The organism is Bacteroides sp. 2_2_4, assembly GCF_000157055.1.
Classification (GTDB): Bacteria; Bacteroidota; Bacteroidia; order Bacteroidales; family Bacteroidaceae; genus Bacteroides; species Bacteroides ovatus.
This window is the reverse complement of sequence record NZ_EQ973356.1, coordinates 510767-562368: the sequence shown is the minus strand read 5'-3', so window position 1 is coordinate 562368 and position 51602 is coordinate 510767. Positions and strand designations below refer to the sequence as shown.

Below are 51602 nucleotides of genomic sequence, written 5' to 3'. Positions count from 1 at the left end.
TTTACTCCGGTATACGAGAAGTATCTGAAAGAATTGCGTGAATGTCGTATGATGACTCATAAGGCGAGAACAGAGAAAACTAAAGCACAAGGCACAGACGCTAATGCTAAGAAAGAACGTCCGTCCATGACTGACGACGAGATTGCAACCATGTTGCGGAACCAGTTTACTCAAAGCCGTAAAATGCTGGATATTCGTGAAAAGTATTACAATGAATTCAGCAAGATACTTTCGCAGAAGCAGATTTTGAAGATTTATCAGCAGGAAAAGATGAATGCTAATAAATTCAGAAAGGAATTTGACCGCAGAAAAGGTCAGAAACCGGGACAGGGACACCACCAGGGACAAAGACCTCGTGCTCCGCGTCAAGGCCAGAAATAAAGATTAGGTTTATTTTATTATAGTTTTATTTTACTAAATCAACACAATTTGAACATAGGCAGCCATATTTATTCTTTTCAGTACCGTTTGATTACTTGTTATGTCTTGTTACTGATTAGTTTGACTGTTTTTGCTCAGTCCGGCAAAGAGCGTTTTTCCGGTCGTGTGATTGATACTGAAACCAATCAGCCGGTACCGTTTGCTACGGTCCGGCTTTTGGCTTTACCGGATAGTACATTGTTGGGCGGCGGTGCTACGGATGCTATCGGTAAATTTCAACTTTCCGTTTCCGTTCCTACTGCGACTAAGGCGAAGTCTTTATTATTGCAAGTTTCATATATCGGATATAAACCTGTTTTTCATCTCATTTCCATTTCCCGCAAAAGCACCTCCTATGAATTGGGAAATATCAATCTGACTCCGGAAAGTTATGCTTTGGATGAGGCCGTAGTAGTAGGTCAAGCCCCGATGGCGGTGACGGAAGGAGATACAACAGTCTTCAATGCTTCCGCCTATCGTACTCCCGAAGGTTCAATGCTTGAAGAGTTGGTGAAACAACTTCCGGGAAGCGAAATAGATGCGGACGGTAAGTTATTGATACATGGTAAGGAGGTAAAGAAGATTTTAGTAGACGGTAAAGAGTTTTTCTCTGATGACCCGAAAGCCGCCCTTAAAAACCTTCCCGTGGAGATGGTGGAGAAGTTGAAAGCCTATGAACGCCAATCAGATTTGGCGCGTCTCACTGGGATAGATGACGGAGAGGAAGAGATGATTCTGGATCTGTCTGTGAAAAAGGACATGAAATTGGGTTGGATGGAGAATTTTATGGGAGGATACGGGAGTAAAGACCGTTATGAATTAGCCAATACCTTGAACCGCTTTCGTGAAAACTCTCAATTAACGATTATCGGGAATCTGAATAATACCAATAATCAGGGATTCTCGGAATTGCAGAATGAATCTTCAAATGCTACAGGTAATATCCGTAATCGGATGGGGCTGACTACTTCCCGTTCATTGGGACTAAACGCGACTCATGACTGGAAGCGGGTTAAGTTACGTTCCAATCTTCAATACGTGGGTACAGACCGTTTGGAAGACAGCCGTACAACGGTCGACAATTTTCTTCGCGAGGATCGGTCAATCAATCTGGGCACGAACAATAGCCGGTTGCAGAATCATGAGCTGGTGGCCAATGCTTTTCTTGAATGGAAGATGGATTCTGTTACTACATTGATTTTCCGTCCTCAATATCGTTTTTCGGCCAATGACAGAGAGAATAGTGGCTTTCAGGAAGGGTGGGGGAATGATGTATTGTTGAATGAGAGAGAGTCCTCCGGCACCAACCATAATTCCCGGTATAACCTGACGATGATGTTACAACTTAGCCGGAAATTGAGTCGGTTGGGGAGAAATGTCGCTTTGAAAGTAGACTATGGTACTAATGCTTCATCTACCGACCGGAAGAGCCTTTCCACCACCCGGTACTTCAAAAATAATACGAAGAAGATTCAGAATCAGAAGATAGAGGATGATGTGGACGGGTATAATTACCGGGTGCAACTGGTATATGTAGAACCGTTGCCGTGGCGGCATTTCCTGCAACTCCGTTACAGCTATCAGTATAAAGTGAACAATTCGGATCGTTTTGTCTATGACTGGGATAAGGAACTGGAAGAGTTTGCTCCCGACTTTGATGAAGACTCCAGTAACCGTTTTGAAAATCAATACAGTAATCACTTGGTGAACCTTGCCATACGTACTTCACAGAAAAAGTATAATTATAATATTGGAGTTGATTTTGAACCACAAAAGTCTGTCAGCCATTCTTTGTTGAGCGACGCTCCCGAAGATCAGTTGGAAAGATCAGTCATGAATTTCTCACCCACAGTCAATTTCCGTTACAAGTTTTCAAAACGTACCCGTTTGCAAATTGTGTATAGAGGAAAAGGAAAACAGCCAAGCGTACGCGACCTCCAACCTGTGACCGACCGTACCAATCCTTTAAATATCCGTGTCGGTAACCCTTCGTTGAAGCCTTCATATACGAATACGTTTACATTGAATTTTAATTCCTACAATACCAAACATCAGCGAAATATGGTAGCTACCGCTTTGTTCGAGAATACCATTAATAATGTAACCAATCAGGTGACTTATGACAGCGAAACCGGTGTGCGAACGACGTCTCCGGTCAATATGAATGGTAATTGGCGCGCCATGGGGTCTTTTTCTCTCAATACCCCTTTTAAGAATCGTAGCTGGATATTTCGCACTTACTCCTATCTGCAATACCGGAATCAGAATGGCTATACAACTCTGAATAAAGAAGAACCGGTGAAAACCTCCGTACAGCATTTAACGGGACGTGAGCGTCTACGGCTTACTTATCGTACCCGTCAAATGGAACTTACGGGGCTTGTCGGCCTGATTTATAACAATTCTTATAATGATGTGCGGGAGAAACGTACTGAAACTTTTGATTATCAGGCAGGAACCCAACTGCAACTTTATCTGCCTTGGGGGATGGAACTATATAATGACCTGACTTATTCTCTCCGCACCGGTTATGGTTATGAAGGTTATGCCAAAGAGAATTTCATGTGGAACTGCCAACTGTCAAAAGCCTTTCTAAAAAAGAAACAGTTATTAATCCGTTTCAAGATCTATGATATTCTCCATCAGGATATTTCTTTGATACGCACAATTACCGCCACCGCCATTCGTGACACGGATTATAATGCACTGGGGTCTTACTTTATGGTACACGCTATACTTCGTCTGAATATGATGGGAAGATAATTAGAAATTAAATCTTCATGAGTTTGAAAACCACAGCTAGGTTTTGATTGTTGTATGTCCTACGTATAAAACAATGTAAGGCTGGCTGAATGTTTCGACTGATAAAAAAGATAAAAGATAATGGTCGTTGGCGCATTTTTAAACTGAAGTTGATTGATGCACGACTTTACTTTGTCAGTATCTTCGTAGGATTACTGACGGGGCTTGTTGCCGTGCCTTATCATTACCTGTTACAGTTCTTCTTTAATCTCCGCCATGATTTTTTTGATTCTCATCCCAAGTGGTATTGGTATATCCCTCTTTTCCTGTTGATGTGGGGAATACTTGTATTCGTATCCTGGCTGGTGAAGAAAATGCCGCTTATTACCGGCGGGGGGATTCCGCAAACACGTGGAGTTATTAATGGGAGGGTTGATTATAAGCATCCTTTTCTGGAATTGGTTGCGAAGTTTGTGGGTGGGATACTTGCATTAAGTACCGGATTGTCTTTGGGGCGTGAAGGACCTTCCGTACAGATAGGTTCGTATGTCGGATATTTGGTATCAAAATGGGGGAGGGTGCTTAGTGGCGAACGGAAACAATTATTGTCTGCCGGTGCAGGTGCCGGATTGGCGGCTGCTTTTGCTGCCCCATTAGCTTCCTCATTGTTGGTTATCGAATCTATTGAGCGGTTCGATGCACCTAAAACAGCCATTACCACGCTTTTGGCAGGAGTCGTGGCAGGCGGGGTTGCCAGTTGGATTTTTCCCATCAATCCTTATTTTCATATAGATGCCATTGTGCCTGGAATGACTTTTTGGGGGCAGGTGAAACTGTTTCTTTTGTTGGCGGCAGTAGTTTCTGTTTTTGGAAAATTCTTTTCTGTCACTACTCTTCAGATGAAACGTATTTATCCCGCTATTAAGCATCCTGAATACGTGAAGATGCTGTATTTGCTTTTTATTGCTTTTTTGATTTCTATGGCCGAGTTTAATCTGACGGGAGGAGGGGAACAGTTCTTGCTATCACAGGCCATGCATCCGGATACACATATTCTTTGGATTGTTGGCATGATGTTGTTGCATTTCGTTTTTAGTACCTTTTCTTTTTCTTCGGGTTTACCGGGAGGAAGTTTTATCCCTACACTGGTGACAGGAGGACTTTTGGGGCAAATAGTGGGATTGATTATGGTTCAACAGGGTGTGATTGCTTATGAGAATATCAGTTATATCATGTTGATTTGTATGTCGGCATTTCTTGTAGCAGTCATTCGTACACCTCTGACGGCTATTGTCTTAATAACCGAGATTACGGGACATTTGGAAGTCTTTTATCCTTCCATTGTTGTAGGTGGATTAACCTATTACTTTACGGAAATGCTTCAGATAAAACCGTTCAATGTAATTTTATATGATGATATGATTCATTCGCCTGCCTTTAAGGAAGAGCCCCGTTATACATTGTCTGTAGAAGTAATGAGCGGGTCTTATTTAGATGGCAAGATGGTGGATGAACTTCGTTTACCGGAACGTTGCATAATTATAAATGTGCATCGTGACCGTAAGAATTGGCCTCCCAAAGGACAGAAATTAATGCCTGGAGATCAAGTTCAAATAGAGATGGACTCACAGGATATAGAGAAATTGTATGAACCTTTAGTCAGTATGGCGAATATTTATTAAGTGTCTGGCTCTTATCCTTTGATATATACAAAAATAGCTGAAAGAGAGATTCTTCCAGCTATTCTTGTTTCAGTATATTAAGTACTTATTTTTTCTTATACCAATCGGCGTTTGTACCATATTTAGCCCAGTCTATAAATTTAGGATAGATTTCGCTGATAGACTTCTTCTCGTTTTTATCGAAGTTCTTTAGTTCTGCAATATCATTAGCATTGGCATTTGACAAATAGAATGCAAAAGGATAAATATTCTCTTGATTCGATACATAGTAAATGCCTTCATTAGGTTTAGAACAGTCTTCATATTGTCCGAAGAGAGAAGTATCGACTTTAGAAGTTGGTTTCTTCATAGGACAATGAACTTCCAAGCGATTACCTTCTTTGCTAGGACGGTATATGAATGCATCGATTGATGTTTCCTGCTTTTTATTCGAGTTTTTATCTCCGTATTTGAATGTTACTTTATATTCGGCATTTGGGTTTGTTTTAACATTATCTGTCAATATGATTGCATTGCTTTCACGAGTAAATTTGTCAGCTCCCGAAGCTACAGTAAAGTCCTTTTCATTTTCTTTTCTAATAAAGTATTCAATTGACTGTGCATTTCCCTCATTTGAAAGAATGAAACCTAATCCGTTAGTGAATACAGTCGATTTATTATATAAAGTTTTAAATGTAAATGACTCGCTTAAGATTTCATTGAATATATTGAATACTTTTTGATAAGTATACTGAACCAATACGTCATTCATATCGTAATCACCAGCTTTAGGCCATTCATCTTCAAATGCGTATACACCTGTCTTTTCAATAGTTGTATTTAAGTCTTCATCTACAGGAGGAACATTAGTGATTTCAGGATTGGCTTTTAATGAGAATACAACATCTGTAAAATTCTGATCATCCATGAAATCTTCAAAGGCGATAGCAATGTTACTGTTTTTATCTTTAAACATAGCTGTACGTACATCTATACCGCTATTAACTTTAGTACTAAATCCTTTTGTGGAACTGGCATAAAATCCTTCGGTTAGAGTATAACTGTTGAAACCTGTAAAATAGGTGTTCCATGCGTTGCAAGCGAGAATAAAACCAATGTAGTATCCTTTGGGGAAGTTCTTGCCTTTTGGATATTCCGGATCATCAAAATATTTTAGTTGTACAGCTGTACCTTCTTTTATACCTTGGGGAGAGGCTTGAAGGCTTCCATTATTCCAGGTCATTTGAGTATTGGGGAATACAGCATATACTTTTACGTCTTTCAGACTGGCAGGAGCTTGATCGTATCTGTAATAGTAGTAGCCTAATGAACTGTTCCAACAGGTCCATCCTCTTAATGCAGTTAGTACTACGGCTGTTTCATCTTCCTCTACATATAAGTCGGCTTGAGTACGATATTCCTCTGGACAACTTCCTAATGTATTCAACACCTTGCTTACAGTAGTACGTAATTCGTTCATTTCAGATTTACTTAAAGTGAGCTTAGGATCATTACCTTTATAAGCATAATCAATAACTCCACTGCGATCGTCGAATGAACCGAGATTAGTATTCCAACCTAGATTATTAAACCGATTTCTATCAAACCGGGTTGACTCTCTGTAGGATGCTCTGGTAGTAAATTGTTCATCTGTGTCTGATACTTTCAAAACACCGTTAACTATTTTTCCAGGGATTGCCTGTCTGGCAAAAGGTGATGTAGAAACGATATACACATTAGATACATAAGCCGGCAATTCAACCGTTGCGGTGAATTTACCTTGTTCATCTGTCCATGCACCATCTAATGCCTGAACGTTTTCTTTTAGAATGGTGGTGTTTTCACCTTCAATCAATGGATTTCCATCATAAATGGAAAAAGGAACTCTTGATTCGGAATTGGAATAATCAATTTCTACTTGTACTTTTTGTATAGTAGAAAAATTAGAGGTGTTAATTTCTACCCCTGGAGCTTCTTGGTATAAGTCTTTATCACTATCCACACAACTGCTTATACCCACTACAATTACCATTGTGCATGCTAACCAAAATCTTCTCATATCTAATAGTTTTTGTTTATGCGATACTTTAGTTCGTTTTGTTTTTAAAAGAAACCCGTAAGTTCTTTGAAGTTCAAAGGCTTACGGGTACAAAGATATATATAATATTCAACACAACCATAAAATAGTTGAATATTTTTTCAAAATATATTCTATAACTTGTATTTTCTAATCTTTTATTCCATACTTCTTAACCATGCAATTTCTTCTTTCCATTTACTTTCATCCGGAGTTTCGAGTATTAACGGTATATTATCAAATCTGGAATCTTGCATTAATCTTTCAAAAAAAGCTTTGCCAATCAATCCTTTACCAATGCTGTCGTGGCGGTCAACATGGGTGCCTAATGCTTTTTTAGAATCATTCAAGTGCATACCACGGAGGTAGTTGAATCCGACTTCTTTATCAAATTCATCAAATATTTTATCATATTCATTGACAATATCGTAACCAGCGGTATAGGTATGGCAGGTATCGAGACAAACACCTACCCGGTTCTTATCGTTTACCCGATCAATGATATATTTCAATTGCCAGAATTCGCTTCCTAAATTACTGCCTTGCCCGGCTGTGTTTTCAATAACAGCTGTTACTCCTTTTGTTTTTTCTAAAGCGAGATTAATGCTTTCTGCAATAAGCGACAGGCAATCTTCTGTTGATATTTTATTGAGAGAGCTACCGGGGTGGAAATTTAAAAGCTTCAATCCAAGTTGCTCACAACGTTGCATTTCATCCAGAAAAGCGGCACGACTTTTTTGAAGTCCCTCTTCCTCCGGATGCCCCAGATTGATAAGGTAACTGTCATGTGGAAGGATATATTCCGGTTGGAAAACATATTTCTCACAATTCTCTTTGAAGAGACTGATACTTTCTTCTGTTAGAGGTTTACTTACCCATTGACGTTGATTCTTGGTGAATAATGCAAAAGCATTTGCTCCTATTTCGTGCGCATTAATGGGTGCGAACTCTACGCCACCAGAGGCGCTAACATGTGCTCCGATATATTTCATTGTTCTTTCTTAATTTATTTTACTCTGCAAATATAACGTTTTTAAAGGAGTATATGTTTGTAGAGAGAACTCTTCTTGGTTACAATTCATAGGATCATGTACTTTATACTCTGTTCTTTATCTTTTATTCTCTATAAAAAATATCCCGTTATTCAATTTATAGAAAATTGAATAACGGGATATTTTTTGGGGGGAGAGATTAAATCTCAAAATCCGGTAAATAGTCTGTCAGGACTTTATTAACCTGTTTCCCTTTTACCTGATCTGTTACCGTCGTTGCACCTTTCTTTTTACCGGCATCGTAGTTTAAGGAAACTTTCTCCACTTTATTACTAACGTGAATAGCGGCTTTTCCTTTTTCCGTAAGGTTGCAAGTGATAGTCCAGTCACCTACTTGAATGATATTGCCTTTGCGAACTACCTGCATATCCGGACGGTTGTCTCCATGTGTATCCATCACAGTCAGGAAACGGGCGGTTTTGCAAGGAACAGTTGTAGAAGAGAAATGCCAGTGATTAGGATATTTCACTGCTTTTCCTTGTGCATTCGTCACATTTTTCCAGTTGGTCGGAGCACAGAAGAAAGTATCTACCATTGCCTGTTCCGTTTTTGCCGAACTGAAAAGATGGGCAACAGAGATACCGCCAGCTTTATTCCTTCCGGTTACTTTCACCTCATCGGTCAGTTCCTGTATTTCCATCGGTAATTCTACAGTATGTAAAAGGTAACTCCATGTAACAGCCTCCTTTCCTTCCAGTTCATCATAAATCACGAAAACTCCGGTACTTCCCAGTTGGATGATATGACGGCGGAACATATTCAGTTTGTTCTCATCCCATCCTTTTTCAGGCGTATATTGCGTACCGGATAGTTCTCCACGTTTCAGCCATAGGGGAGAAGTCACTTTACCATAAGCATTGGAAGCATCTCCTACCATATAAGCGATTTTTTCTCCTTCATACCAACGCGGAATCCAGCCATATCCTTCTGTTCCAATCTTTTGAGTCATTCCATTTACCAAAATGCTGTTGTGTGCACGGGTGTTACGGTAAGAATACATACAATGATCGTCCGTAAAACCTGTACGATGTCCGCTGCTGTAAAAAATGGCTTTACCTCCATAGAATGTATTAAAAGCATTCTGATTGGCCAGTGCATGGGAAGTGGAACCATAAGAACTGGAGCGGAACGATAACATGGCATTCTTATCTATATCTCCCAAAGAGGTATTCATCGTACCGATTCCCGTTTCATTGAATACTTTCGCCATGGGTAGTTCGGCAAGAGTATGTCCTTCTTTGGGGAGAGCTTTTTTGGTTGTACAACGATACCAGGTCAAGTCTCCAGATTTTCCGAGGAAAGTTTTTTCCATGATATCCGGTTCCTTTTGCAGAATGGTACGAACATAAGCAGCCGCCCACGGATTATTACATTCACGTGCCAAGGCATCCGCATAACCTACTCGTGTACCGTTCGGCTTCATTTTGCTTTCATGTGAATTGCCTTGTCCGGCTGATTTTGAGAATGGAGGCTGCTGGTAGATGACGTAAAATGCATTGTTGTTATACCACGGATCAGCGAAGAAATCGAATCCGCTGATACGGGAGTAGAAAGCGGGAACTTCAATCAATGTGCGGAGATTGACCTGGAAATAAGAATCACCATTGTGCCATCCTCCATCCGCGTTGAGGCCCGGCAGACGGGATACCCATTCATTGTAGCAATAATCCACCCAGGTGGAAGCCATCGGGAGTTCGCCATACGTAGCAAATGCCGCCATATTCAAGATACGGAAAGTCATTTGCCAGACATGATTATCAGCAATGCGGTTTTCCAAGTGATTGACATATTCATGATAGAACTTCTTTCCATTGTCACGAATCGTTCTTAGGAGTAGTTTTCTCTCATTCGGAGTCAACAGATTGTACCATGCATCATACGCTGAAGTGCTCATGGACAGAATAGTAGAACGATTGAAATCTCCAGCAAAGTACTTACTTTTTTTCCAGGAAAGAATTTCGGAAAGACGCTTAATGCCTTCTTTGTAGTATACCTCATCTTTCGTTAGCAGGTAAGCGCGTACCATGGCTTCGATATTTGCTTCTTCACGGTCTACAATCTTACGACTTTCCCGAATCAGGGCAGAACGATATTGAACAATATTTGTCAACTTGACAACCTGGGTTGTATCAATTTCTTCTTCCAGATGTTTCAGCGGGTGGTTCAGGCATTTATCGGCTTTTCGGATATAAGCCTGTGCCTCCGGATTGTTTTTATTCCGTTCGATGATATTATCCCAATCTTCGGCATCAAGCAAGATGCGGGGATGAGTCTTGGGCAATTTGGTTAATACTTCCTGTAGAGAAGGAGGGTTGAATGTACGTATGTGTTCGTCTATATAAAAATGATAAACAGGTGACCATTCTTCTTTTCCTTCTTTGTTAACGTAGGCATGTTGCCAATACCATTTCCCTTTTTCAAAGAGTTTGAATGGGTTGAAAAATGCCCATTTTCTTTCGGCGGTAATCACTTCCGATTTAAATTCGGGGTCGCGTGCAATACGGATGCGGTAGGTTACTTCGGGTTTGTAGTCCTCTTCTTCAACTCCGTCCAATACAGCACCGAGGTGCGGGAACTTATCCGGCCACATAAAACGTGGGGGATTGACAGTAATATGCTGTCCGTCCAGAGGCGAAGGCGTTTCGCGGACTTCATGCATCAAGGTCTGTTGAGTCAGACGCATGATTCCTTTTTGTGCATATCCATTGGCGAATAGCAGAAGGGTGAACAAGAGAAAAATAGATATTCGTTGTTTCATCATATAACTTTGCTTTTATTATTCATCGCTTTGTTATTCAGCGTTGTTTGAACAAATCTTTCAGACGAACAGTCTTGTTATTAATCAGTGGACATGCCCAGAAACCGATAAAGGTGATATATCCTACAAAAACAAGGATAAAGAGCATACCCGTACGGAGTGATGTTGCATCTGCCAGTGTACTTACAATCATCGGACCACCGGCACCACCTACAATTGCCGAGCATAGTATACCTGCGAATGAACCGTGGTGCTGTGACGCAGAGTTCAGCGCCAATGAGAATACGATGGAATACATCATGGAGATGCTGAATCCAACAGCAGGGAAAGCAAGCATGGATACTTCCTTACTTCCGAATAATGCCGATAATAATAGGATGATCGTCAGAATTCCGGAAATTTGCAACAATCGTTTACTGTCAATTAATTTGAGCAGAATCATACCTACCAGACAACCGGCTGTCATCAATCCCCAGAAATAGCTTACGGCCTGTGCACCGTCTGTTTGTGGGTTAACTCCATGATATTGTTCCAAGAAGGTACTCATGAAGATTGAAGTTCCCTGTTCCGTACTTACATAGCAGAAAATTCCCAGGAAAAACAGCCATACATATTTCTGTTTGAATAAAGCCAGATATGAATCTTTAGACCCGCTTTTCTCGTCTTCTTTCAACTCGATCTTGGGAAAACGGGATACACCGACAGCTATCAGCATGACCAATAGCAGGATTGTAAATACCCAATAAAGAGATACCCACGGCATTTCCCGTGGAGTGACATCGGCCAACAGGTCGATAAAGAAACTCTTACCTGCTGTATATGTTGCCGGATCAAGTTCACGAATCAGATAAGTATATACCAGAGGACTTAGGAAAGAAGCAATGCCAAACATGAACTGTGCCAGTTCGGCGATAAATGCATAGTTTTCTTCTCCTCCTACGGTACGTTGGAGTGGATTCAATACCGTTTGTAACATGGCCATTCCCAGTCCGATGATGAAAGAAGAAGCCAATAACATCGGATACGTGTGCATGCAGGCAAATAGGATGGTGCCGATGAACGGCATCAGAAATCCACCGAATAATACCGGCTTTTCACCGAAACGGTCGATGAGCAATCCGGCAGGGATAGACATGATGGCATAGGCCAGGAAGAAAGAAGTCGGGATAAATCCCGCCATTGCCAGGTCACTTAGATTGAAGTTGTGGATAATATCCGGAATGAGTGGGCCTAGAATATTGGTGATAAACGAGATGGTAAACCAGAACGCCATAATCAGCGCCAGCATCCCTAAATTTTTTCTCATAATCTTAAATAGTTGATAGTTGATAAATGATAACTGATAGATGGAAGTTGATAATTAATTGATGATTGAGTATTTGTATGTTGAGATAACTTTCATTTACTAACTATCATTTATCAGCTATCAACTATCATTTATTTTTGTTTTTCATTTGAAAAAGAGTGAAGCGGCTCCAATACTTCCGGCCTTGTTTCCAAGAGCGGCAGCTATGATTTGAGTATTCACGGCACAGTCGGGGATGGCGTAACTGCGGGCTTTTTCGCTTACTTTCTGAATATAAAAGTCTCCGGCTTCGGAAAGTCCTCCACCGATCACAATCTTTTGAGGGCTGAAGATATTAATGAATCCTGCAATTCCATGTCCCAGAAAATCACAGTGTTCTTCCAGCGATAGTTGTGCAATCTTATCTCCTTGTTTGTAAAGGCGGACGATCAGTTCTCCATTAATCTCCTCATTCGGGTAGGAGATACCTGCGTCTATTATCCGTTGACTGAAACGGTGTACCAAGGCAGAAGTGGAAGCATAATGTTCCAGACAGCCGACGGAACCACAGGCACAAGGTTCGCCATTGGCAATGAGAGGCACGTGCCCCAGTTCTGTCCCCCGGTTGGCATAACCGTTGAACAATTTGCCATCGATGACTACTGCACCGCCAATGCCTGTTCCTACTGTTAGGAAAACAACATGAGTGGCTCCCTGTCCGGCTCCATACATTGTTTCTCCTAATCCCATCAGATTGGCATCATTTCCTAATAAAGCCGGGAGTCCGGTTTCCTTTTCAATGCGGTCCGCCAGATGTATGTTTTCCCAACCGTTGATGTTTTCCGCACCTCCCAGAACTATGCGGTTTGTAGAATCTACGATGCCCGGTGTACCGATTCCTATACCATTGATTTTGTAGCCTTGTTCCTGTGCAAAGGCTTTCACTTCATTGATAGCAGTAACCAACTGTCCGATGACAGCTTCTGCTGATACATCGGCTTTCGACGGTAACTTCCCTTGAAAGTAAAATACGCCTTCATTATCAATTAGGGCGTATTTTACAGAAGTTCCGCCAAGGTCAATTCCTATAGCGTATTCTTTTTCCATATCACCAAGTAATACTTAATACATAATACTTAATACTTAAAAAAATCACACTCTTTCTGCCCAAATCGGTGAACTCCAAGCCCATTGTCCGTCACGTTGGCGAACGCGTACATAGTAGTAGTCCGTATCACGTTGCGGCTCTTTATCTTCCATGTAGTGTTCCAAAGTGAAACAGCTTTCCGGCATAGCACGATTGAAAAGGATCGCCTCGCTCAACCAACCGATCATGAAGTGTGAACGTGAACCTTCGAGCAACTCGCCCAACGCATGTTCAAACTTCTTGCCATTGAATTCGGCAATGATCTTACCGTCTTTGGGCATTTCCACATCCAGAATGACGGCTTGCATGGCTGCTGTAGTCGTATTCGGATTTTTGCTGCTATACATATCCAGTTCGGTTTCCTTGTTGCCAACGGATACGATACGGTTGACATGCGTGTGGAATTCAGTTTCACCTTCTTGTGGAGAAGTGAACGCTGCGCCACGGAAACAAGGAGTTACACTATGGATCTGTCCTTTGTCCACGGACAGTTTACCCTGCCAATGTACGTATTTCTCTTCACGATTCCAACCAAAATCAACTTTAACTTTGCAACGTACCGTATCACCTTCCGGGGCAATCGGAGTCAGCGGGCCATTCATGCGAGCTAAAATCTGTCCGTTCTTGACAATATCTACATAGTCGATACAGCTTTCACCTGTAACGTTCAGATAGATACGGCGGCTGTTACCGCGAACCACGTCACCCATGAAAGCGTCGTTGAGGCGGAAGTCGATAATAATTTTATCACCGGTTGCGGCACATACATGGCGGGTGCGGAGAGCTTCCCAAATAGCGTCGCGAGTCAATGACGGAGCCATGACACCGATACGACCGTCGCCATAGCTTCCCGGATAACCGGAATGTTGGTCGGTAGAAGCCATGATACCGAATTTGTTGCCTAATTCAAGACCATATTGAATGGTTCCTTCCCATTGGCGCGGACCCATATCGTGTAGATAAGGATAATCTCCCTGATCGCTTTCTGCCAGACCATGACGGGAATACATTTCTACGAATGGGGTAATATCTCCTTCGGTAAAGCATTTCCAGTTGTAACCGCGATAGCCGCCCTGGTAACCCATGTGATGTGGAGTAATAAATACTTTGTGTCCTTTTGCCTTCTGTTTCCAGTCTTCGATAGAAGTACATTCCACAAGCGGTGCGTCGAGATCATAATTCAATGCAACATGGTCACCATGTTCCATGCTGTGGGCCTCGTATCCGACAAAAGTAAGGAATTCACCTTCTTTATTATATTCATTCGTCATTTTTACGTACTTCTCATAACCGCCTTCACGCAAACGTTTGAAAGCTCCTGTGTGATAATCAATCACCCATTTCAGGCGGGGATCATCTGCTCCGGGAATATCCGGCCACATAGCATGAGGAGTGACACTGACAAAATCCAATTGTCCTTTCGCTGCTTCAAAAGCGTCGCGCATGTCGCCGTGTCCGTATGTGATGTTGCAATGGTTATGTAAGTCGCCCCAGTACATTTTGAGGTTACTGGCTGACGGCATAATCTTTTTTGCTTCTTTGCTTCCAGCTGCGCAAGAACCCAGCAAACTGCCTGAAGCTGCCAATCCGAGGAAAGACCAGCCTGTGTTTTTTAAAAACTTTCTTCTATCCATGGTTTTATCTAATTTATTCGGTAAACTAATAATGAAGCATATTAATTCTTATTTATATGTCCTCCTCTTAGCGGTTTTGCATTTGTCGGCGATCACCTTTAAAGAGGACTTTTTCCTTTTCATCCGGGTCAGTATCTTTGTACTGTTTTTGAGTGTCCTGAAGTAGCTCCATCAGCTCTTTTTGTACTTTAGCATACTCCGGTTTGCCGAAGACGTTGTTCATCTCTCTCGGATCAGCTTTCATGTTATACATTTCCCATTCGTCAATATCGTTGTAGAAATGAATCAGTTTGAAATCTTGTGTACGGATACCATAGTGACGTTTTACAGAGTGTTCTGCAGGGTACTCGTAATAATGGTAATAAGCAGCTTTACGCCAGTCGGCCGGGGTTTTGCCTTCGTTGACCAATATCGGTTTCAAAGAAGCTCCTTGAATATCTGACGGGATATCTACTCCGGCAAAGTCGAGGAAGGTAGGAGCAAAGTCTACATTCATACTGATTGCATTACTGGTACTTCCTGCTTTGATTGCTTTCGGGTAACGGATGATAAGAGGCATGCGCTGACATTCTTCATACATGAAGCGTTTGTCAAACCAGCCATGTTCTCCAAGGAAGAAACCCTGGTCGGAGGTGTAGACAATGATTGTATTGTCCAGTTCACCAATCTTTTCGAGATAATTCAGTAGTCGGCCGATATTTTCGTCTACTGCCAGAATCGTAGCCAGATAATCGCGCATATATTGTTGATATTTCCAGCTGATTAAAGATTTGCCTTTCAAGTCACCTTTGCGGTATTCGGCAATGCGCCCGGCGTATACAGAATCCCATTTATCCTGAACTTCAATAGGCATACGTTTATATACACTATAAAGACGGTTGGTTGTATCTTTCAGCATCTCTTCACGAGTCATCAATTTGAGATCCCAGTCGTTTGTCAACGTGTGCTCGATAGACATATCCTGCTCGCGAGCAGCTCTTCCACGACCTTCGTAGTCGTCGAACAGATTAGCCGGTTCCGGGAAAGTTGTATTATTGAATATGCCTAAATGACGGGGAGCGGGCATCCAGTTACGGTGTGGGGCTTTCTGGTGATACATCATGCAGAACGGTTTGTTCTTGTCCCGTCCTTCAAGGAATTTAATTGCTTTGTCGGTAATAATATCCGTAGCATATCCTTTTTCTACGATATGTTTTCCGTCTTCCCAGAAATCAGGATCGTAATAGTCACCTTGCTCATGTTGGCCGCTAAGGATACTCCAATGGTCGAAACCTTGCGGTTCGCTGATGAGATGCCATTTGCCAATCATGGCAGTCTGGTATCCGGCTTGCTGAAGGAGTTTGGGGAATGTCTGCTGATCGCCGTTGAATGTACTTGCATTATCGGTAAAACCATTTTCGTGACTGAACTTGCCGGTGAGGATGCAAGCGCGCGAAGGTCCCGAAAGAGCATTGACAGCGTAACAATTATCAAAGCGAATGCCTTCATTGGCAATCCGGTCCATATTAGGAGTTTGAATCAAATTTCCTCCATAACAGGACATCGCTTGAGTGGTGTGATCATCCGTCATCATGAAGATAATGTTCGGCTGTCTGACTTCTTCTTTCTTTTGGCTGCTGCAAGAAACGAGACTTAGTGCTGCCAATGGGAGGAGTAGGGTAGAGGAGGTGTAATAGTTTTCCATAATGATAAGAAGCCTCTCCTAAGAAAAGGGGCAGGGAGAGGCTTTGAGGCTTTTTATAGTTTGTATTTTAATGACTGTTTCTTTCCGTTTACTTTCACTTCTACTTCCAGACCGTTTTCATCGAACGCTTTGTTCTTGAATTTAGCGTCAAATTTAGGGGCATCTGCGCTTTTCTTAACCGGGTAGATAACAGTGATGTAACGTACAGCTTCTTCGCCGTCTTTTCTCACGTTGAACGATACATTCATACGTTTGTAGCGTTTGCGATAAGCAGTTGAGCACCAACCCGGTTCTTTCTTCATCGACATACCGTCGGGACCGAAACATTGCAGTTTCATGTTGCTGCCGTCTTCAAATTGTGTCAGGAATGTCATGTCTTCGCGGCTGTTGGCAATTTCTCCTTTTGGCATTTGATAGTGAAGATTGATGGAACCTTTGGCGCTACCGATCATTTCGTCTACAATGACAAAGTAAGTGTTGTCAACGAAGAAAACGGAACGACGGTGTTTCAAGTTTTTGTAACTAGGATTTTCGGTCACTAAAGTTTGGATAGCACCTTCCGGTTGCCACAATTTAGTCACAGATTCTGTCGTATCCAAGTTCTTGTTGTTCAGCGTTACTGTGTTGTGAACACAAGTCTGACGGTGCCAGTTGCGTTGTTCCATCACTTCGCCTTCACCGGCATATACATACGAACCAGAATCCGGGAACAAATTCTTGCCGTTAAACCAAAGTTCAAACGTTCCGTTATCCGGCTGACAATGCCAGAATGCTTTCGGACCAGCTTTTACTACCATTTGCGTAGCATCCATTCCCCATGAGTTACGGAATACAAAGAAACCTGATTTCAAGAATCCTTTAGACATATAATCCGGCAATGCACCTTCTTTACCTTCAGTTGCGAAGTATTTGATAGCCTGGTTTTTGGGGAATAGTTTACTCCATGCTTTGTAGTTTTTCACCATTTCTTTCTTTGTTGTCAACTTAGCATCGCTGAAACATGGATTGGTATAATCAGGGAAAGAAATGTTTGCGTAGAACATAATCATGCTTTCAATGGTATCCAAATAATCTTGAGGGAATTCCTTACGGAATCCGTTGGCATCTGCGATACCTAAAGCTTTACAGAAAATGTTAATAGCTGCCAGATGATAATGTGGGTCGAGTTCGAACTGTCCGCCGTCTTCGTATACCTGTACATGAATTTCACGGTTCAGAATATCGATACCGCTTTTTCTCCATGCCGGAGCATCTTTGAATTCAGGGAAGAAAGCACCGGCGTAGATCATACGTTGAGCTTCAAACAGCAAGTGGTTACCTTGATCGGAATAATTAGCAAGGATATGTATAGCATGTTTGTGATAGTTTACCAGGAATTCTGTCAGGAAGTCCGGAGTGAAAGAAGGAGAAGGGAGGAATAACTGGAACTGTGAAGTCTGGTCTTGCAGACGATTACTAACTTCCAGCGGGCGCCATGCGAAACGTACGTTTTCTATTTCACCTTTGATTTTTCCATCACTTAACAGCTCATATTCTTTTTTGTCCATCTTTACCAACGGATTCTTTTTAATCCAGTCGATATACTGATGTGCCCATTCTTTAGCATATTTCTCGTCACCGGATATGTGATAAGCCTTTCCCATCGGAGTGAACCATTTGTGGCGGTGCAATTGCCAACGGAGTTCATTGTCTTTCACCGGCCAGTATTGCCAGTTGATGTCTTTTCCGTAGTTGTAAGAAGGCTGATAACCTTTATGTACGAAGAATGTATGTTTCAATCCGTCATCTGCCCACTGCTGTTCTTCTTTGCTGATAGTCACTTTGTTCAGATTGATATCCGGAGTTTTTACATTGGTACGTGCACGGTAATAGTCTAATAATGCTTTGGCAGCATCCTCATCTTTACCTTCCTGATGCAAAGCTTTCACTTTTTCCAATCCCGGATAGTCCAGGTTAAGAATTGAAAAGACTTCGCTTTTCAGTTCTTGGGCACTAGCTTTGCCTACAAAACAAGCGATTGCCAGCAGAACGATATACTTTAAAGTTTTATTCATGATATAATTTACGATTTTACGATTTACTATTTACGATTGAGAACACTCTTGCTTTTGTATTATTGGATCACTCTCAACTCTCCATTCTCAACCCTCAACTTCTTCAATTCCATGAATCTCTTCAATGCTTCCAGATAGTAATAGTCAGCATAGTTCAGTGGAGTGTCGATTTCAGAACCGTTGGGCAGTGAACCGACAGAGTGCATCAGAATGAAACCTTGATTGTCACCCACTTTTGCAAGATATGCGTCGCTTGACAAACTCTTCAGAATCTTTTCCGCATAATCCAAGTATTTCTGCCCGTCGGGAACCATGGTGCTTAGTTCGATCAATGCTGAAGCGGTAACAGAAGCGGCAGAAGCGTCACGTGGAGTTTCTTTAGTTACAGGAGCATCATAATCCCAGTAGGGAATGGCATCGTCTGTTTTAACGCGATCCATAATCATATCAGCTACTTTGATAGCGAAGTTCAGGAAAGTACTGTCGTTTGTTTCACGGTAGCAAGCTGTGTAGCCATATACAGCCCATGCTTGACCACGTGCCCATGAAGAATCGTCATTCTTGCCTTGGTGAGTTTGCTTGCGTTCAACAGTTCCGTCGTTGTTGTAGCTTACTACATGCCAGCAAGTATAATCCGGACGGAAGTGATTGTTCATGGTAGTCATAGCATGCTTGATAGCAATGTCTTTGTATTTATTGTCACCTGTCGCTTTTGCTACATTAAACAGAAGATCGAGGTTCATCATATTGTCGATAATAACCGGGAAGTTCCATGTTCCGAAATCCCATGAACGGATAGCGCCGATAGAATCGTTGAAACGGCCGCAGAGGTTATCGGCAGTTTCTCTCATCACAGCGGCAATGGTGTCGTTGGGTGAAAGACGTTCTGCGTTGCCATAGCTGCAGTTGACCATAAATCCCAAATCATGCGTACCTTTATAATAGCGTACCGGATTCAGCAGATTTGTATATTGGATGGCTTGAGTTTTCAGTGTATCGTTTCCTGTCAGTTCGTATGCGTACCACAATGAGCCGGGGAAGAAACCACTCGTCCAGTCATAAACGTTGCAGAGGCGACGTTTGCCTAGCTGGTCAGCAGTGGGTTGTGCGCGTAGTGAATCTTTGAATGTTGATGAATCTCTTTCCAACTGACGGCAAAGGAAATCCATGTCATAGCCGGTACGGATGGAGCGTGGCAACATTCCCGTACCACTAACCTCTTCTGCAGAAAGTTGTAATTGGGCAGAAGCTACATCCAGTCCTTTTTTTATCCAACTGTAGTCTTCCTTTGGGGTTGTCTGGCACGATGCAAGTGCAATACTAACCGAAGCAAAGAGAACAAGTTTCATTTTCATGTTATTCATTTTAAGTGATTGTTTTTAGAAGTTTTGTAACTGATGCAAAAGTAACCGAAAGGCAAAACTTTCCGTTGCAGGATTGTCCAAAAGGTGTTTGAACTCTGCTTTTTAAGTTTTGATTTTGTTGAAAAAGGTTTTAAATTTCTCCAATATGCCCTAATTAAGGCATATTGGAGAGAATGAGGACTATTCCCAATTCGGATTTTGATTAAATTTAATCATCAAGTCCATGTCTCTTTGTGGAATGGGAAATAGTTCATGCTTACCTTTTACAGTATGTCTGTAAACAACATAATTAAATTCAGTTTCCGCAGTCCACCAGTTAAGCAAATCATTGTATGTTTTTTGAATAGTTTCATAATATATTCCCCAGCGGATTAAATCCATGCGGCGGTGTCCTTCAAAAGCCAGCTCATAAGCTCTTTCTTGATAGACTGCTTTACGAAAATCTTCTTCATTTAAATCTTTTAAATCACAAATACTCGTCTTACTAGGATTACCAAATCCACGACGGCGCACCATATTGATCGCTTCATAAGCTTCATCAGTAGGTCCATGTTTCCATTCATTCAAAGCCTCTGCGTAAAGTAAAAGTACATCTGCATAACGTAGGAAATACCAATTAACATTTGATTTATCGTTATTGATTAATTTACTGGTGGTTACATATTTTTCAATGTCCCATTTAGCAGGTGTATAATTTTGTTTTTCTTTTTGTCCTTTAGTGGGGTCTTTGTCTTTTTCTTTAGCAGAATAATCGGTATCATTTTTTCCTTTTGTCCAAAGTACTTTATCATCATCGTATTTATAATTGGCAACGGAAAGATCGCAGCGTAAGTCTTGAGGATGTTCACGCCATTCTGTTACGAAAGTATGCACCACTTTCACATTTCCTGCGCAACTTCCACGCTGTCCTGCGATTGATGTGGTTTTAACTCCATTCCATTTTCCAATACGGCCTACAGGGTCACTGTTTCCTGAAACGGTAGGGGAGTAAAATGATATTTCGATCAAGCTTTCTGTTGGGTCCCAAACCCCGTTACAAGTGTTTTTCCATAATTGTTCGTAATCAGATAGAAGAGCATGTTTGCCGGATTCTATTAAAGTACGCGCGGTTTTAGCGGCTTCTTCCCATTTTGACTCATCATATACAGGATATCCTGCCCATGTGGCGTAAACTTTTGATAATAAGCCTAGAGCAGCCCCCCTGGAAAAACGATAGCTGTTATCGATGCGGTATTGGTCATCTTGTGCATAGGGCAGTATTCTACTAGCGTAAAGCAGGTCATCTTCGATGAATTCATACACTTTTTCCGGTTTTACTTGAACAAATGTTCTTGGATCTTGTTTCGACATTTCTGTATTGGTCATAAGAGCAATATTACCATATCTGCGCACTAATTCAAAGTAAAACATAGCTCTTAAAGCTCTTGCTTCAGCTATATATAAAGTGGCCAATTGACGGTCGGTATCTGAGTATGTATTTATTTTGCTTGAGATTCTTTCTAGAAAATCATTCGCATTATAGACACCGGCATACAAAGATGACCAAGTAGTTTGTACTTCCGATTGAGTGGTAGGAAATGCATTGGCTGGTATGATACGATAGTTCTCCGTACTATTTCCTTCTGCCTGCTCCATATCTGTTCCTAAATTAAACAATATAGATAAATGATAGCCATATTGTCCATCTTCTATGGTTGAACGATAAACACCTTGTAATACAATCTCTGCCTCTTTAGCATCTCGCATAAAGTTTTTCTTTTCTACATCGGTGCTGGTTTCTTCGTCTAATGTGCAAGAATTAAAAGGTAATGCACATATTACTGACATTGCTATATAGTATAGAATCTTTTTCATTGTACTTAATTTATTATTAAAATTGAATATCAAGCCCAAAAGTAAATACTTTACTCTTTGGATATGCACCCCAATCTAGTCCAGGAGTCATCGGATTGCTCCCTGCTGTACTTACTTCCGGATCATAACCACTATATCCTGTAACACAGAATAAGTTTTGTCCTGTAGCATAAACACGAAGTCTGGATACATAGAATTTACTTGTCCATTTTTTAGGTAAAGTATAACCTAATGTTATATTTTTCAAACGAAGGAATGAACCGTCTTCTACAAAACGTGAATAGACATCATTGGTAATGTATCCATTATATAAAGGTACTTTATTGGATGCATTGGTCGGACTCCAGCGATCCGCTACTTCAGCCAGCATATTTCTACGTCCGCTTCTTGATTGAGTTGAATATAGACGGGTTGCATTATAAACGTCATTGCCGTAATTAAATTGTAGCATGAAACTGAAGTCAATCCCTTTATAATTTAGTGTATTGGTGATACCTCCATACCATTTGGGGATTGCAGAACCGATGACAGTACGGTCTTTGGTTGTAATTTTACCATCTCCGTCTTGATCTTTATATTTTACTACACCCGGTCTTAAAGGCTCTTTTGTACTATAGCGCGGGTCATTAACGACTCCGTCTTTTAAATACAATGTAGGATCGCCTGGTTTTGTGTAAAAATCAGAACTTTGGTAGATCCCATCAAACTCATATCCATAGATCAATCCTAAAGATTCACCGACTTTGGCTATGTAATCATATGCGGTGAAGTTGCTGTCGAATCCGGAACGTGCATACATCGCATCTACACCGGAAGCAAGTGACTTTAATGTGTTTTTGATAAATGATATATTAAAGTTCGTATTCCAAGTAAAATCTCTTGTTTGTATGTTAATACTGTTCACATTTAATTCAAATCCTTTATTTTGGATCTTACCAATGTTCTGCATTTGTGAGTTAAAACCTGTAATGTGTGCAAGTGATTGAGCTAGCAAGAGGTCTTTTGTGTTTTTGATAAAGAAGTCTGCTGTAATATTTAGGCGACTATCAAAGAAACCAAGATCTACACCTAAGTTCACGGTATTGGAACCTTCCCATTTCAGGTTAGCGTTTTTGAGTTGTTTCGGTGTCAATACCGTTACTGTATTATTACCTACTCCATATTTACTGGCTTCATATAAATCTAATGATAAATAGTTTGAAATACGGTCATTACCGACAGTACCCCAACCGAAGCGAACTTTAAAGTTTGACAACCATTTTATATCTTTCATGAATGCTTCTTCAGAAACACGCCAAGCAGCTGAGAAAGAGGGAAAGTATCCCCATTTATTCTTTTGGGAGAATACAGTAGAACCATCTGCACGTATTGTCGCTGTTAATAAATAGCGATTGTCATAATTATAGTTACCACGGGCGAAGAAGGATAGTAGCATCTTGTCACTATAGCTGGAGCTCACTTTACTAGGAGTAGCTCCGATGCCTAAATTGTCATTGCCCAGATTATCAAATGGGAAATCCATCGCTTCTCCTAATAGATATTCGCTGCTTTTGAATGAAACTTCATGGCCTAACATCACATCATAAGTATGTTTTTTAATCTTTTGTTTCCATGTGAGGTTATTATAATTAGTCCAACGTACGTCGCGTCCCATTTGAGTTCGGCCATACGGCTTTTCTCCATTACGATATGCTTCTTTAGAACCTGTTTTGTAAAAAATGTCAGTTCTGCTGTCAGTTGTATTATAGGTACCAGCTGTCTTAAATGTTAATCCTTTAATAATTTGCCAGGTAACAGATGCATTGGCTGACCACATTTCTCCACGTTTATCATTAGTAACGGATTCGGTTTGCATGACAGGATTGACTTGCGCAAGGCTTTCTCCAGTCTCTAGCATTTCAGGGTCAATAGCAGAATTTAATAATTCTTCATCTGTCAGCTTCAGACCACCTGTTGGACGTGCACTTAGAATTTGTGCTAACATATTAAAACGTCCGGAGTCTGCGGAAGTTCCCACACCTTTACGGTTCGTTTGTGCGTAATTAACAGTTGTATCAAAAGTGATGTTTTTTGTTATCTTTTGATTAAAGCGAATTTTACCTGTCGTTTTATCAAATCCACTATTCTTAAAAATACCATTTTCAATATAACGGGAAAATGAAGCTGTATATTTGGTATTATCACTACCGCCTGAGATGGATAGATTATGGTCTTGTGACCATGTCGGATTGAAAGTCTCTTCTTGCCAGTCTACTCCTTTCATTCCGATATAATCTTCCGCTGATTGATAAAGATAAGGAATTCCATTATCATCATTTCCTGATTTATAGTAGGAATTTGCATATTCGGTTTTTATTTCTCCTTGCAATTTAACGAATTCATAAGGAGAAAGTACATCTAACATTTTTGAAATCTTACGATAACTTGCAGAGCCGTTGTAGTTAATTACAGGGCGTCCTACTTTACCTGACTTGGTGGAAACCATAACCACCCCATTGGCTGCGCGCGCACCGTAGATAGCGGCAGAGGAGGCATCTTTTAAAACTTCTATAGATTCAATATCGGAGTTCGATAAATAATCGATATTATCTACTTGAAAACCATCTACGATATAAAGTGGAGAAGCATCTCCTGTTAAAGTACCTACACCACGGATGTTGATATTAAATCCAGCTCCCGGTGTACCGTCAGTTTGGGTAATTTGTACTCCGGCAATTTGTCCTCCTAAAGCCCCCATAACAGAACTGCTTTTATAGCCTTCAATGTCTTTGGAAGCGACGGATGCAACAGAACCTGTCAAATCACCTCGCTTCATGGAACCATATCCGACAACAACAACTTCGTCTAAAGTTTTATTATCTGGTACCATTTTAACATTCATAGGAGATTGTCCGGTATATTTAATCTCTTGGGTTTTATATCCAATATATGAGAAAGATATTATTGAACCTTTTGAGGTTGTTAACGTAAAGTTTCCGTCGAAGTCAGTAATAGCTCCAGTAGATGCACCTTTTACCATAACTGTTGCTCCGATAAGCGGAGTGTCTGTTTCATCTACAACAACACCTTTTACAGTTATATTCTGGGCTTGTAGGCTGATTGTGAAAATCAGTGCTAAGAGGGTGATATACCCTCTTAGTTTTATTGATTTAGTGATTGTATTATACATAGTTAATGATGTTTTGCTCATTATTTAATAAATTTTTTGTCAAACCATATAATGATAGGTGCTATTTTCTTTCCATTTTTTAATAAATCTCCGGTTTCTTTTGTATCAACGGTGACATTTGTAAGGAAAGTCATTTCTCCAACCATAATTCCATTAGCATATTCTCCTTTACTATTTTTCCAGATATTCGGACTGATATGTATAGTCAGGTCATTAGGAACGACATAGGCTAATGCTACGGATAGTCTATCCGATTGATTAGGTAATTTCTTACTATGGCTCATATCGTATACGCTGCCGTAATATGACATCGGATTTCTAGACCCGGTTGATAGTTTTATATCCATAGCTTTATAATATGTAGTCCATAGTTCATTTAAGAATGAACCGGCAGTTGCGGGTGCTCCTTTTACTAAAGTACCTTCTGTGGGATAGTAGTTAAATGAACGGCGGTAATCTAATGCGAAATTAGAAGTTGTAGTTGTTCCGTTAACTGTAACCAACGGAACAGTTGAATTACCACCATTTTTAGGATCAGCTTGGAAGACAAAAGGATTATAATGGATATGTACTCCATTATTTGCTTTTAAGTCATAATGAATAAATACAAGAGTTGTTTGAGATATCTGGCTATCTTTATCTGTTCCGGCTGTTGCTGTAACATAACAAAATCCTATTGTATTTGCTTTGACTTCATTTTTATCTGCGGGCCATGTAGCTTCTTGATTGAAACTGATTTTTCCTGTATTGCTATCGATTGTTAAGTTGTCACAATTATTTCCGTTCTTGATGCTCCATGCGACCGATACATTCCCTTTAAGCCCTGTTTGTGGACTTGGGAAAGTGAAGCTTTTTAATGTAGCATCCGCATTAGCTTCATTATCTTCTGTAATTCTAAATTGATTAGCATTATTTTCTTCTGGTACATCAATGTTGTTTCCATAACGAATATCAGTGAAGTAATTAGGATTCTCAATGATATTCAGAGTAAATGTTGCATCTGCAGGATTTTCTGCGTTTTTAGAGTTAGTCGCTCTCACGGTAAGAGGATAATTTCCTTGTGGAATAGTATTCCCTTTTTCTACAGAAATTGTTCCGGTTTGGGCGTCAAATTCTATCTGCCCCTTTAATGCATCCGGTTCATTAATCAAGCTGAATTGGATATTATCTCCTTTCAACCCTTCCTTAGGACTAATGGTGAACTTTGAATATTGATATTTATCAATACTTGTTTCATATTCGAATCCTGAAATTGGCTCAATGTATTCTACGACTTGTAGTGTAAATGCATTATTGAAATCTTCTTCTCCAAAATTGTTTTTAACATGTATTGAGATGACATAGTTATTTCCACTTTGCAATCCGTGGTCTTTGTCAACGGAAAGAACTCCGGTAGTTGGATCTATTTTAATTTTATCTGTTGTAGGGGTAATATTTTTTATAGAATATTCTATTCCTTCTAATGAACCTTTAAGTGCAGGCGCATTACTCTGAAATGAGGTCTTTCCACTTTTGTCGTTTTCAGCTTCTAGCATATCTTCGTTAGGAGTGTACTCCAAACCAAAAGGTGCTGACGTGACATTTATTTCTAGTGCATTCTCAAATATTCCTTCATCTTCAGAAGAAGCTCCGGTTGTTAGTTTTAATGAGATGTTATAAATACCGGGAAGAAGTGCTGTGCTACCTTTGATAATACTTATTTTTCCACTTTTAGTGATGTCGAAGTATTTTGAATAGTCACTTTTGGCAATCTCATATTTGGTAATGGTTACATGATCTCCATCTGTCTTGACTTGCGCTGTTGGTAGTTCTACTTCACTTGTTTCATCAATAATATCATTATATTTGACTTGGAGTTTGTTGGGTTCCACTGTAATTCCATCGGGGACGGCCTTCAAAAAGTTTATTTCTACAATATCTTTAAATTCATAATAATTCCCTCCGGATATGCATGATATGGATAATTTATATAGGCCAACTTGCATATCTTTGGTGCTATTTATAGATATGAATCCATCATTCGGGTCGATAGTAAAACAATCTCCGGAATAGGCTTCACCTTTTAAAGTAACTTTGGTTATAGCAAAGTCAGAAGGTGTATTTCCTTTATAAGTTGGGCTACTAATTCTTCCACTCATCGAAGGACCTATATCAGTCATGCCTGAGTAGAATATTGTGAATTTAGTAGAATCGGTAGTTTCTGTATCATCACAAGATGTATAAACTACACCCATTATAACTATCATCAGACTCATTATAAGCCTTGATTTGGTTTTTAATAATGTATGTTTCATTTCTTAGATATATTAATTAAGTGTGTATGACAAATTATATTCTTTATTATCAATAATTACTTTTACTGATGTTCCATTTGCATGGAATGTTCCAGCGACCTCATCATCTGCTATATCTGTAAATGTGGCTGTCATATTGATGTTTGCTGCTTCCGTACCTTCATTAATTGGGTATATTATACTGATGAATCTTGCAGCACCATTTTCTATTTTAGGTTTGCGTATGGTAACTTGATAACCTTTACGTTCGGTTTTTTGTCCTATATCATTAGAAGTATTAGTCGTTTTTACGGATGCGCTATAATTGTTGGCTGTTTCAACAAAGGTTCTAAGCATGATATTATTATTGTCGCTAAAAGCCGTATGTGCACCGTAAATATGGCTGTCTTTTTGTCCTTCGTCTATTACAACATCGCTTGATGCGTTTTCAATAGGACATAAATGAAAATTCACATTGATGTTACTGTTATGGTCTGCTGTGGTATCATATCCTTCATCTACTATAACAAAGAACTTTTGATTAACAAAAAATACAGAACGGCGATGGGTCAAATTCAGATGTTTTTCAGCTGAAACAGTATATGTCGGATTTTCAGTAACCAAGACATCATAGGATGTTGATTCATCCGTCTTTGTTGTTAATTGAAGCAATTTTCCTTTCATACTATCGTCAGGTATTGTTTTACTCATTATGGTTAACGTGTTATGTCTGGCTGTTTCGCGATAGCTCTCTCTATCGCTCCCACTGTATGCGTATGACCCTGCGTCAGGGAAGAAATTACGTCCTCCTTTATATAAACTAAATGTACCGTTATCTGGTTGACAGTGATATTTTTTATTAGTATTGTTGTTTTTTAGTATCATCATCATAGATTGGTCATCCCATTTATTACGCAGAATATAATACCCTCCATTCGTATAAGCTTTTTGTAAATAAGTAGGTGTGGATCCACTTAGTCTTTCTGAAGCCACCCATTGTATTTCTTGATCATCTGGGAACATTTCTGCATACTTTTTGAAATTTTTAATGAGTACACTTTTTCCTAAACGACTGGAACGGGTATCATTAAAGTTTTCTACACTGTAATTGGGATAAGTGATATCCATGACAAAATGAGCTGGTAATTTTAACTTCTCAAGGTATCCTGCCGGAAATCCGCCGGCTTTATTATTTAATTGAGCTATTCTGTAAGTTTCATAAAAATCAGAGATGGCACCAACGTGGTAGCTAATATCAAATTCGTAATGTACTCCATCTGCAAGGAACTGTTTATCTATTTGTTCTCCTAGTTTCTGAGAACCTTCTGATAGCCATTCATTAGCATTCTTGAACTCAGGCATGAGTATGCCTGCCATTGCTACAGCTTGTGCTTGGGTAACCAGAATGTTACCTTCTTTATAATAATTCAAACGAATACATTCTACTTCTTTGGCAAATGCTGTCAAGAAGACAGAGAGCCATTCTGGCGTGAAATTTTTAGATTGAATGAAATAAGTCATGATATCTATTTGTGAGATAACTCTTTCAGCTACCTGTAAACCTTTCCATTGATAATCAACATCATTCTCTTGTCCTCCTTCTTCGGGGAATGTTGTTCCTTCTTCATAAGGAAAAGTCTTAAGCCAATCCGAGTAAACATTGATCCATGATTCTGCATATTTTTCATCACGACTTGTGCGATAGGCTTTTGCTTGTGGGAGCATCCATTGATGGCGATGAATCTGATATTTAAATTCTTGGTCAGTGACTTTACTGGGAATGAACGACCAGTCTATTTTATTATCTTTAGTAAAAGAATAATAGATCTCTTTTCCATCTTCGACTCGCTCTGCAAAACCTCTAACATAAAATCTGTTTTCTAATGCTTGATCAGCTATATTTTGTTCAGATGCAGTAATTGGTGTGTTCATCAGTTGGATATTAGGGTTGATGACACTTGTTCGATTTCTGTAATACTCTAATAATTCATTTACTGCATAGTAGTATTTCCCTGAATTATAAAATTCTTTGGCTTTTTCCAGTCCTGGATAATCAAGATTGATAACTGCAAATAGTTTTTCATCGATCACATCATTAGGCTGATTAGGAGGAAGCATATCTATGTCTATATTGCCTCCGGTCAATATTTCCTCCTCGTTGTCTGAGCATCCAGTAAATGCTAGCAGACCGAACATACAAATAAAGAAGATGTTCTTCATACTTTATTAGGTTTTAATTATTAAAAGTTATATTTTACTGTTTGCAAATGTAATCTATTTATTTATGGCTGATGATTTGTCTTGTTCACACTTTGTTCAAAAAATGATTTTTTGATATTAATATTGTTGAATCATATATCAATAATGTCTAAAGAAATGTTTTTTTAGGCTGATAGTAAGTCTTTTATATATCATAATGTAAACTTTGTCCTGTTCAATTCATGAAATAAACTAATTCATTTTCGTACGGATTTGAATTAAATGCTACATAGTGAAAAAATATCTATCATAAGTATCATTCATTTTAATAATCATTTCATTATCAGAAGAATAACTATGATAGATGCCTTTTTAAAAAGGTATCTATCATAGTTTTATTGCAAAAAACAGCTATCTATCATGCCTATACTTTGTCTATTTTAGTGTAGTATTAGGTGAGATTACCCATTTAAAGGCATAAGAATGCACGTTTTATAGGATGACAACCTGTATTTGACAGCTTAATAATCTATTGGGAGCGGTAATGTTTCTATAGCCCACGTATGCAGGCTGTACAGCCCACGCTTGTAAACCATGCAGCCTACAGATGCGGGCTGTACAGCCTGCATACGTGGGCTATAAACTTATCACCGTTAAAGTTGGATTATCAAGCCACGATCATCGGATTTATACAGGTTCATTGCAATAAAAACAAGCTATCTTATGCATATAGGGCCTTTATTCGGCTATTTTGTTGATGATAGATAACCTGTTTTTGCTGGTAAAAGTATGATAGATACCTTTTTAAAAAGCTATCTATCATACTTATTCTTTTGATAATGAAATGATTATTAAAATGAATGATACTTATGATAGATATTTTTTCACTATGTAGCATTTAATTTAAATCCCTACTGAAAAAAAGAAAAGTACTGTCTTATATTGAGGCTGTTTGTTGTGTACAAAGTTTTACCTTGTATCTACAATAGAAATTCTTCTATATTGTCAGGAGTAATCACGGTGAAAGTTGCTTCAGGATAATTGTCTGAAAAAGCTTTGGGGAACTTGGCAGAACGTTTAGGATTCCATTTGAATTCATAAGTCATTAGTTTTCCATCTCCCTCTTCTATTAAATCAATTTCCTGCATAGCTGTTGTGCGCCAAAACCATGTATTATGCCATAAACGGTTATATTGGAGGTATTTGATACGTTCTGAAACGAGGAAGTTTTCGAATAAAGCTCCTATGTCTGAACGAGTTTCCGCCAACGAGAAATTAGCGATTACAGCATTGCGTATTCCATTATCATAGAAATATATTTTTCTGCTGCTTTTTAATTCATTTCTTAGATTTCTGCTGAATGAACCCAGCCGGAAGATTATATATGATTGTTCGAGTAATATCACGTAGCGTTCCACTGTCTTGGGATCGAGATCACACAATTGTCCTAATTCATTATAAGAAACTTCCGAACCAGTTTGAAAGGCCAATGCCTGAAGAAGTTTCATAATTTTATCAGCTTTCTTGATATGCTCCCAGTCCAGAATATCTTTATATAAGTAGCTATCGGAAAGCTGTTTTAGTATTTCGCTTTCTGAACCGGGATGTGTAACGACATCCGGATAATAACCATAAACGAGGCGATGGGGGATAAGACGTTTCTCATCCAGTAAACCATGATGATTGACCATTTCTTTGAAAGAAAGAGGATACATTTTATATTCCCATTTTCTTCCGGTCAGAGGTTCATTTACTTTGTTGGCCAGGTCGAAAGAGGAACTTCCTGTAGCAATCAGTTGTATTCCGCTTATTTGATCGGTAATCAGTTTCAGGCGTAATCCTATATTTTCGATGCGTTGTGCTTCATCGATAATAATGATTTTCTTTTGCCCGAATATGTATTTCAAGCGGGTTGCCGATATGTTCTCGAATAGGCTGCGGGTATCTTGTTCGTCTCCGTTCAACCAGAGCACATCGTTGTTATCTTTGAACATTTGTTTCAGCAAGGTGGTTTTCCCAACTTGACGAGGCCCCATTATTATAATTGCCTTATCTTGCCATAACTTTTCTTGAATCGTTTGCTCTAATGTTCTTGCTATCATAGTCTACCTCCTTTAACTTAAGAACAAATTTCGGTCTTTTTTTCTTCAAATCCAAAAATATCATGGTTTTTATGGATTGTATTCTGTAAAAACCATGATATTTTTGGATTTCATATTTGTTTAGTTTGCAGTAAATGTAACAAAAATATTTCCTCAACTTATCCTTTCGCTTTCTTAATATACTCCGTAGGCAAACATCCGAAATACTTCTTGAAACTCGTAGCAAAATAAGACGGCGTATTGAAACCTACCATTGTGCTGACCTCTGCTATTGTATAGCGGCCATCCTTCAGTAATTTTGCTGCTTCATTGAAACGAATCTTGCGTATAAAGTCAATAGTCGATTCGCCTGTGATGGCTTTCAATTTAAGATGCAGATTAGAACGACTCATATTCATTTCTCTGGCAAATTCGTCAGTAGAGAATTCAATATTATCCATATTCTTTTCTACAATCGCTACAGCACGTTTTAGTAAAGCTTCATCCATGGCGTTAAACGTAATCTTTTCCGGTTCCACTTCCAGGGATTTGGAATACCGTTCAAGCATACGTCTACGGGTACGCATCATATTCTGTATCTTCGTAGTCAGGATAGCAAGTGAGAATGGTTTCGGGATGTAATCATCCGCACCCATTTGCAGACCTTCCATCTGGTCTTTGACTTCGCTTTTAGCAGACAGGATAATCACGGGAATATGACAGGTACGGATATTTTGCTTCACATTCTTGCATAATTTGATACCATCCATCACAGGCATCATGACATCAGTTACAATGATGTCAACTTCATTGTCTTTCAGTTTTTCCAAAGCTTCTTCACCATTTCCGGCTTCCAGCGTATTGAAGAGTTCGGCAAGTCCGCTGCTAAGATAATGGCGGATTTCATTATTGTCTTCTACAATAAGAATAGTGCCACGCTTCTTGTCACCGCCTTCGATCGTTTCGTTTTCGACCTTTTCCGTATCAATGAAATACATTTCTTTCGAGTTGGTGGAATATACCTGACCTTCCTCATTCAGAGTGTCATTAGAAGCTAGTTCGGAGGGTTTGTAGGTATTTATGTCTTGTGGCAGGTAAACAGAGAAAGTACTGCCTTTACCCTCTTCACTATCCAGTTCGATACGACCATGGTGCAATTCTACCAGGCGTTGTACCAGTGAAAGACCGATACCACTTCCTACATGCTCGCTCTCTATCTGATAAAAACGTTCGAATATTTTTCCTTGTTTGTTGATAGGAATACCAATGCCGGTATCACTAACTTGCAGTACCAACCAATTATTTTCCTCTTTCAATGTCACAGTAATGCTTTGACCGCTTTCCGTATATTTGAAAGCATTTGAAAGCAGGTTATTAACAATCAGTTCCAGATAATTAGGATCAAAAAGTTCCTCTTTATCTTCCAATTCGGAATGGAGAGTATAGGTAATCTTTTTGTGGCGCGCCAGTTTATCATAAAACAAGAAATTATCTTGTATTAGTTGATGCGCATTCTCTTTCTTTGCTTTCAGCTCGAAAACTCCCAATTCGGCGCGGCGATAATCCATCAATTGATTGACAAGATGTAGCAGGCGATTAGCGTTGCGTTGGATATATTCCAGCTGATTACGAGTCCAGCGGTCACTGATCTTATTGATTATTTCTTGTAGAGGAGTTAAGATAAGAGTCAACGGCGTGCGAAGCTCATGGGAAATATTGATGAAGAAACGCATCTTCATCTGGTTGATTTCTTCTTGATGTTCCTTATCCCTACGTTCAATCTCCAGCTCTGCTTCCATGCTTTTACGCATCCAGAAGAAGCGGAAGACGAAAGTGATAAAGCCGATAAAAATAGCGAGGAAAAGCACGATTGCCCACCAGGTCTTGTACCATATAGGGAGAACAATGATTTCTAACATCGTAGGTACAGTGTTCCATTTCCCGTCACTATTAGCAGCTTTTACCAGAAAATGATAAGTACCTTGCGGCAAGTTGGAATAGGAGACAGTACGTTTGTCTGTCAGATAATACCACTCTTTATCATATCCCTCCAATTTATAAGCGAAAATATTGTGTTGACCTGAAATATAGTTGGATACCACAAATTCAAGCGTAAAAGCCGTTTGCCATGATTTTAGCGTGATACTTTCTGTTTCATTGATATTCTTAGTCAAGATACCGGTTTCATCATCCGGACGGACTGTTTTGTTAAACAGTTGAAGTTTAGTGATGACTACCGGAGGAGTGTAAGGGTTGTCCAGTAGGAGTTCCGGGCGGAAAGTTGTGATACCGTTGATACCCCCGAAGTACATTTGCCCGTTAGAGGTGCGGCAGAATGAAGAAGTATTAAACTGATTACTTTGCAACCCGTCGGATTCCGTAAAATTGCGGAACTTCTCTGTCTCCGGATTGAAACAGGAGATACCACGGTTGGTGCTTACCCAGAGACGCCCAAAGGTATCTTCCAGAATACCGTAAACCACATTATTGGGTAAACCGTTAGCAGTCGTATATCGTTTGATTTTCTTCTCTTTTTCATTAAAACAGTAGAAACCTTCACGCGTACCTACCCAAATGATGCCATTGGCTGCTTCATAAATGCAATTGGTAAACATCTTTGTTACAGATGATTCCGGAAGGATAGGAGCTTTTTCTATTTCGATTCCTTCCTGCTGAAAGACTGATATACCTTCTTCACCACCGATCCAAAGACGTTTACGAGAATCTCTGAACAGGATTGTGATTCGTTGTGAAGTAAATGGCGTACCGTCTTTTTCTTTATCTATGGTGGTGAAGCTCCGTTTCTCCGGATTAAAACTAACCAGTGCACTTAAAGTTCCTAATAAGATACTACCCTCCTTGTCAGGAAGAATGGCATACACATTTTCATTGACCAACTGGCTATTCAGCTGATTGAAACTTTCCATTTGTCCACTGTTGCGGTGGAGAACAGTCAGGCCACCGGCATGTGTTCCTATATATACAAGTGATTTTTGTTCGTCTACATATACGGCTTTGATATTGTTGGAACCAATACCGATTTCCCGTTCGTTTTCTTGTAGAATATAGTGTGTAAACTGTTGTGTATTTGGATTATAAAGATTCAATCCACCATCGTTTGTTCCTATCCATAAGTTCTTATCCTTATCTTCGGTAATGCAACTGACTACGTTGTCACTTAAAGAATTCTTATATGGAATACGCTGGATATTCTTGAATCTGTTGCGGATCGGATGATAATAGTTTAGTCCTCCGAAATAGGTTCCAAGCCACATTCCGCCTTGCGAATCCATAAAGATACTGCGGACCGAACGCTGTGACAGGCTGCCGTTTTCTACCGGACTGCTGCTGTAAGAGACGAAAGAGTCGTTTCCTTCATGATAAATGTTTAAATCATTGAATGTTCCTATCCATAGGCGATTTTGCGAATCCAAAGCCAGAGAACGGATATAATTGGAACTGATACTTTTAGGATTGGAAGCAGAATGATGATAGGTCTTGACTTCTTGTGTTTTCGGGTTAAATAGAAGTAGACCGGCTCCTTCGGTAGCTATCCAGATGCGGGTAGGAGATTGTTGCAAAATGGCTTGAATCTGCTTAGTGCCTGTTATCGGAGTAATTCTTTCCAGTTTCTTTTGAGGAATGGAGTAGCTGTAAAGCCCGTCAACCGGGGTGCCGATATAGATAATATCGCCTTGCCTGTAAAGAGCAGAAGCCACTATCTTATGCATAGCCGTACTAAAAGAATCATCAACGAATCGTGATTCTTTAATATCGAACATAGTCAGACCTTCCTGTGTACTTATGAGCAGTTGTTCCGGTGAGATCTCCGCAATTCCGTTGATTTGCAGCTTCTTCCCCTTCTTTTCGTAGAAGAAATTTCTGAATTTATCCTTCTCTTCATCATAATATGACAAACCATCCCGCGTGCCGATCCAAACCCGTCCCTGACTGTCAGCCTTTACGATTCGCGAAATGTCATTAGCGATGCTGTTCGGATCATCTTCATTATGCTGATAAACTGTAAATGAATACCCATCGTACTTGTTTACTCCGTCATAAGTTGCGAACCACATATTGCCTCGTTGGTCCTGATCGATAGAGAATACAGTACTTTGTGACAATCCTTCATTAATAGAGATATAGGAGAAGTTGATTTGCTCCGGAATATCAGAAAAAGCATAATTAACCCCTGCGCATAGAAAAAGTAGACAGATTGCTATTTTGTTAAGGCTGCTCATTATTAGTTCATAAGATTAATAATGGCATCAAAGATAGTGAAATCTTTGATATACCCCATGAATTGGCTGGAAAACTATACAATCTTTCCGCCCCGCGTCAAATGTCTTTTTTCATAATGAGGTGATTCTCATTGTCGATACGTTGGTAAGATATTTCGTTCATGATGCTTCGTATGAGGAATATTCCCAGCCCTCCGATTGGGCGTTCCTCCAAAGAGAGTGTAACATCTACCTCATCTACTTGTGTCGGATCAAAAGAGGCTCCTTTGTCCGTTAATAGGAAAACAAGTTGTTTTTCGCTGTAAGTTACTCTTAATAGGATGGTGTGTTGCTCTTGAGTTGGATAGGCGTACATAATTATATTGGCTACGGCCTCTTCCAATGCCAGATTGATATTCATTGTCGTTTCAAATGACAAAGAAAGTTCTTCTCCCAGTTCTTCAATGAAACTGGCTAAAACTGAAATTTCATTTAAATCGTTTGAGATCTTTATTTCTCTTTCCATAATGATATGTGCTTAATTGTTTGTTGTCCGGGTTCATATTGAATAAGTAAAATAGTCAAGTCATCGCTGGCTTCGGCTTCTTTGACATGATCTGCTACAGAGTCCTCTATACCATTAACAGTGGTGCGTACATCAGACGTGTTATTATCAGACAATGTCTTCAATAACTTTTCGTCTCCATATAGCTCTTTCTCTGTATTTTCAGCTTCTGTCACTCCATCGGTGTAAAGGAACAGTTTACTTCCTTTTTCCAATGTCGTTTCATCTTCGGTATAGGCAAATTCTTCAATGACACCAACAAATATCTGGGTCTTGAATTCAAGGAAAGAAACCTGTCCGTCCGGACGAATCAGTATGGGAGGATTATGTCCGGCATTACACAGTTTCAGTTTCCCCGTTTCCAAATCGAGGATTCCGACAATAAGCGTGACAAACATGTTGGATTCGTTATTATCAGAAATCGAATTGTTCATGTCCGTCACAATCTTGGCCGGTGAAAGCACCTGCTGAGATAAAGTACGGAACAGACTGCGGGTGATTGCCATAAACAGAGAAGCGGGTACGCCTTTTCCTGATACATCCCCGATTAGGAAGTAGAGGCGGTTGCCATCCATATAGAAGTCATAAAGATCTCCGCCTACTTCTTTCGCAGGGTGAAGTATGGCATGCAAATCTACATCACTACGTTCGGGGTAGGGAGGGAATATCTTGGGAAGCATTCCCATTTGTATTTCCCTAGCTATAGAAAGCTCGCTTTCAATCCGTTCTTTGCTGGCAGTCGTGTCTTTTAGTTCAACTACGTAAGTAGATAAAGAGTGCTGCATGAAGATAAGCGAATCGTATAGATCTCTGATTTCATCGTTGGAATGCACTTCTGGTATGGTAACATCAAATCGTCCGGTCGCAATTTCGCGGGCTGACTCGGAGAATTTCTCCAGTGGGCGGACAAGGCGTCGGATGATGCTGTACACAATCAGGAATAGGGCTATCATCCCCACTATAAAAGTGTAGATGATTGTTCGGGATGTACTGTCTAGTTCCTGAAGAATAATCTGGCTTGGACAAACGGTGCATACTGACCATCCAATCTGGGGAATAGTTGTGTAAAATGCATACGAATCTACTCCTTTGTTATCGAAACGCATGGTTCCGGTGTGTCCTGCCAGCATTTCATGTCCGATCTGTTCCTGTGCAAGATTCTCTTTGGCAAAGGCTTCAGAGAATATCGTTTCGTTCATGATCTTATTTCTATCCATGTGAGTCAGGAAACTTCCGTTGCGACTGATTAAATAGGTGTAACTGGAAGGATATGGCTTCAGCAAGCTGATTGTATCAGTGAATTGTGTCAGTGATATATTGGCTGTAAAGACTGCGACTAATTTTCCATCACTGTCAAACAGCGGTTTGGCATAAGTACTCATGATGAAATTTCCCCCTCCGTCATCATAATAAGGTTCGCTCCAGTAAGGTTGTTTAAGCAGTTGGGGGATAAGATACCAGTCCATGCATGGATAGTCATAATTCTGGCTACCCAATACCTGGTAAGTGATCTCGCCATTTATTTCATCTTTGAAAGAAGCATAAGGCATAAAATATTTCCCTTTTTCTTTGTAATAATCGGGGACGAAAGCGATGCCGCTTCCTACAATGAACTGATTGTTTCTAACAACAGATTCAATAATATTATGTAAAGAATCCGGGTGATCTATGTTTTTTTCCAATATCCAAACGGACTGCTCTATGGTAGTCTCTACTGACAATAGCTGACCGCTGATTTCAGTTGCAATGTTACTTAATAGTCCATGAGTGCGTTCAATGGCAAAATCCGTTACTTTCTGGTGGCTATAATAATAAAATAACGCTATAATAGTAGCAAAGATAATCAACGTAAAGGAAAGTACGTAGATACTTAGCCGGGTTGCAAAGGAACGGGAAAAAGTGTGTTTCATGAATGAATGTGATTATTTTACGAAATTTTCATAACGAATGTTGCTGGTGTTTTTGATTTGATCTGGCAACAAAATACTAGTTGCCAGATCAAATACTTCTCGGCTTAGCCGATAGGGACGTTGCCCGCTCTTCCTGTTTGTTTGTAGCCGTAAGATCTCATCCAACATTTTACGCTGGTGATATCTGTTGGTTCCTATGTTGTGTTGATGCACTTGTTCCATTATGATATCCAATGTTTGTTCGCGGTGTTCGTTTGCCCATTCCCAGCCACGTATGCTGGCACGGGCCAATTTCTGTACAGCTTGGGGATATTTCTGATAGAATTCTCTGCTAACATAAAGTCCGTCCTCTGGCAAGTTATATCCATAATCTGCGAAATGCATGATATGAATAGAATCAGTCTTTACACCGGCTTCAATTAGTTGTAGAAACTCATTGTAACTTCCTACGAGACAAATATCTACAGCTTTCGATAGGAAAATATTGACTCCTCCATTAAAACGTATCCATTCCACCTGGAGTTGATATTTGTTGGCTATTTGATCCAGTAGTTCTTGACTAAGATGATTCCATACCCCTATTTTCTTATGTTGCAAAGATGAAATACCCTTGAGTGGCGAACGACTGACAAGCATCAGACTGTTTTCCTGTGAGGTTTGCAAGATATTAACTACCTGTGCACCTGCAAAATATTCAGTCAAGGCATACGATAGGTTCATAACTACCGCTTGCGAATACCCTTTCTGCAGAAAAGAAAAAGAGCTTGCCGAAAGCGAAGGATGTACCACATGTACGTCAAGTCCCTCTTCCTTGTAGAATCCCAGTTTGTCGGCTACGTAATAGCCTGCAAATTGTGCTTGTGCCGTCCATTTGGGTGTGAGATTAATGGATTGTGCATTCACCGGTTCTGTCAGAAAGAACAGAGATAGCAAGATACTGCAAATAATAGATGCTTTTCTCATTATCAATGGAATTAACGAATGATAAAAAGGCCGGAACAGCCTGTCATATCGAATATTTTCCGTATTTCCGCACGCATAGCTTCTAATACAAGTTGTCCGTTGTGTTGCTTTACACTTTTCTGGAGGGTTATCAGGCTTCTTAAACCGGAACTGCTGATATATAGTAATCCTTCGCAGTTGATTATTATATTAGGATTCTGAACGTTTAATAAAGGTTGGATGAGAGCATTGAATTCGTTGGTATTGGCAGTGTCCAATCGTCCTTCAACAGTGAGTATGATTACTTCCTCTATTTTACATAAATTCGTTTTAAGAGTTGCTTCCGGTTTGAAATCCATTTCTATATTTTTAGTCAGGATTAGTTCGTTTTGGTTGTCCGTCGAATGATATTCTACTTTATCCATTGTTCGGCGAATCAGGAAGAGTCCCAAACCTTGTGTCAGTTGCTGTTCCAGGGATAGTGCATTTTCTGATGCTTCATTTTCAGATTTTGTGGGATCGAATGAAATACCATCGTCAATAATCTGGGCAATCAGCAGGCCGGGGGCCACAGAAGTTCTCAATGTAATTTCACCTTTTTGATTTTGAGGATAACCGTGATGGATAATATTGCTTATTGCTTCTTCAATAGCTAGGTTGAGACTCATTGTTATGCCGGAAGGTAAATGTAATGACATGCCTAATTCTTCGATGAATTGGGCAATTATTGCAATTTCCTCTACCTGATTTTCGATAGTGATTTCCTTTTCCATATTCTTTAAGTAGCGCGTCATATTATAATTTATTCTTGTTTGGGGTGAATGCTGCCACAAAAGTATTAGTAAAGGTGAAAAGTCTGAAATATATTACTCCCAAATGGTTCCCATTTTAGCAAATCTCCCTATATTGGGACGCTTTTTACGAGTGGGATGCTCCCGTTCTTTTCGCGAAAAGACTACTTTTGTCGCTCAAAACAAAAAAAACATGGTAAACGTAATTGTTCTCTGCATTGAATTGTTGTTGGATATTGTGGGCTTGGTATTGGGAATACTTGTTTATTCACGTTCTTCAGATAATAATGGACTGACAAAAGCATGGGGAGTATTGGCTATCACTCTGTCCCTTCTTCTTTTGTGTGATAATCTGGAATGGATGTGGATTTTCAGTAGAGGAGGTGAGGAGACGATTCCGCGTTTTACTGAAGTTCCGATGAATCATCTTTCGATATGGCATATTGTCCGGGTGATTGTCTTTTTTCAGTTCTTTTCTATTTTTCCTATAGCCTCATTGAAACCGGGATGGATGACTTTTTCAAGAGTCGTCAGTTTATGTATCCCTATTTTGCTGATTACATGTATAGCTTGTTGCTATGAGTTTTTTAACGGTCACTATACTACTCTAAAATCTTTTGCTTCCATTCGGGAGAATATTGGTGAACGGGATGTACGGGTAAGGCTGATGCTGTTTATAATCAGTGTAATTACTCCTTCCGTAAATTTCCTCTTTCCATATATGAGACGATGGATTCCCGTCCGGCGTAAACAGAGCCAGGCAATGTCTATTTATATGATGTGTTTTGCTATCATCATGTCCGGCTATATTTGGTTGATGCTGGGCACTAGTGGATTATGTTTTAACGTGTTCGGCTATATTGTAATCCTTCCCGTCCTTTTTTTAAATATACTATATTTGCGTAATGAGAATCCACTTTCTTTACCTCCCCAGCCTGTAGAAGAGCTGGAGATGGAAGAAATAGAAGCCATCCGGGAAATTGCGGTTTCGCCTGTCGTTTTTGAACTATCCAACCAGATGCAAAGTCTCATGAAACATAGTAAACCATTTACTAATCCTCAATATTCCTTGCAGGAATTTCTGAATGATTTGAATACGAATGAAAACAGACTCAATAAGGCTCTTCATTATGATGGCTTTTCCGGTTTCAGAGATTATATTAATTTCTACCGTTTGCAGTATTTTAAAGAACAGGCACAGTTGAAAAGGGAGCTTACAGTAAAGGAATTAATGTTTTTGAGCGGCTTTACCTCCCGCTCCAGTTTTTACCGTTATTTTGCGAGTGTGGAAAAAATGTCTCCCAGTGAATATATGGAGATGCTCAATAGAGAAAATAAATAAGGGGTGTGGGAAAAGAATCACCACAGATCATAGAATTAGCACGGATTTGATTGTAATTCAAAGATTATCAATGCAGAATCGATGTTTCTTTTATGTAATCGGTGGTGAAACTTGAAACTGGTAGGTAATTTATTATTTAGCTAAATCTCCTATCTCGTCTAAATTCTTCTGAATATCTTCGTCATTCAATGTATAATTCACCAGATCACCGGCCAAATACTTATCATAAGAAGCCATATCGATCAGACCATGACCTGAAAGATTGAACAGAATCACTTTCTCTTCTCCTGTCTCCTTACATTTGTTAGCTTCGCGGATAGCCGCTGCAATAGCGTGGCTGGATTCGGGAGCCGGAATAATACCTTCAGACTGCGCAAACAGACAACCGGCTTCGAAAGACTCCAATTGCTGTATATCTACCGCTTCCATCAGGTTATCTTTGAGTAACTGTGAAACGATTACACCTGCGCCGTGATAACGAAGTCCACCGGCATGGATATGAGCAGGAGCAAAATTGTGTCCCAAAGTAAACATCGGCAGCAACGGAGTATATCCGGCTTCATCACCGAAGTCATACTGGAACTTACCACGTGTCAGTTTCGGACAAGAAGCAGGTTCGGCAGCAACGAAACGAGTCTTTTTCCCTTCCTGTATGGTGTGGCGCATGAACGGGAAAGAGATACCTCCGAAGTTGGAACCACCTCCGAAACAACCGATCACGATATCCGGATACTCGCCTGCCATTTCCATCTGTTTTTCAGCTTCCAGTCCGATAATAGTCTGGTGGAGAGTCACGTGGCTAAGTACGGAACCGAGCGTATATTTACAGTTAGGAGTCATTTGTGCCAGTTCGATAGCTTCCGAAATAGCAGTTCCCAATGAACCTTGATAAGTGGGGTGTTTAGTCAGAATATCCTTACCGGCACGGGTAGACATAGATGGAGAAGGAGTGACCTGTGCTCCGAAAGTCTGCATGATGCTGCGGCGGTATGGTTTTTGTTCATAACTGATTTTTACCTGATAAACGGCAGCTTCCAGACCGAAAACCTTGGCTGCGTAAGAAAGAGCGGCTCCCCATTGTCCGGCACCGGTTTCAGTGGTAATGTTGGTCACTCCTTCTTCTTTGCAATAATAAGCTTGTGCCAATGCAGAGTTCAATTTATGCGAACCGATAGGGCTTACGCTTTCGTTCTTAAAATAGATATGAGCCGGAGTGCCGAGTGCTTTTTCCAAACCATAAGCACGAACCAGCGGAGTGCTACGATAGTACTTGTACATTTCACGCACTTCTTCCGGTATTTCGATCCATGCATCCGTCTGATTCAGCTCCTGATGACACAGTTCTTTTGCGAAAATCGGATATAAATCTTCTGCTTTCAGCGGTTGTTTGGTTCCCGGGTGCAACGGAGGCATAGGCTTGTTCACCATATCAGCCTGAATGTTGTACCAGTAATGTGGAATTTCTTCTTCCGGTAGAATATACCGTTTTCTTTTTTCACTCATAATATTGTAGTTTTTTAGTTTTCTGTTGCCAAAAGTAGTCAAATTTTTAATATTCAGAAAATTTTGTCAACAAAGAATCGCATTTGATTGTTATTTTAGTTAAGTTTGCACGACCCCGTTAAAAAAGATGATATGAAGATTTATCATAAGTTTTTATTGTATCAGAATAAACTCCTAAAACCCTATGTACGTATTTTGTTAGGGCTGATAGAAGCACTCACTTATCTGGCGTCTTTATCATTGATTGTCGGAGTAGTATATGAACATGGCTTTCCCTTGTCTATTGATGAAGTGGCGAATTTGCAGACATTGTATAAAACTGTCTGGATCATTTTTCTGATTGATGTAACTTTACATATCTCGCTGGAATACCGGAATACTAAAAAGCAATACCGGCGATTAGCCTGGATCTTGAGTGGATTGTTATATCTCACGTTGGTACCTGTTATATTCCATCGTCCGGAAGAAGAAGGAGCTATTTTGCATATTTGGGAATTCTTACATGGGAAGTTTTATCATCTTCTGTTATTGTTAGTTCTTTCTTTCCTCAATCTGTCCAATGGGCTGGTGCGTCTGTTGGGACGGCGTACCAATCCGTCTTTGATATTGGCAGTCAGTTTTATGGCTATTATTCTGATTGGAGCAGGCTTGTTGATGCTTCCGCGCTGCACGGTAAATGGTATCACCTGGGTAGACTCTTTATTTACGGCTACCAGTGCCGTATGCGTTACGGGCTTGGTACCGGTAGACGTGTCTACTACATTCACCACTTCGGGATTAGTTGTCATTATCCTGCTGATTCAGATTGGCGGATTGGGAGTGATGACATTAACCAGTTTCTTTGCCATGTTCTTTATGGGGAATACCTCCATTTATAATCAGCTTGTTGTGCGTGATATGGTTAGTTCCAATTCATTAGGTTCTTTGCTGTCTACTTTATTATATATATTAGGCTTCACCTTAGTGATTGAAGGGATCGGCATGGTTTCGATTTGGTTTAGTATTCACGGAACGTTGGGAATGACCCTGGAAGGAGAGTTGGGTTTTGCTGCTTTCCATTCTATTTCGGCTTTTTGCAATGCGGGCTTTTCTACGCTTTCCGGCAATTTAGGAAATCCGATGGTGATGACTAACCACAATTGGCTGTTTATTACCGTTTCTCTATTGATTATATTTGGTGGTATCGGTTTCCCCATCCTTGTCAATTTCAAGGATATTGTATTGTATCACCTCCGTCGTTTCTGGAAATTGATTCGTACCCGCAAACTGGATCGGCATAAAATGCAGCACCTCTATAACCTGAATACGAAAATCGTGTTAATCATGACTTTTCTGCTTTTATTAATCGGCACATTGGCTATTGCTGCTTTTGAGTGGAATGGTTCTTTTGCCGGTATGCCTGTGGCAGATAAGTGGACACAAGCTTTCTTTAATGCCACTTGTCCGCGAACAGCCGGTTTCAGCAGTGTCGACCTGGCATCATTGAGCGTGCAGACATTGTTGGTTTATCTATTCCTGATGTGGGTGGGCGGTGGATCACAGTCCACGGCAGGTGGTGTGAAAGTGAATGCTTTTGCGGTCGTAGTTCTGAATCTTGTAGCCGTATTGCGTGGCACTGAACGAGTGGAAGTGTTCGGCAGGGAATTGTCTTACGATTCAATCCGGCGTTCCAATGCAACAGTAGTCATGTCATTGGGAGTCTTATTCATTTTTATTTTCACATTGAGCATACTCGAACCGGGTGTTTCCATTATGGCATTGACTTTCGAATGTGTCTCTGCGCTTAGTACCGTGGGTTCCAGTTTGAACCTGACCCCTCATTTGTGTGACGCGAGCAAACTATTGGTGTCTTTGTTGATGTTTATTGGTCGTGTGGGGTTAATAACATTGATGTTGGGAATCGTCAAACAGAAAAAGAATACAAAATACCGTTATCCAAGTGATAACATCATAATAAACTAAAGCTATGAAGTATATTATTATTGGTTTAGGAAATTACGGCCATGTGTTGGCGGAAGAACTGTCCGCCTTGGGACACGAAATTATAGGTGCGGATATAAGCGAAAGTCGTGTAGACTCCATCAAAGATAAGGTTGCTACAGCTTTTGTCATTGATGCCACTGACGAACAATCATTATCAGTGTTGCCATTGAATAGTGTGGATATAGTTATTGTAGCGATTGGAGAGAATTTTGGTGCGTCGATACGAGTCGTTGCCCTGTTGAAGCAGAAAAAGGTTCCCCGTATTTTTGCCCGTGCTATTGATGCCGTACATAAAGCGGTGCTTGAAGCTTTTGATCTGGAACGAATCCTGACCCCGGAAGAAGATGCTGCCCGCAGCCTGGTACAACTGCTCGACTTCGGTACTAACATGGAAGGATTCCGCATCGATCAGGATTATTATGTTGTGAAGTTCACGGTTCCGGAGAAATTTGTAGGATATTTTGTGAATGAGTTAAACCTGGATGAAGAGTTTCATTTAAAAATGATAGGATTGAAACGGGCGAATAAGGTCACCAACTGCCTGGGTATTTCTCTGACCGAGCTTCATGTGAAGAATGAATTACCGGGAAATGAGAAAGTGGAAGAAGGAGACGAATTGGTCTGCTACGGCAGGTATCGTGATTTTCAGGCCTTCTGGAAAGCTATTTAGCTAGAGTACTTATAACGTCGCTTTTATTGAGCACAAGTGAGCAAGTTTCGGAGATAGTTGTATGAAGAAACCCATCGGACTTCTTTTCAGTAAAGAAATCCGGTGGGTTTGTTATATGCTGAAGCGTATGCCTTATTTCGTCTGAATACGAATATTTCCGGCTTTCACTCCGTTTGCTTTTGCTGTAAATACAATCTCTCCGGCAGTTTCACCGGCTTGCAGGATAGCTGTCAACATACCGTTGAAAGCATGCATCTTCGGAAGATGGAATTGTTCAAGGTTCGTCGGATCTCCATTGGCGGCAGCACGATATTTACCCGTTCCCTTTACCGAGAAATTTATCTGACGATTATCGGTAGGGCAGAGGTTACCGTCTTTGTCTACTACTTTAACAGTCACATAAGCCAGGTCTTTTCCATCTGCAGTCAGTTCGTTACGGTTGCTTACCAGTTCGATGTGATGAGGCTTTCCGGCAGTACGGACTACTTTTTCAGCTACCGCTTTTCCGTTTTTGTCGTAGGCTACTACTTTCATTTCACCCGGTTCGTACTTTGTATCCATCCACATCAGACGATAGCGGTTCTTTAGCGAACTATTATTCTTGCTTTGTTTTCCATAACTTTTGCCATTGATAAACAATTCGGCAGTAGGATAATTAGTGTATACAAAAACGGGAGTCACTTCACCTTCACGTCCCGGCCAGGTCCAGTGAGGCAGGATATGCAAGGTTTCCGCTTCCTTGTTCCACACGCTACGGTAAAGATAATAGCGGTCTTTTGGTAAACTGGCAAGGTCGATGATACCAAACATTGAACTGTGGTTAGGCCATGAATCCGTATCGTATGGTGACGGTTCACCCAGATAATCGAATCCGGTCCATACGAACTGTCCGATGGTCCAATGATGATCGTCAGCTAATGCAAAGTCCTCGTCCGGAATATTCGACCAGGGACAAACCTCCACATCGTATGAAGAGCATTGATGATCTTCATATTTGGCCCCTTTCTTATCCTCCACCGGGAACTTGTATACGCCGCGTGAGCTGACAGTAGAAGCCGTTTCGCTTCCCAGAATCAGATTCTGCGGGAGTTGGTCGTATGACTCCTGATAGCGTTGCGTACGGTAATTAAGTCCCGGAATGTCAATCATTGCTGCAAATCCGTTGGCAAGTACACAACTCACCTGGTCCATTCCGCAAGTGACAGGACGTGTAGGATCTTCACGATGGCAGATATCCTGCAGGAATTTGGCCACTTTATAACCGACAGGACTGCATTGAGTCGGTACTTCGTTACCGATACTCCACATAATGACGCAAGGGTTATTCCGATAATTATGAAGCATATTTATCATATCACGTTCCGCCCATTCATCGAAGTAGCGGTGATAACCATTTTCACATTTGGCGATATCCCATTCATCGAACGGTTCGATCATCATCATAAATCCCATTTCGTCACACAACGCAACGAGTTCGGGAGTCGGCATATTATGAGAAGTACGGATCGCGTCACATCCCATATCTTTCAATAGCGTAAGCTGATGACGCAGTGCTGCAACATTGATCGCGGCACCCAACGGACCTAAATCGTGGTGATTACATACACCCTGAAATTTACGGTGTTTCCCGTTCAGGTAGAACCCTTTGTCGGCAATGTATTCAATGCTGCGGATACCGAAACGTGTGGTGTAAGTATCTACCAGTTTATCATCCGCATAAATTTTAGAGACAGCCTTGTAAAGCGACGGACTTTCCGGCGACCAGAGTTCGGGTGCGTTTACAATAAAATTTTGTTCAAAAGGTTGTCCGTGATTGATGCGGCTTGTATTCTCTTTCCGGGTAACAACTTTACCTTCCGGAGAAAGAATTTCCGTCTCTACACGGATGGCTGTTTTCTCACCGGCATTGTCTATCTTCGTTTGGAGACGTACGGCTGCAAAATCCTTGTTGACGTGAGGAGTTGTGATTTGCGTTCCCCATACAGGTACATGGATTTTGTCAGTCACAATCAGGTGTACATTGCGATACAGACCTGCTCCCGGATACCAGCGCGAAGATTGCGGACGGTTTTCCAAACGCACGGCAAGCGTATTGTTTTTACCGTCTTTATTCAATAAGGAAGTCACATTACAGTGAAAAGAATTGTAGCCGAAAGGCCAGAAACAAGCTTCTTTTCCGTTGATGTAGACACGCGCTTCACTCATGGCACCGTCAAAAAGTAGTGTCACTTCTTTGTCGGCAGGGGCGTCAAAACTGGTACGATACCATCCGGTACCTACATAAGGAAGACCGCCGGTACGTCCTGTCTTCAAGGAAGCTTTTTTCTCAAAGTTCTGTGTCACTGCCACGTTTTGGAGGTCATTGTTCATGTCGAATGGACCAAAAATCGCCCAGTCGTGTGGAATAACAACCGATTCCCATTTAGTGTCATTGAACTCCGGCTGACTGGCCTCTTTAAAATCTCCTTTACTGAATTTCCAGTTCTTCTCCAGCAGTGCCTCACTGCGTTGCGCTTGCATAGTGCAGGCGGCGGCCATCAAAAGTACAGCTAATAACTGTTTGGGGTGTTTCATGTTCATTTTTACTTTTCAGGTATAAAATATTTTGGATTCGGCGTAAAGTTATAAAAAAGGATTCAATAATCTTATCTCTTGAAAGCATTAAATGCACTGGCCGGTTTGCCACTGTTGTCGAGCCCCCCTTTGTGATAGCCTTTCCATTCCTTCTTTCCTTCAAATGTAGGAAAAATGTCGGTTACACTTGTAAATATCCCGCTCTTTTTGTTCCTTTGCCATCTATTTATAAACAGAAAACTTACGTATGAGAAAACTAGTTTATTGGCTTTTATTGCCGTTGGCAGTGGCTGTGAGTGCATGTGGCGGTAAAAAAGGAACTTCAGATAATCAGTCGCTACTGGCAAGAATAGACAGTATAGATGCTCACGGATTGCAGCGTATGCAGACGTCTAAGAGCGAAACTAACTTTAAGTTCAAAGGAAAAGATTATCATTCCTTTGTTTCACGTACTCCGGACGAAAGTCTGCCTCATGTAACAAATGAGATGGGAGATACTTATGTCGACAATAAAATAGTGCTGCACCTGACACGCGGTAACGAAACGGTATTGAACAAGACATTTACTAAGAATGATTTTTCATCCGTAGTCGATGCAAAATTTCTCTCGAAATCTATATTGGAAGGAATTGTATACGACAAGACCACTCCGCAGGGCATTGTATATGCCGCAAGTGTTTGTTATCCGCAGACAGATTTGTATATGCCGCTTTCTATAACGATCACCGCCGATGGAAAAATGAGTATACGGAAAGTCGATATGCTTGAAGAAGATTTGAACGATGAAGCACCGAATTAAGCCTCCAGGCAGGTGTTGACAGCAAAATTACACAAATGTGAAAGCATTTGAGACAAACGAAAGGCAACTGATGAGGTTGCCTTTCGTATTTTTGCACCGTCAACAAACTTAATATCGAATAGAATGAAGAAAAGCATTTTTATTATTTGCGTGCTGGCATCAGGATGCACGGCGATGGCTGAACAAGTCGAGAAACCCGGTCCGGCTATAGAAACACAGACTTTGGTGCCACTGACCGAGCGTGTAAATGTACAGGCAGATTCGGCATGTGTCAATCAGATTATAGATGGTTGCTGGGTAGCAGTCGGAGCTAAAAAAGCGCATGCCATTCAACGTGATTTCAACCTTATGTTCAACGGAAAACCTTCTTACCGTTTTGAACTGAAAGAAGATGATAACACATTATCCGGATATGCAGCGGGGGAAACAAAAGGGCGTGCGGAATTTTCTTATTGTTATGCAACTTCCGATGATTTCAAAGGCAAACCAGCCGATACATATAAGAAAGCACAAATAATGAAAACTGTATATCATCATGGAAAAGGTATTTGTCCGCAGGGTGCTTCCCGCGATTATGAGTTTTCGGTATATATCCCTTCTACATTAGGCAGTGATGTTTCCACCATTTTTGCTCAATGGCATGGAATGCCGGATCGTACTTTGGTACAGACTCCACAGGGTGAAGTGAAGAAACTGACAGCTGATGAGTTCATGGAACTGGACAAGACTACTATTTTTAAGAAAAACATGGGATACGAAAAGAAACCCAAGCTGGACAAGCAAGGTAATCCGGTGAAAGACAAACAAGGCAATCCCGTTTATCAAGCCGGAAAGGCTAACGGATGGCTGGTGGAACAAGGTGGCTATCCTCCATTGGCATTCGGATTTTCAGGCGGATGGTTTTATATCAAAGCAAACTCCGACCGTAAATGGCTGACAGATAAAGACGACCGTTGCAACGCAAATCCGGAAAAGACACCGGTTATGAAACCTGTGACATCCACATATAAAGTATCGACCATTGCTTACAAAATGCCTTTCGCCGATTTTCCGAAAGATTGTTGGATTACATTCCGTATTCATATCGATTGGACAGTCTATGGCAAAGAGGCGGAAACAATTGTAAAGCCGGGTATGCTCGATGTACAGATGGACTATCAGGAAAAGGGGAAAAAGGTTAATAAACACATTGTGGACAATGAGAAAATCATGATTGGACGTAACGACGATGATGGTTATTACTTTAAGTTCGGTATCTACCGTGTAGGTAATAGCACGAAGCCGGTATGTTACAATCTGGCAAACTATTCAGAGAGGTAATTAGTCAGAAGGTAGAAAGAGAGTGATATCCGGATGTCCGTTTAGTGGGCATCCGGATATTTTTTTATAGGTTAATAATCTGAAAAAATAATATCGCATTTATCAAGTGTGCTTCAAGTCTGCAAAAAGATTTGTTTTTTTGTTGCTTGCCAAATGGTATAATATATAAAATTATTAGTGATGCAAATGATGAACAAAAATGGATTTAGCCGGTGTGCGGAATTCTACATCGGTCGTTTGCGGAAGGAGGGACGGTATTCTACGGCGCATGTCTACAAGAATGCCCTCTTTTCTTTCAGCAAATTTTGCGGCACGTCTAATGTGTCGTTCAGACAGATCACCCGTGAACGTTTACGACGTTACGGCCAGTATCTTTATGAGTGTGGCTTGAAGCCCAATACGATTTCTACGTACATGCGTATGCTTCGTAGTATTTATAACCGTGGAGTGGAAGCGGGCAGTGCGCCATACGTTCCGCGACTGTTTCATGATGTCTATACAGGTGTGGATGTACGCCAGAAAAAGGCTTTGCCTGCTACGGAATTGTATAAGCTTCTGTATGAGGATCCCAAATCGGAACGTTTACGCCGTACACAAGCTATTGCCGCCCTGATGTTCCAGTTTTGCGGAATGTCATTCGCTGATTTAGCCCATCTGGAGAAATCGGCACTCGATCAGAATGTGTTGCGATACAATCGTATCAAAACTAAAACTCCAATGAGCGTGGAAGTGCTGAATACGGCAAAGGAAATGATTAACCAGCTCCGTAGCAAAGAAGATTCTCATCCTGACTGTCCGGATTATCTGTTTGATATTCTTCGTGGGGATAAAAAACGGACGGATGAAAGAGGTTACCGGGAATATCAGTCCGCTCTCCGTCGATTTAATAATTCTCTGAAGGACCTGGCAAGAACCTTGCATTTGCAATCTCCTGTCACTTCCTATACGCTTCGTCATTCTTGGGCAACGACTGCGAAGTATCGGGGAGTCTCCATTGAAATGATTAGTGAATCATTGGGGCACAAATCTATAAAAACGACACAAATCTACTTGAAAGGCTTTGGACTAAAAGAACGTACGGAAGTAAATAAAGGGAATTTATCTTACGTTAGAAATTGCTGTGTAAGTGGTGGGAGAATAGTAAAGTATTGATAATTAGAATCAAACTATGTGTGTTACTTCTTAGGTAACGGAATTAAATTTGACGCAAAGATAGACAAAAACACGAATAGAAAGCAAATATTCCTCCACTTTTTTTCGTTTTATCTGAAACATAGAGCAAAAAACTATCCGAACATGAAATAACCTTATTTCCATGCTCTATACTTTTTATTGCCTAATCTCTAGATTTTTCCCGCTGAGTATTAGGCCTTTCCACATTCTACGCCTTTGTCATGTGCGTGATTTCTATTTTTATCATAATGTACGTTTCGTGTATGTGTTATCCGTTACCTAAGAAGTAACGGAATCACATGGGGTAAAAAAATATGATTTTAACGAAACCAAAATCAGTAAATGCCGGGCCTATT

The 51602-nt window shown here is 40.4% G+C and carries 30 protein-coding genes; 9 read left to right on the top strand and 21 right to left on the bottom strand.

Features of this window, described 5'->3' with window-relative positions:
* The 3 genes from BSCG_RS21980 to BSCG_RS21990 all read left to right on the top strand — a co-directional run.
* The coding region (locus BSCG_RS21980; RefSeq protein WP_008775099.1) for a hypothetical protein at positions 1-381 on the top strand (381 nt) is incomplete at its 5' end.
* 48 nt (positions 382-429) lie between these two features.
* A complete protein-coding gene (locus BSCG_RS21985; RefSeq protein WP_032849334.1) occupies positions 430-3183 on the top strand; it encodes a TonB-dependent receptor in 2754 nt (917 codons plus the stop codon).
* An 89-nt stretch (positions 3184-3272) separates the two neighbouring features.
* Positions 3273-4844, top strand: coding sequence for a ClC family H(+)/Cl(-) exchange transporter (locus BSCG_RS21990; protein WP_008775097.1), 1572 nt, complete (start codon positions 3273-3275; stop codon positions 4842-4844).
* An 85-nt stretch (positions 4845-4929) separates the two neighbouring features.
* On the opposite strand, the gene BSCG_RS21995 is transcribed toward BSCG_RS21990, so the two are convergent.
* The 19 genes from BSCG_RS21995 to BSCG_RS22085 form a co-directional block, all read right to left on the bottom strand.
* The gene (locus BSCG_RS21995; protein WP_032849333.1) at positions 4930-6882 is read right to left on the bottom strand and encodes an LruC domain-containing protein; all 1953 of its coding nucleotides are present in this window, start codon (positions 6880-6882) and stop codon (positions 4930-4932) included.
* Positions 6883-7058: 176 nt separating this feature from the next.
* The gene (gene nfo, locus BSCG_RS22000) at positions 7059-7892 is read right to left on the bottom strand and encodes a deoxyribonuclease IV (RefSeq protein WP_008775095.1); all 834 of its coding nucleotides are present in this window, start codon (positions 7890-7892) and stop codon (positions 7059-7061) included.
* Positions 7893-8091: 199 nt separating this feature from the next.
* On the bottom strand, positions 8092-10713 hold the full coding sequence (locus BSCG_RS22005) for a DUF4962 domain-containing protein (protein ID WP_083793645.1): 2622 nt from the start codon (positions 10711-10713) through the stop codon (positions 8092-8094).
* Between the two features lie 34 nt (positions 10714-10747).
* Complete coding sequence (locus tag BSCG_RS22010) at positions 10748-12016, bottom strand: sugar MFS transporter (RefSeq protein ID WP_032849332.1); 1269 nt, start codon at positions 12014-12016, stop codon at positions 10748-10750.
* A 144-nt stretch (positions 12017-12160) separates the two neighbouring features.
* Positions 12161-13102 (bottom strand): ROK family protein, encoded by a 942-nt coding sequence (locus BSCG_RS22015; protein ID WP_004305716.1) that lies wholly within the window; start codon positions 13100-13102, stop codon positions 12161-12163.
* A gap of 45 nt (positions 13103-13147) precedes the next feature.
* Positions 13148-14776: a Tat pathway signal sequence gene (locus tag BSCG_RS22020; protein WP_032849331.1), complete on the bottom strand. Its 1629-nt coding sequence runs from the start codon at positions 14774-14776 to the stop codon at positions 13148-13150.
* Positions 14777-14843: 67 nt separating this feature from the next.
* Positions 14844-16460 (bottom strand): sulfatase, encoded by a 1617-nt coding sequence (locus BSCG_RS22025; protein ID WP_008775091.1) that lies wholly within the window; start codon positions 16458-16460, stop codon positions 14844-14846.
* Positions 16461-16513: 53 nt separating this feature from the next.
* Positions 16514-18514, bottom strand: coding sequence for a heparin-sulfate lyase HepC (gene hepC / locus BSCG_RS22030; RefSeq protein ID WP_008775090.1), 2001 nt, complete (start codon positions 18512-18514; stop codon positions 16514-16516).
* Between the two features lie 59 nt (positions 18515-18573).
* Positions 18574-19878 carry a DUF4995 domain-containing protein gene (locus BSCG_RS22035; protein ID WP_032849330.1) on the bottom strand — a complete coding sequence of 435 codons (1305 nt, stop codon included), beginning with the start codon at positions 19876-19878 and terminating at the stop codon, positions 18574-18576.
* A gap of 180 nt (positions 19879-20058) precedes the next feature.
* Positions 20059-21732 carry a RagB/SusD family nutrient uptake outer membrane protein gene (locus BSCG_RS22040; RefSeq protein WP_008775088.1) on the bottom strand — a complete coding sequence of 558 codons (1674 nt, stop codon included), beginning with the start codon at positions 21730-21732 and terminating at the stop codon, positions 20059-20061.
* A 16-nt stretch (positions 21733-21748) separates the two neighbouring features.
* Entirely contained in the window at positions 21749-24922 is a 3174-nt protein-coding gene (locus tag BSCG_RS22045) for a SusC/RagA family TonB-linked outer membrane protein (protein WP_229037681.1), read from the bottom strand.
* On the bottom strand, positions 24922-27195 hold the full coding sequence (locus tag BSCG_RS22050; RefSeq protein ID WP_032849329.1) for a surface glycan-binding family protein: 2274 nt from the start codon (positions 27193-27195) through the stop codon (positions 24922-24924). Before BSCG_RS22050 ends, BSCG_RS22045 begins: the two co-directional genes overlap by 1 nt.
* Positions 27196-27207: 12 nt before the next feature.
* Complete coding sequence (gene hepC / locus BSCG_RS22055; RefSeq protein ID WP_009040740.1) at positions 27208-29394, bottom strand: heparin-sulfate lyase HepC; 2187 nt, start codon at positions 29392-29394, stop codon at positions 27208-27210.
* A 959-nt stretch (positions 29395-30353) separates the two neighbouring features.
* Positions 30354-31475 (bottom strand): ATP-binding protein, encoded by a 1122-nt coding sequence (locus tag BSCG_RS22060; protein WP_008775084.1) that lies wholly within the window; start codon positions 31473-31475, stop codon positions 30354-30356.
* 158 nt (positions 31476-31633) lie between these two features.
* Complete coding sequence (locus BSCG_RS22065; protein WP_008775083.1) at positions 31634-35695, bottom strand: two-component regulator propeller domain-containing protein; 4062 nt, start codon at positions 35693-35695, stop codon at positions 31634-31636.
* 97 nt (positions 35696-35792) lie between these two features.
* A complete protein-coding gene (locus BSCG_RS22070; RefSeq protein ID WP_004325354.1) occupies positions 35793-36200 on the bottom strand; it encodes an ATP-binding protein in 408 nt (135 codons plus the stop codon).
* Positions 36185-38149, bottom strand: a complete 1965-nt coding sequence (locus BSCG_RS22075) for a SpoIIE family protein phosphatase (RefSeq protein WP_008775082.1) — start codon at positions 38147-38149, stop codon at positions 36185-36187. The genes BSCG_RS22070 and BSCG_RS22075 overlap by 16 nt, the downstream gene beginning before the upstream one ends.
* Before the next feature lie 12 nt (positions 38150-38161).
* A complete protein-coding gene (locus BSCG_RS22080; protein ID WP_008775081.1) occupies positions 38162-39112 on the bottom strand; it encodes an ABC transporter substrate-binding protein in 951 nt (316 codons plus the stop codon).
* A gap of 11 nt (positions 39113-39123) precedes the next feature.
* Positions 39124-39864: an anti-sigma factor antagonist gene (locus BSCG_RS22085; RefSeq protein ID WP_008775080.1), complete on the bottom strand. Its 741-nt coding sequence runs from the start codon at positions 39862-39864 to the stop codon at positions 39124-39126.
* A gap of 211 nt (positions 39865-40075) precedes the next feature.
* On the opposite strand from BSCG_RS22085, the gene BSCG_RS22090 reads away from it, so the two are divergent.
* A complete protein-coding gene (locus BSCG_RS22090) occupies positions 40076-41224 on the top strand; it encodes an AraC family transcriptional regulator (RefSeq protein ID WP_032848772.1) in 1149 nt (382 codons plus the stop codon).
* Positions 41225-41356: 132 nt separating this feature from the next.
* Here the strand turns inward: BSCG_RS22090 and BSCG_RS22095 are convergent, their stop codons facing one another.
* The gene (locus BSCG_RS22095; RefSeq protein ID WP_004316593.1) at positions 41357-42727 is read right to left on the bottom strand and encodes a TrpB-like pyridoxal phosphate-dependent enzyme; all 1371 of its coding nucleotides are present in this window, start codon (positions 42725-42727) and stop codon (positions 41357-41359) included.
* 132 nt (positions 42728-42859) lie between these two features.
* Between BSCG_RS22095 and BSCG_RS22100 the strand changes: the two genes are divergently transcribed.
* A complete protein-coding gene (locus tag BSCG_RS22100; RefSeq protein WP_008021450.1) occupies positions 42860-44689 on the top strand; it encodes a TrkH family potassium uptake protein in 1830 nt (609 codons plus the stop codon).
* A 4-nt stretch (positions 44690-44693) separates the two neighbouring features.
* The gene (locus tag BSCG_RS22105; protein ID WP_008643051.1) at positions 44694-45380 is read left to right on the top strand and encodes a potassium channel family protein; all 687 of its coding nucleotides are present in this window, start codon (positions 44694-44696) and stop codon (positions 45378-45380) included.
* Positions 45381-45512: 132 nt separating this feature from the next.
* On the opposite strand, the gene galB is transcribed toward BSCG_RS22105, so the two are convergent.
* The gene (gene galB, locus BSCG_RS22110) at positions 45513-47960 is read right to left on the bottom strand and encodes a beta-galactosidase GalB (protein WP_008775078.1); all 2448 of its coding nucleotides are present in this window, start codon (positions 47958-47960) and stop codon (positions 45513-45515) included.
* Positions 47961-48201: 241 nt separating this feature from the next.
* Between galB and BSCG_RS22115 the strand changes: the two genes are divergently transcribed.
* The 3 genes from BSCG_RS22115 to BSCG_RS22125 all read left to right on the top strand — a co-directional run bounded on the left by BSCG_RS22115 (position 48202) and on the right by BSCG_RS22125 (position 51225).
* Entirely contained in the window at positions 48202-48753 is a 552-nt protein-coding gene (locus BSCG_RS22115) for a DUF4738 domain-containing protein (RefSeq protein WP_008643053.1), read from the top strand.
* A 123-nt stretch (positions 48754-48876) separates the two neighbouring features.
* Positions 48877-50073: a heparin lyase I family protein gene (locus tag BSCG_RS22120; protein ID WP_032849328.1), complete on the top strand. Its 1197-nt coding sequence runs from the start codon at positions 48877-48879 to the stop codon at positions 50071-50073.
* A gap of 186 nt (positions 50074-50259) precedes the next feature.
* Entirely contained in the window at positions 50260-51225 is a 966-nt protein-coding gene (locus BSCG_RS22125) for a tyrosine-type DNA invertase cluster 3b (protein ID WP_305803627.1), read from the top strand.
* The last annotated feature ends 377 nt before the right edge of the window (positions 51226-51602 follow it).

Excerpts from the sequence above, each read along its gene's own strand:
- BSCG_RS21990 (WP_008775097.1), top strand. The coding sequence starts at position 3,273 with ATGTTTCGACTGATAAAAAAGATAAAAGATAATGGTCGTTGGCGCATT.
- BSCG_RS21995 (WP_032849333.1), bottom strand. The coding sequence starts at position 6,882 with ATGAGAAGATTTTGGTTAGCATGCACAATGGTAATTGTAGTGGGTATA.
- nfo (WP_008775095.1), bottom strand. The coding sequence starts at position 7,892 with ATGAAATATATCGGAGCACATGTTAGCGCCTCTGGTGGCGTAGAGTTC.
- BSCG_RS22005 (WP_083793645.1), bottom strand. The coding sequence starts at position 10,713 with ATGATGAAACAACGAATATCTATTTTTCTCTTGTTCACCCTTCTGCTA.
- BSCG_RS22010 (WP_032849332.1), bottom strand. The coding sequence starts at position 12,016 with ATGAGAAAAAATTTAGGGATGCTGGCGCTGATTATGGCGTTCTGGTTT.
- BSCG_RS22015 (WP_004305716.1), bottom strand. The coding sequence starts at position 13,102 with ATGGAAAAAGAATACGCTATAGGAATTGACCTTGGCGGAACTTCTGTA.
- BSCG_RS22020 (WP_032849331.1), bottom strand. The coding sequence starts at position 14,776 with ATGGATAGAAGAAAGTTTTTAAAAAACACAGGCTGGTCTTTCCTCGGA.
- BSCG_RS22025 (WP_008775091.1), bottom strand. The coding sequence starts at position 16,460 with ATGGAAAACTATTACACCTCCTCTACCCTACTCCTCCCATTGGCAGCA.
- hepC (WP_008775090.1), bottom strand. The coding sequence starts at position 18,514 with ATGAATAAAACTTTAAAGTATATCGTTCTGCTGGCAATCGCTTGTTTT.
- BSCG_RS22035 (WP_032849330.1), bottom strand. The coding sequence starts at position 19,878 with ATGAATAACATGAAAATGAAACTTGTTCTCTTTGCTTCGGTTAGTATT.
- BSCG_RS22040 (WP_008775088.1), bottom strand. The coding sequence starts at position 21,732 with ATGAAAAAGATTCTATACTATATAGCAATGTCAGTAATATGTGCATTA.
- BSCG_RS22045 (WP_229037681.1), bottom strand. The coding sequence starts at position 24,922 with ATGAGCAAAACATCATTAACTATGTATAATACAATCACTAAATCAATA.
- BSCG_RS22050 (WP_032849329.1), bottom strand. The coding sequence starts at position 27,195 with ATGAAACATACATTATTAAAAACCAAATCAAGGCTTATAATGAGTCTG.
- hepC (WP_009040740.1), bottom strand. The coding sequence starts at position 29,394 with ATGAAGAACATCTTCTTTATTTGTATGTTCGGTCTGCTAGCATTTACT.
- BSCG_RS22060 (WP_008775084.1), bottom strand. The coding sequence starts at position 31,475 with ATGATAGCAAGAACATTAGAGCAAACGATTCAAGAAAAGTTATGGCAA.
- BSCG_RS22065 (WP_008775083.1), bottom strand. The coding sequence starts at position 35,695 with ATGAGCAGCCTTAACAAAATAGCAATCTGTCTACTTTTTCTATGCGCA.
- BSCG_RS22070 (WP_004325354.1), bottom strand. The coding sequence starts at position 36,200 with ATGGAAAGAGAAATAAAGATCTCAAACGATTTAAATGAAATTTCAGTT.
- BSCG_RS22075 (WP_008775082.1), bottom strand. The coding sequence starts at position 38,149 with ATGAAACACACTTTTTCCCGTTCCTTTGCAACCCGGCTAAGTATCTAC.
- BSCG_RS22080 (WP_008775081.1), bottom strand. The coding sequence starts at position 39,112 with ATGAGAAAAGCATCTATTATTTGCAGTATCTTGCTATCTCTGTTCTTT.
- BSCG_RS22085 (WP_008775080.1), bottom strand. The coding sequence starts at position 39,864 with ATGGAAAAGGAAATCACTATCGAAAATCAGGTAGAGGAAATTGCAATA.
- BSCG_RS22090 (WP_032848772.1), top strand. The coding sequence starts at position 40,076 with ATGGTAAACGTAATTGTTCTCTGCATTGAATTGTTGTTGGATATTGTG.
- BSCG_RS22095 (WP_004316593.1), bottom strand. The coding sequence starts at position 42,727 with ATGAGTGAAAAAAGAAAACGGTATATTCTACCGGAAGAAGAAATTCCA.
- BSCG_RS22100 (WP_008021450.1), top strand. The coding sequence starts at position 42,860 with ATGAAGATTTATCATAAGTTTTTATTGTATCAGAATAAACTCCTAAAA.
- BSCG_RS22105 (WP_008643051.1), top strand. The coding sequence starts at position 44,694 with ATGAAGTATATTATTATTGGTTTAGGAAATTACGGCCATGTGTTGGCG.
- galB (WP_008775078.1), bottom strand. The coding sequence starts at position 47,960 with ATGAACATGAAACACCCCAAACAGTTATTAGCTGTACTTTTGATGGCC.
- BSCG_RS22115 (WP_008643053.1), top strand. The coding sequence starts at position 48,202 with ATGAGAAAACTAGTTTATTGGCTTTTATTGCCGTTGGCAGTGGCTGTG.
- BSCG_RS22120 (WP_032849328.1), top strand. The coding sequence starts at position 48,877 with ATGAAGAAAAGCATTTTTATTATTTGCGTGCTGGCATCAGGATGCACG.
- BSCG_RS22125 (WP_305803627.1), top strand. The coding sequence starts at position 50,260 with ATGATGAACAAAAATGGATTTAGCCGGTGTGCGGAATTCTACATCGGT.